At 51.1% G+C, this 57,671-nt stretch carries 61 protein-coding genes and 1 riboswitch (2 of these 62 cut by a window edge); of the genes, 15 read left to right on the top strand and 46 right to left on the bottom strand.

Annotated elements, in window-relative coordinates; all coding sequences use genetic code 11:
• Window positions 1–181, bottom strand: the start of a protein-coding gene (locus tag IE055_RS08330; RefSeq protein ID WP_189399725.1) for a 2'-deoxycytidine 5'-triphosphate deaminase. Its footprint begins 923 nt before the window's first position; the window shows 181 of its 1,104 coding nt (coding positions 1–181); it begins with the start codon at window positions 179–181; the stop codon falls past the left edge of the window.
• Between the two features lie 10 nt (window positions 182–191).
• Window positions 192–1,061, bottom strand: a complete 870-nt coding sequence (gene purU / locus IE055_RS08325) for a formyltetrahydrofolate deformylase (protein ID WP_189399723.1) — start codon at window positions 1,059–1,061, stop codon at window positions 192–194.
• A 179-nt stretch (window positions 1,062–1,240) separates the two neighbouring features.
• Here purU and IE055_RS08320 point away from each other — a divergent pair, with 179 nt between their 5' ends.
• The 4 genes from IE055_RS08320 (at window position 1,241) to gcvP (ending at window position 8,189) form a co-directional block, all read left to right on the top strand.
• Window positions 1,241–2,470: a sensor histidine kinase gene (locus tag IE055_RS08320; RefSeq protein WP_189399721.1), complete on the top strand. Its 1,230-nt coding sequence runs from the start codon at window positions 1,241–1,243 to the stop codon at window positions 2,468–2,470.
• 7 nt (window positions 2,471–2,477) lie between these two features.
• On the top strand, window positions 2,478–3,854 hold the full coding sequence (locus tag IE055_RS08315) for a response regulator (RefSeq protein WP_189399719.1): 1,377 nt from the start codon (window positions 2,478–2,480) through the stop codon (window positions 3,852–3,854).
• 117 nt (window positions 3,855–3,971) lie between these two features.
• A riboswitch (glycine riboswitch) is annotated at window positions 3,972–4,063 on the top strand.
• 154 nt (window positions 4,064–4,217) lie between these two features.
• Entirely contained in the window at window positions 4,218–5,342 is a 1,125-nt protein-coding gene (gene gcvT / locus IE055_RS08310; protein ID WP_189399717.1) for a glycine cleavage system aminomethyltransferase GcvT, read from the top strand.
• A gap of 42 nt (window positions 5,343–5,384) precedes the next feature.
• Window positions 5,385–8,189, top strand: coding sequence for an aminomethyl-transferring glycine dehydrogenase (gene gcvP / locus IE055_RS08305; RefSeq protein WP_229794203.1), 2,805 nt, complete (start codon window positions 5,385–5,387; stop codon window positions 8,187–8,189).
• Between the two features lie 18 nt (window positions 8,190–8,207).
• Here gcvP and IE055_RS08300 read toward each other — a convergent pair whose 3' ends face one another.
• From IE055_RS08300 to murJ, 16 genes are all read right to left on the bottom strand, one after another.
• Entirely contained in the window at window positions 8,208–8,831 is a 624-nt protein-coding gene (locus IE055_RS08300) for a transglycosylase SLT domain-containing protein (RefSeq protein ID WP_189399713.1), read from the bottom strand.
• Entirely contained in the window at window positions 8,819–9,541 is a 723-nt protein-coding gene (locus IE055_RS08295; RefSeq protein WP_189399711.1) for a LytR/AlgR family response regulator transcription factor, read from the bottom strand. Before IE055_RS08295 ends, IE055_RS08300 begins: the two co-directional genes overlap by 13 nt.
• 2 nt (window positions 9,542–9,543) lie before the next feature.
• Window positions 9,544–10,563 (bottom strand): sensor histidine kinase, encoded by a 1,020-nt coding sequence (locus tag IE055_RS08290; protein ID WP_189399709.1) that lies wholly within the window; start codon window positions 10,561–10,563, stop codon window positions 9,544–9,546.
• Window positions 10,564–10,647: 84 nt separating this feature from the next.
• Window positions 10,648–11,046, bottom strand: coding sequence for a type IV pilin protein (locus IE055_RS08285; protein ID WP_189399708.1), 399 nt, complete (start codon window positions 11,044–11,046; stop codon window positions 10,648–10,650).
• Between the two features lie 21 nt (window positions 11,047–11,067).
• Window positions 11,068–14,706 (bottom strand): pilus assembly protein, encoded by a 3,639-nt coding sequence (locus IE055_RS08280; protein ID WP_189399706.1) that lies wholly within the window; start codon window positions 14,704–14,706, stop codon window positions 11,068–11,070.
• Between the two features lie 47 nt (window positions 14,707–14,753).
• Entirely contained in the window at window positions 14,754–15,107 is a 354-nt protein-coding gene (locus IE055_RS08275) for a hypothetical protein (protein WP_189399705.1), read from the bottom strand.
• An 18-nt stretch (window positions 15,108–15,125) separates the two neighbouring features.
• Window positions 15,126–15,671 (bottom strand): pilus assembly PilX family protein, encoded by a 546-nt coding sequence (locus IE055_RS08270; RefSeq protein WP_189399703.1) that lies wholly within the window; start codon window positions 15,669–15,671, stop codon window positions 15,126–15,128.
• Window positions 15,671–16,564 carry a PilW family protein gene (locus tag IE055_RS08265; RefSeq protein ID WP_229794202.1) on the bottom strand — a complete coding sequence of 298 codons (894 nt, stop codon included), beginning with the start codon at window positions 16,562–16,564 and terminating at the stop codon, window positions 15,671–15,673. The genes IE055_RS08270 and IE055_RS08265 overlap by 1 nt, the downstream gene beginning before the upstream one ends.
• 16 nt (window positions 16,565–16,580) lie before the next feature.
• Entirely contained in the window at window positions 16,581–17,282 is a 702-nt protein-coding gene (locus IE055_RS08260) for a type IV pilus modification PilV family protein (RefSeq protein ID WP_189399699.1), read from the bottom strand.
• Between the two features lie 19 nt (window positions 17,283–17,301).
• On the bottom strand, window positions 17,302–17,838 hold the full coding sequence (locus IE055_RS08255) for a pilus assembly FimT family protein (protein ID WP_189399697.1): 537 nt from the start codon (window positions 17,836–17,838) through the stop codon (window positions 17,302–17,304).
• 217 nt (window positions 17,839–18,055) lie between these two features.
• Window positions 18,056–18,991, bottom strand: coding sequence for a 4-hydroxy-3-methylbut-2-enyl diphosphate reductase (gene ispH / locus IE055_RS08250; RefSeq protein ID WP_189399695.1), 936 nt, complete (start codon window positions 18,989–18,991; stop codon window positions 18,056–18,058).
• Entirely contained in the window at window positions 18,988–19,488 is a 501-nt protein-coding gene (gene lspA / locus IE055_RS08245; protein ID WP_189399693.1) for a signal peptidase II, read from the bottom strand. Before lspA ends, ispH begins: the two co-directional genes overlap by 4 nt.
• Window positions 19,489–19,493: 5 nt before the next feature.
• Window positions 19,494–22,328, bottom strand: a complete 2,835-nt coding sequence (gene ileS / locus IE055_RS08240; protein WP_189399691.1) for an isoleucine--tRNA ligase — start codon at window positions 22,326–22,328, stop codon at window positions 19,494–19,496.
• Between the two features lie 147 nt (window positions 22,329–22,475).
• The gene (gene ribF / locus IE055_RS08235) at window positions 22,476–23,408 is read right to left on the bottom strand and encodes a bifunctional riboflavin kinase/FAD synthetase (protein WP_189399689.1); all 933 of its coding nucleotides are present in this window, start codon (window positions 23,406–23,408) and stop codon (window positions 22,476–22,478) included.
• A gap of 6 nt (window positions 23,409–23,414) precedes the next feature.
• A complete protein-coding gene (locus IE055_RS08230; RefSeq protein ID WP_189399687.1) occupies window positions 23,415–23,816 on the bottom strand; it encodes a DUF2203 family protein in 402 nt (133 codons plus the stop codon).
• Window positions 23,816–25,324 (bottom strand): murein biosynthesis integral membrane protein MurJ, encoded by a 1,509-nt coding sequence (murJ, locus tag IE055_RS08225; RefSeq protein ID WP_373299191.1) that lies wholly within the window; start codon window positions 25,322–25,324, stop codon window positions 23,816–23,818. The genes IE055_RS08230 and murJ overlap by 1 nt, the downstream gene beginning before the upstream one ends.
• 281 nt (window positions 25,325–25,605) lie before the next feature.
• On the opposite strand from murJ, the gene rpsT reads away from it, so the two are divergent.
• On the top strand, window positions 25,606–25,872 hold the full coding sequence (gene rpsT / locus IE055_RS08220; protein WP_189399685.1) for a 30S ribosomal protein S20: 267 nt from the start codon (window positions 25,606–25,608) through the stop codon (window positions 25,870–25,872).
• 179 nt (window positions 25,873–26,051) lie between these two features.
• Here the strand turns inward: rpsT and IE055_RS08215 are convergent, their stop codons facing one another.
• From IE055_RS08215 to IE055_RS08170, 10 genes are all read right to left on the bottom strand, one after another.
• Entirely contained in the window at window positions 26,052–26,852 is an 801-nt protein-coding gene (locus IE055_RS08215; RefSeq protein WP_189399683.1) for a transglutaminase-like domain-containing protein, read from the bottom strand.
• A gap of 239 nt (window positions 26,853–27,091) precedes the next feature.
• Window positions 27,092–28,213, bottom strand: a complete 1,122-nt coding sequence (proB, locus tag IE055_RS08210) for a glutamate 5-kinase (protein WP_189400316.1) — start codon at window positions 28,211–28,213, stop codon at window positions 27,092–27,094.
• Window positions 28,206–29,291 (bottom strand): Obg family GTPase CgtA, encoded by a 1,086-nt coding sequence (cgtA, locus tag IE055_RS08205; RefSeq protein WP_189399681.1) that lies wholly within the window; start codon window positions 29,289–29,291, stop codon window positions 28,206–28,208. Before cgtA ends, proB begins: the two co-directional genes overlap by 8 nt.
• A gap of 94 nt (window positions 29,292–29,385) precedes the next feature.
• Window positions 29,386–29,724, bottom strand: coding sequence for a TusE/DsrC/DsvC family sulfur relay protein (locus tag IE055_RS08200; RefSeq protein WP_189399679.1), 339 nt, complete (start codon window positions 29,722–29,724; stop codon window positions 29,386–29,388).
• A 4-nt stretch (window positions 29,725–29,728) separates the two neighbouring features.
• A complete protein-coding gene (gene tusB / locus IE055_RS08195; RefSeq protein WP_189399677.1) occupies window positions 29,729–30,031 on the bottom strand; it encodes a sulfurtransferase complex subunit TusB in 303 nt (100 codons plus the stop codon).
• Complete coding sequence (gene tusC / locus IE055_RS08190) at window positions 30,028–30,381, bottom strand: sulfurtransferase complex subunit TusC (RefSeq protein ID WP_189399675.1); 354 nt, start codon at window positions 30,379–30,381, stop codon at window positions 30,028–30,030. The genes tusB and tusC overlap by 4 nt, the downstream gene beginning before the upstream one ends.
• Entirely contained in the window at window positions 30,378–30,767 is a 390-nt protein-coding gene (gene tusD, locus IE055_RS08185) for a sulfurtransferase complex subunit TusD (protein ID WP_189399673.1), read from the bottom strand. The genes tusC and tusD overlap by 4 nt, the downstream gene beginning before the upstream one ends.
• 199 nt (window positions 30,768–30,966) lie before the next feature.
• Window positions 30,967–31,623, bottom strand: coding sequence for an outer membrane protein (locus IE055_RS08180; protein WP_189399672.1), 657 nt, complete (start codon window positions 31,621–31,623; stop codon window positions 30,967–30,969).
• 146 nt (window positions 31,624–31,769) lie between these two features.
• The gene (locus tag IE055_RS08175; RefSeq protein WP_189399670.1) at window positions 31,770–32,060 is read right to left on the bottom strand and encodes a YcgL domain-containing protein; all 291 of its coding nucleotides are present in this window, start codon (window positions 32,058–32,060) and stop codon (window positions 31,770–31,772) included.
• 6 nt (window positions 32,061–32,066) lie between these two features.
• Window positions 32,067–32,321 (bottom strand): sulfurtransferase TusA family protein, encoded by a 255-nt coding sequence (locus IE055_RS08170; RefSeq protein ID WP_189399669.1) that lies wholly within the window; start codon window positions 32,319–32,321, stop codon window positions 32,067–32,069.
• A 197-nt stretch (window positions 32,322–32,518) separates the two neighbouring features.
• Here IE055_RS08170 and IE055_RS08165 point away from each other — a divergent pair, with 197 nt between their 5' ends.
• The gene (locus tag IE055_RS08165; protein WP_189399667.1) at window positions 32,519–34,060 is read left to right on the top strand and encodes a beta-barrel assembly-enhancing protease; all 1,542 of its coding nucleotides are present in this window, start codon (window positions 32,519–32,521) and stop codon (window positions 34,058–34,060) included.
• Here the strand turns inward: IE055_RS08165 and IE055_RS08160 are convergent.
• The 4 genes from IE055_RS08160 to IE055_RS08145 all read right to left on the bottom strand — a co-directional run bounded on the left by IE055_RS08160 (window position 34,057) and on the right by IE055_RS08145 (window position 38,289).
• Window positions 34,057–34,929 carry an alpha/beta fold hydrolase gene (locus tag IE055_RS08160; RefSeq protein ID WP_189399665.1) on the bottom strand — a complete coding sequence of 291 codons (873 nt, stop codon included), beginning with the start codon at window positions 34,927–34,929 and terminating at the stop codon, window positions 34,057–34,059. The genes IE055_RS08165 and IE055_RS08160 overlap by 4 nt on opposite strands.
• Window positions 34,930–34,941: 12 nt before the next feature.
• On the bottom strand, window positions 34,942–36,393 hold the full coding sequence (locus tag IE055_RS08155; protein ID WP_189399663.1) for a glyceraldehyde-3-phosphate dehydrogenase: 1,452 nt from the start codon (window positions 36,391–36,393) through the stop codon (window positions 34,942–34,944).
• Window positions 36,394–36,597: 204 nt separating this feature from the next.
• The gene (locus IE055_RS08150; protein ID WP_189399661.1) at window positions 36,598–37,524 is read right to left on the bottom strand and encodes an electron transfer flavoprotein subunit alpha/FixB family protein; all 927 of its coding nucleotides are present in this window, start codon (window positions 37,522–37,524) and stop codon (window positions 36,598–36,600) included.
• A 15-nt stretch (window positions 37,525–37,539) separates the two neighbouring features.
• Window positions 37,540–38,289 (bottom strand): electron transfer flavoprotein subunit beta/FixA family protein, encoded by a 750-nt coding sequence (locus IE055_RS08145; protein ID WP_189399659.1) that lies wholly within the window; start codon window positions 38,287–38,289, stop codon window positions 37,540–37,542.
• A 196-nt stretch (window positions 38,290–38,485) separates the two neighbouring features.
• Here IE055_RS08145 and IE055_RS08140 point away from each other — a divergent pair, with 196 nt between their 5' ends.
• From IE055_RS08140 to IE055_RS08130, 3 genes are all read left to right on the top strand, one after another.
• The gene (locus IE055_RS08140; RefSeq protein ID WP_189399657.1) at window positions 38,486–39,160 is read left to right on the top strand and encodes a GntR family transcriptional regulator; all 675 of its coding nucleotides are present in this window, start codon (window positions 38,486–38,488) and stop codon (window positions 39,158–39,160) included.
• Window positions 39,161–39,203: 43 nt separating this feature from the next.
• Window positions 39,204–40,868, top strand: coding sequence for an electron transfer flavoprotein-ubiquinone oxidoreductase (locus tag IE055_RS08135; RefSeq protein ID WP_229794199.1), 1,665 nt, complete (start codon window positions 39,204–39,206; stop codon window positions 40,866–40,868).
• A gap of 68 nt (window positions 40,869–40,936) precedes the next feature.
• Window positions 40,937–41,977 carry a hypothetical protein gene (locus tag IE055_RS08130; RefSeq protein ID WP_189399656.1) on the top strand — a complete coding sequence of 347 codons (1,041 nt, stop codon included), beginning with the start codon at window positions 40,937–40,939 and terminating at the stop codon, window positions 41,975–41,977.
• A 25-nt stretch (window positions 41,978–42,002) separates the two neighbouring features.
• On the opposite strand, the gene IE055_RS08125 is transcribed toward IE055_RS08130, so the two are convergent.
• Window positions 42,003–42,926 carry a LysR family transcriptional regulator gene (locus tag IE055_RS08125; RefSeq protein WP_189399654.1) on the bottom strand — a complete coding sequence of 308 codons (924 nt, stop codon included), beginning with the start codon at window positions 42,924–42,926 and terminating at the stop codon, window positions 42,003–42,005.
• Window positions 42,927–43,032: 106 nt separating this feature from the next.
• Between IE055_RS08125 and IE055_RS08120 the strand changes: the two genes are divergently transcribed.
• From IE055_RS08120 to IE055_RS08105, 4 genes are all read left to right on the top strand, one after another.
• Window positions 43,033–43,461 (top strand): DoxX family protein, encoded by a 429-nt coding sequence (locus IE055_RS08120; RefSeq protein WP_189399652.1) that lies wholly within the window; start codon window positions 43,033–43,035, stop codon window positions 43,459–43,461.
• Window positions 43,462–43,507: 46 nt separating this feature from the next.
• Window positions 43,508–44,197, top strand: coding sequence for a pirin family protein (locus IE055_RS18000; RefSeq protein WP_189399649.1), 690 nt, complete (start codon window positions 43,508–43,510; stop codon window positions 44,195–44,197).
• A 40-nt stretch (window positions 44,198–44,237) separates the two neighbouring features.
• Entirely contained in the window at window positions 44,238–44,825 is a 588-nt protein-coding gene (locus IE055_RS08110) for an FMN-dependent NADH-azoreductase (protein WP_189399647.1), read from the top strand.
• A gap of 89 nt (window positions 44,826–44,914) precedes the next feature.
• Window positions 44,915–45,136 carry a hypothetical protein gene (locus tag IE055_RS08105; protein WP_189399645.1) on the top strand — a complete coding sequence of 74 codons (222 nt, stop codon included), beginning with the start codon at window positions 44,915–44,917 and terminating at the stop codon, window positions 45,134–45,136.
• Window positions 45,137–45,153: 17 nt separating this feature from the next.
• Here the strand turns inward: IE055_RS08105 and IE055_RS08100 are convergent, their stop codons facing one another.
• The 9 genes from IE055_RS08100 to moaC are packed head-to-tail and all read right to left on the bottom strand — an operon-like array spanning window position 45,154 to window position 51,918.
• A complete protein-coding gene (locus IE055_RS08100) occupies window positions 45,154–46,401 on the bottom strand; it encodes a cation:proton antiporter (protein ID WP_229794198.1) in 1,248 nt (415 codons plus the stop codon).
• Window positions 46,402–46,412: 11 nt separating this feature from the next.
• Entirely contained in the window at window positions 46,413–46,889 is a 477-nt protein-coding gene (locus IE055_RS08095) for a glutathione peroxidase (RefSeq protein ID WP_189399643.1), read from the bottom strand.
• Window position 46,890: 1 nt separating this feature from the next.
• A complete protein-coding gene (locus IE055_RS08090; protein WP_189399640.1) occupies window positions 46,891–47,994 on the bottom strand; it encodes a sulfotransferase family 2 domain-containing protein in 1,104 nt (367 codons plus the stop codon).
• A gap of 1 nt (window position 47,995) precedes the next feature.
• Window positions 47,996–48,982, bottom strand: a complete 987-nt coding sequence (moaA, locus tag IE055_RS08085) for a GTP 3',8-cyclase MoaA (RefSeq protein WP_189399639.1) — start codon at window positions 48,980–48,982, stop codon at window positions 47,996–47,998.
• Complete coding sequence (locus IE055_RS08080) at window positions 48,979–50,178, bottom strand: molybdopterin molybdotransferase MoeA (RefSeq protein WP_189399637.1); 1,200 nt, start codon at window positions 50,176–50,178, stop codon at window positions 48,979–48,981. The genes moaA and IE055_RS08080 overlap by 4 nt, the downstream gene beginning before the upstream one ends.
• Entirely contained in the window at window positions 50,175–50,690 is a 516-nt protein-coding gene (moaB, locus tag IE055_RS08075; protein WP_189399635.1) for a molybdenum cofactor biosynthesis protein B, read from the bottom strand. The genes IE055_RS08080 and moaB overlap by 4 nt, the downstream gene beginning before the upstream one ends.
• Window positions 50,677–51,171 (bottom strand): molybdenum cofactor biosynthesis protein MoaE, encoded by a 495-nt coding sequence (locus tag IE055_RS08070; RefSeq protein WP_189399633.1) that lies wholly within the window; start codon window positions 51,169–51,171, stop codon window positions 50,677–50,679. The genes moaB and IE055_RS08070 overlap by 14 nt, the downstream gene beginning before the upstream one ends.
• A gap of 2 nt (window positions 51,172–51,173) precedes the next feature.
• Window positions 51,174–51,425, bottom strand: a complete 252-nt coding sequence (locus IE055_RS08065; protein WP_189399631.1) for a MoaD/ThiS family protein — start codon at window positions 51,423–51,425, stop codon at window positions 51,174–51,176.
• Window positions 51,418–51,918: a cyclic pyranopterin monophosphate synthase MoaC gene (moaC, locus tag IE055_RS08060; RefSeq protein WP_189399629.1), complete on the bottom strand. Its 501-nt coding sequence runs from the start codon at window positions 51,916–51,918 to the stop codon at window positions 51,418–51,420. Before moaC ends, IE055_RS08065 begins: the two co-directional genes overlap by 8 nt.
• A 359-nt stretch (window positions 51,919–52,277) precedes the next feature.
• Here moaC and IE055_RS08055 point away from each other — a divergent pair, with 359 nt between their 5' ends.
• Window positions 52,278–53,051 (top strand): ferredoxin--NADP reductase, encoded by a 774-nt coding sequence (locus tag IE055_RS08055; RefSeq protein WP_189399627.1) that lies wholly within the window; start codon window positions 52,278–52,280, stop codon window positions 53,049–53,051.
• 57 nt (window positions 53,052–53,108) lie between these two features.
• Here IE055_RS08055 and IE055_RS08050 read toward each other — a convergent pair whose 3' ends face one another.
• Window positions 53,109–53,540 carry an Lrp/AsnC family transcriptional regulator gene (locus tag IE055_RS08050; protein WP_229794197.1) on the bottom strand — a complete coding sequence of 144 codons (432 nt, stop codon included), beginning with the start codon at window positions 53,538–53,540 and terminating at the stop codon, window positions 53,109–53,111.
• A 144-nt stretch (window positions 53,541–53,684) separates the two neighbouring features.
• Here IE055_RS08050 and IE055_RS08045 point away from each other — a divergent pair, with 144 nt between their 5' ends.
• Window positions 53,685–54,521, top strand: a complete 837-nt coding sequence (locus tag IE055_RS08045; protein WP_189399625.1) for a PhzF family phenazine biosynthesis protein — start codon at window positions 53,685–53,687, stop codon at window positions 54,519–54,521.
• A 12-nt stretch (window positions 54,522–54,533) separates the two neighbouring features.
• Here the strand turns inward: IE055_RS08045 and IE055_RS08040 are convergent, their stop codons facing one another.
• The 3 genes from IE055_RS08040 to IE055_RS08030 all read right to left on the bottom strand — a co-directional run.
• Window positions 54,534–55,208: an alpha/beta hydrolase gene (locus IE055_RS08040; protein WP_189399623.1), complete on the bottom strand. Its 675-nt coding sequence runs from the start codon at window positions 55,206–55,208 to the stop codon at window positions 54,534–54,536.
• An 87-nt stretch (window positions 55,209–55,295) separates the two neighbouring features.
• Complete coding sequence (locus tag IE055_RS08035) at window positions 55,296–56,612, bottom strand: M20 family metallopeptidase (RefSeq protein ID WP_189399622.1); 1,317 nt, start codon at window positions 56,610–56,612, stop codon at window positions 55,296–55,298.
• Window positions 56,613–56,615: 3 nt separating this feature from the next.
• On the bottom strand, window positions 56,616–57,671 hold the final stretch of the coding sequence (locus tag IE055_RS08030; protein WP_189399619.1) for an efflux RND transporter permease subunit. The gene runs 1,464 nt beyond the window's last position; 1,056 of the gene's 2,520 nt are visible here — the last part of the coding sequence; its start codon lies beyond the right edge, outside the window — the gene reads right to left on this strand; the stop codon is at window positions 56,616–56,618.

Here is a 57,671-nt window from a genome sequence, read left to right as displayed (position 1 = left end):
TGCGGTCTTTACCTGGCAAAAATGAAGAACGTACGCGATACGCAGTGGTCCCAAGCCTAAGGTCGATACTGGCTGGCTGGATCTGATCCGGCTGTGGCGGGTTGTCCAGTCGAATAACCTGTTGATCAATCAACTTCTGTAGATGTTGTGACGCGAGTGCGCCTTGCCCGTTAAACTGCATGTTTGACACTCTAGTTAAAAATAATCGTGCGGTTTTTGTGCACGATTGCTTTGTGCTCAAGCACCTTCAGCATGGCACGAGCAAACACTTTTTGTTCCACATCTCGCCCCATCTTAACCATATCCTGTACTGACGCGCCTGCAACCACCCTTGCCACATCCTGCTCAATAATCGGTCCTTGGTCGAGTTCTGCAGTTACAAAATGCGACGTCGCCCCGATTAGCTTTACGCCTCGATCGTACGCCATCTGATAAGGCTTGGCACCGACAAACGACGGCAGGAAAGAATGATGGATGTTCACGATCGGACAACCAGCTCGATCGATAAAGTCCTCACTCAATACTTTCATATACCGCGCCAGTCCTATGAAGTCGGGTTTATAGCGATGTACTATGTCGAGCTGTTTACGTTCATACGCGGGCACCTCGCCATCAGTCGGAACGTGAAAAAATGGCAGACCATGGCGATCCGCAATACGTCGCATCGACTCATGATTGCCGAGAATGAAACTCACCTCGATGTTTGGAAAATAATTGGCTTCATACTTATTCAGAATCTCAATCAGTGCGTGCGGCTGCCGCGACACAAACAAGCCAATCGATTGCTGTTGATTCATAAACCGCACATCAAAGTTCGCTTGATAGCGTTGAGCCATTGAGGCGAACTCCTTATCAAATGCCGCCTCATCTTCCCAGCGATCATTCAGCGGCCATTCAAGGCGCGAGAAAAAATGCCCGTCATCGGTATACTCCTCATAACGCGATATGTTCAGTCCACGCTCAGCAAAAAAGTTAGCAAGATCGGCGATGATGCCGACCGCGTCGATACAACTAAACAACAGGGCGGCAATTGCCGGATTGTCTGATGAAGGTGAAACCATGTGTGAAAAAAAAGGCAGCGTCCGAGTTACTTACGAAAGTTCGACATAATACACCGGTTTAAGCCGAGAAAAAACGCGCATCATCTAAGATTAAGCCGCCGCGCGCACGGTTTTATACACACAGCCTTAGTGGCTTTAGATGTATTGTGAGCAATCGGACACTACGCTAGTATTACGCGATGCGAACTCGCAATTTATCGGCCACCATTCGCCAACAGCTCGCCCTGGCCTATTTGGTCATCTCGGTACCCGCGTTTGCATTCACTATCTTGTCGTTACGAGCCCTTGACCACCGCATTGAGCAAGCTCAATTGTCGCCTATTGACGGGGATCAATTTGCACTCGCCACAACGCCAAGAAGCGCGTGGCTTATGTCGTTGGGCACATGGATACGCGTTAACAAACTACCGTTGTCCATCTCCCCCAGGCTCGATGAGGCCAATGACAACAACACCAGAGTGGCTTACGCGTTATCCGATGTTCGAACCGCTGTGCTGTATTTACGAACATGCATTCTATTTGTAGGCGCGTTTGTCATCATCCTGCTTAGCCAGCGACTTAGTCGACCGCTGCGTGACCTTAATCGTGCTATCGAGCTCCTGAGTCATGACCGACTCGATCAGCAAGTCCGAATCAGCGGTGCTCGAAATTTTCAGGAAATGGGTGAAGGCTTAGAAAAGCTGAGGGTTCAACTGCTCACCAGTGAAGCGCAAAAAACGCAATTTCTACAACACATATCTCACGAAATCAAAACCCCACTCACATCGATCAAAGAGGGTTCAGCACTTCTGCAGGATGAACTATTGGGGCCTATTAACGACGAACAGCGCTCGGTCACCGACATATTGGTGAAAAGCAGTCAGGAACTGCAGCTGGCAATTGAAAACCTACTCGATTACAACTCGGCGATCTCGGCGGCCAACCCAAGCGATCGAAGTAGTGTATTCCTCGATACGCTGGTGCGAACCGCCTTGGCCCGACACCAAGTTTCAATTACGCAGCGCAATCTAACTATCAATAGCGCGTTGGAGGCCATCAAATCAACCGTTAATAAGTCCCAGATTACCTCAGTCTTTTCAAACTTGATCTCAAATGCCGTGAAGCACTCGCCGGAAGGTGGTCACCTACAACTCAGCTTGAATTTAAATGACGAAGGTAAAGCCGAGTTTACGATCGCTGACCAAGGACACGGAATTTCAAGCCACGAGCGGGCAAGAATCTTCGACGCCTTTTTCGTAGGTAAACAACAAACCCCGAGCACACTCAAAGGTACCGGATTGGGCTTATCACTGGTGAAAAGATACGTCGAAGCTCACGATGGCCGCGTTGAATGCCTGAATCCTCGAAAAGGTGCCGCTTTTCGAGTAGTCTTAAACGCGGACTCGAATTCAAACTCTTCAGGCGAATAGCACAAAAATGCCCCAACGAAGCAGCGCCAAAGCACCGGTCACAACAGCGGCCAAAGTACTTTTGGTCGACGATAATGTTGACCTACTGAAGCTTATTTCGTTGCGACTAAAACCGTTAATGCTGGACATTCGCTCTGCCACTTCGGGTGAGGAAGCATTGAGCATCCTGTCGCTGTGGCGAGCAGACCTCGTGGTGACAGACCTGCAGTTGCCCGGCATAAGTGGAATGCAGTTATTTGAGCAAATCCACAATAAAAACCCATTACTACCGGTCATCATACTAACCGCGCATGGCACGATTCCAGACGCCGTTAAAGCCACCCAGGCCGGCGTCGCCAGCTATCTGACAAAGCCGTTTGACAGCGATACGCTGGTTGCGCAAATCCAGACTCTATTAAAAGCAAGCGGCTTCGCCACGGACGCAAACAATAGCTCAGAGGTGCCCGCCTGGCGCTCTAATATCATTACCAAATCGCCGTTGATGGAGAACCTACTCGGCCTAGTTTCCGACCTGGCCAATGCGGATGACGTCGTCTTGTTTGAGGGCGAGGCCGGTACCGGCAAAGAGGAATTGGCACGTGCGCTGCACGCGAAAAGTCGTCGCGCCAGCGAGCCATTTAGCCGAGTCATTTTTGCTACCAATCCAGAACCTCAGCTGGTCGTCGACGTGTTTGGCAAAATTGGAACCGGGAGTATTGAGCAACCTGAACGAATCGGCGCACTACAACGAGCTGACGGTGGCACATTTCTATTGAGTGACTTTCGTGGCGTTTCTGCCGAATTGCTAAAACGACTCTTAACCGCGTGGCATGAACGGCGTGCCTCACCAGTTGATTCGGATCATGTTTATAAGTTCGACATCCGCGTGATCGCCACCACCAGCCGCATCGGCAAATTTGGTCAAAATGCCGAGTCCTTGTGGCAAATGGGACCAAAGCTCGAGTTCACCACGCTTCAAGTCCCACCACTCAATGAGCGGCGTGAAGACATTCCTCTGCTCATTACCCATGGTCTCGGCCAAGTGAAAGCACGGTCCGACATGCAGTTTTCAAACAAAGCCGTGCAAGTACTTATGAACGCCGAGTGGCCGGGTAATGTCCGTCAATTACTCAATGTGGTTAAGCAATGCGCTGCATTGAGCAAAAATAAGATCATCACCGATACACTTGTCAGCAGTCGAATCGGTAAAGATTCAGGAAAAATTCCGCCACTGTCGACCGCTCAGCGCGAGTTCGAGCGAGAGTATTTGGTTGATGTATTGAAGCGCACACACGGGAATGTAACCCGCGCGGCCAACCTCGCGCAGCGAAATCGCACCGAATTCCATCGCTTACTTAAGAAGCACAAGATCGAAGCCAAGACGTTTAGACAAAACTCATCGTAAAACTCGACTTTGGTTGATTTAGCCATTGCATGATGCTCTATTCCATGCGGTAAAACCAAAGGAATCCCGTGATTTGTTCGCCTTTGCACATTCAGTTCGTTATAATCGCGGCTCGACGAAATCCTTGTGGAAGAGAGGCTGTACGCTGACAGCCCGCCGAAGGCGCAACGTGCTCGTAACCGCTCAGGCAAAAGGACCGCAAGGCTGAAACGTCGTCTCTGGAGAGCGTTGTATCGCGATCAAACAATAGCGACCAACCACCGAAGGGGTAATCTTTCAGGTAACCGGACAGAGGAGCGAAACACGTTGATCTTGCAGGTGCAGGGTCACACTATTCAACACTGTTTCGCATCCGGGTGCCATATGTCAGAAAACGCGTCAAACTCTTCTTCCTCGAACTCCCCAGCGGAGCCTCTTAAGACACCATTGTATGCTCAGCATAAGTCGCTTGGCGCCAAGTTGGTGGACTTTGGCGGTTGGGCTTTGCCAGTTAATTACGGGTCGCAAATTGATGAACACCATGCCGTGCGCACCGCAGTTGGTATGTTTGATGTCTCCCATATGACGGTGTCTGACGTCACTGGGCCCCAATGTTTGGATTTCCTACGCCGACTACTGGCGAACGATATCGATAAAGTTAGTGGCACCGCCGGCAAGGCTTTATACAGTTGCATGCTGAATACGCAAGGTGGTGTGATCGATGATTTAATTGTTTATTACCTCACCGACACGCATTGTCGCATGGTTACAAACGCTGCCACCAATGAAAAAGACATGGCCTGGTTGGCGCAACAAGCCAAACCTTTCGACGTTACGGTAACGGAGCGCCCCGAACTTGCTTTGTTAGCAGTGCAAGGCCCAGACGCATTGAAAACCTGCGCAACGGTACTCGAACCAGAGTTTGCTGCCACCGTGGCCGACCTCGCGCGATTTCAAGGTAAATTTTGTGGTGATGAGTTTGTTGGTCGCACTGGCTACACTGGCGAAGACGGCGTCGAGTTCATCGTGTCGGCGGCCAAAGTAACTCAGCTGTGGGAAGCGTTTCTTGCAGCGGGCGTGCAGCCTTGTGGCCTCGGGGCTCGGGATACACTGCGGTTGGAATCTGGCATGGCTTTATATGGCAACGACCTCGACGAAACTCACACACCATTGGAGTCCGGCCTGAAATGGACCGTAAGCTTGAAAGGCGAGCGCGACTTCATCGGCAGAGGTGCACTTGACTCAGATAGCAGTAAAAATTTGATTGGTTTGATTCTGCAAGACCGCGGAGTTTTACGCAGTCACCAAACTGTCTTTCTAGCGGACGATGCCATTGGCGAAATCACCAGCGGTAGCTTCTCACCGACGCTGCAGCAATCCATCGCATTGGCGCGTGTTAATTGCAAATTGGAGTTTGGTCAGCAAGTTCAAATTCAGATTCGCAACAAGCGGTTGAATGCAACGGTTGCTCGTTACCCATTCGTGAAAGACAACCAGCCGACAAATTAATTTATCGTTCCAGACTTTGAACATTAGACCATGAGTAAGCCCATGACACAGTTTGCACAACGCCATATTGGACTCAGCGAGACGGACATACAAGCCATGCTCGATGAGCTTGGCTATGATTCTCTCGACGCACTGACAAAAACCGTGGTACCTGCCAGCATCGCCGACGATACGCCGCTGTCCCTAAAAGCGCCATTGTCCGAAGAACAAGCCTTAGCCGAACTACGCGAATTGGCCAAACAAAACAAGCTGGTTAAGTCATTGATCGGCCAAGGTTATTACAACACGCATACGCCCAAGGTGATTCAGCGCAATGTGCTAGAAAACCCAGCCTGGTACACCGCGTATACGCCGTATCAACCCGAGATTTCGCAGGGTCGACTGGAAGTATTATTTTACTTCCAAACCATGGTCACCGAGTTGACTGGCATGGATATCGCCAACGCGTCGCTGTTAGACGAGGCGACCGCTGCCGGCGAAGCACTTACGCTCGCGCACCGAGCGTTACGAGGCAAACGCAACCGCTGCTTAGTTTCCAAGCACTGTCACCCGCAGACCCTAGCTCTATTACGCACCCGTGCAACGCCGTTGGGGATTGAACTGGTGTTGATCGATGAGTCACAGCCGCTGTCTGACTGGGAAGATGTATTCGGTGTCATCGTACAATACCCAGACACCTACGGCACAGTTCAACAACTGACCAGTTTGTGTGATACAGCGCATGAGCAAGGGGCATTGGTGATCATGGCAAGCGATCTGTTGGCGCTGACTCTGTTAAAGTCGCCAGGTGAGCTCGGCGCGGACATCGTGGTCGGCAATTCGCAGCGCTTTGGTGTGCCGCTTGGTTTTGGCGGGCCGCATGCAGGCTTCTTCGCCGTACGCGATAAATACAAACGTTCAATGCCGGGTCGACTGGTGGGCCAATCCATTGATGTGCATGGCAACCCGGCGTACCGCTTGGCATTGCAAACCCGTGAACAGCATATACGTCGTGAGAAAGCGACCTCTAACATATGTACCGCACAGGCCTTACTAGCCATCATGGCGACCTTATACGCCTGCTATCATGGACCGACCGCTCTGCGACAGCGCGCGACCTATGTTAACCAGCTTGCGAACACTTTCCGTGATGGCTGTAAAAAGTCCGGCATCACGGTTAATGAGCAGGTGTTTGATACGGTCACCTTGTCTGGCATCGACGCCGAAGCACTGACTAAAAAGATCTTGGCACAAGGCTTTAACGTCAACCCAAGAGACGCAAAAACCGTGTCAGTGGCATTTGATGAAACCTGCGGTTTGGATGATGTCAATGCTGTCTTAACCGCCCTCGGCAGCACTGATGCATCAGCGTTGTCGGCACCGATCGAAGTGAATGCTCAGCGTAGTGAGAATTACATGACACAGGCGGTATTCCACGACTATCACAGCGAAACTGAGATGATGCGCTATCTGCGCCGCTTATCGGATAAAGATATAGCGCTCGACCGCGCGATGATTCCACTCGGCTCTTGTACTATGAAGCTCAATGCGGCGTCCGAGATGACGCCAGTGACATGGCCTGAATTTTCTGAAATTCACCCTTTTGCGCCGCAAGATCAAACGATCGGTTTCCGCACCATGATCGCGCAGTTAGAGGAAATGCTGTGTGCCTGCACAGGATACGATGCTATGTCGCTGCAACCAAATGCCGGCTCACAAGGTGAATACGCGGGCCTGTTGGCGATCAAGGCCTACCATGAGTCTAATGGCGACGTACAGCGCAATATCTGCTTAATCCCCAGTTCCGCACACGGCACTAACCCGGCCAGTGCTCAGATGGCAAATATGCATGTCGTGGTGGTGAAATGCGACGACCGTGGCAATGTTGACCTGATGGACTTAAAGGCGAAAATCGAACAGTATCCAGATGAAATTGCAGCCATCATGATCACCTACCCTTCGACACACGGTGTGTTTGAAGAAGAGGTTACCCAGGTGTGCGAGGCGGTGCACGAAGCTGGTGGCCAAGTGTATATCGATGGTGCTAATTTGAATGCACTGGTTGGCGTGGCCCAACCTGGAAAATTTGGTGGTGACGTTTCGCACCTAAATCTGCACAAAACGTTTTGTATTCCTCACGGTGGCGGTGGTCCAGGTGTTGGGCCGGTCGGCGTTCGAGCACATTTAGCGCCGTTCCTACCTCGTGATCAGCACAACGGCGAACGTACCGGCGCGCTGATCAGCGGCGCTCCATTTGGCAGCGCCAGTATTCTGCCGATTTCATGGATGTACATCCGCATGATGGGCGCAGACGGCCTACGCAAAGCAACGCAGTGCGCCATTCTCAGCGCCAATTACGTTGCTCATAAACTACGCAGCAATTACCCGATTCTCTACACCGGCAATCAGAACCTGGTGGCACACGAGTGCATTATCGATACTCGCCCGATGAAGGATCATGGTGTCAGCGTGGACGACATTGCTAAGCGGTTAATCGATTACGGTTTCCATGCGCCGACGATGAGTTTTCCAGTGCCCGGCACATTAATGATCGAGCCGACCGAGAGCGAGTCACGTGCAGAACTGGATCGGTTTTGCCGCGCCATGCACGGCATTTATGCCGAATACCTAGCCATCAAAAATGGCGATGCAGAACATTCAAATTCAGTACTGAGTAATGCACCACATACCATGAACTTTGTGTTGCAGGATGAGCTAGACCTACCTTATTCACGCCGACAAGCTTGCCACCCGGATGTGGAAGTCGACTACAGCGTTAAATACTGGCCCCCAGTTGGCCGGATCGACAACGTCTACGGGGATAAAAACCTGGTTTGTTCTTGCCCTTCAATGAGTGAATACGAGTAACCGTCAGCACGCTGGCGACTACCAGAACCAACCTCTCTTCATAGTTTCCAACTCGGCTCGGCATTGACCGAGCTGAGTTGCGAAACGCTTAGCACGCGCATCGACACGTTTTGCTGTGTTGATCAACCAAGGCTTTTTGAGGTGTGTGCCGCGCGAATAGCCACCCTGTCCTTCATGGTAATTCAGATACTGGCCATAGGCATCCCACTTGGATACGGCATTGCGCTTATAGCTCACATCCATGTACCAAAGAACAAAATCGACCGCGTCACCAAAATCATCTCGATCCGGTGAACGAGACCCGACAGCGGTTTGGTATTCTCGCCATGTGCTTTTGAGAGCTTGAGCGTAACCGTACGCATCACTGGGTCTGCCGGTGGGGATGACGCCCAAGAAAAACTGCATTTTGGGTTTTGCGCCCGCACGAAAAGCCGACTCTTGGTAGATGATTGACATCGGCACGTGGATGGGACCGCCCCAACGATCGATGCTGTCTTTGATCTCGTGATACCAGCGAGGATTTTCTCGAAAAATCGCGCACACATCATCAATGTTCTGCGGCTTACTCCGATGCGCACATGCGCTGAGTAGCAAACCACACAATACCGCCACTGTCAGACGAGTAGCTTTTATATAAAACATTTTTTTACTTGTGTAATGTGTCTGCGGCTGACCGTCAATGTTGCGTCCCCGGACTTCAAACGCACTTCCACACGACCATCGGTACGCAAAAGCTGAACCAATTCGCCACGATTGACTACGAAGCTTCGGTGGATACGAATCACCTCGTTGCCGAAAAGCGTTTCTAGCTGCTTGAGCGTCTTATCAATCAAGACCGATTGCGTGTTGGTTAACACCGCAAACACATTTTTATCGGTGCTGTAAAAATACGATATTTTTGCCAACGGGACATTCTGAATGGCACCTTCGTAATGCAGTGCGATGGTTGGGCCTATTTCTTGTTGCTGTGTGAGGCTCTGCACTTGCAATTTACTCAAAGACCGAGCTTTGTTCAGCGCGGCACGCAACTGCTCAAGATCGAAAGGCTTCAGCAGATAAGCAACAGCGTTGGTACGAAATGCTTCGACTGCATACTGATCATACGCGGTACAAAACACAATCGCAGGCGCACGATCACAGGTTGCATCGATCTGATTCACCGCCTGCAAACCATTCATCACCGGCATATTGATATCGATAAACAGTAAATCGATAGGTTGCTCCATGACGATATCAACCGCATGTTGACCATTTTCACCTTCAGCTACCACGAGGACGTCCTGCGCCGTCAAAAGGCGCTTGAGCCGAGCACGCGCCAAAGGCTCATCGTCGATTACCGCCGCACGTAACACGTTTACACCATCTGCGCCGCGGCGGTTCTTTTGGGAATCTGCATCATAACTATGTACTTACCACCGGAGGAATTGACCTTAAACAGCTTTTGATCATCGTACAATACTTCAAGTCGTTCTCGAATGTTCGCGATCGCAATCCCGTGTCCGGTCTTGTCGCCGGGAACTTTCGCAATGGCATTCTCTACCTTAAACGAAAGGCAGCGTGCTGTTTCACGGATATCAATCTGCACTTCTACCCGGCCATCCGGTTGCATGCCATGCACAATCGCATTTTCGAGCAGTGGCTGCAAGATCAGCTTGGGCACATCCCACTGTGACGGCACACTTACTGCGAGATGCCATTCAACCGATAAACGTTTTTCCAAACGCCAGGTCTCCAATTCTAAATACCGCTTGGTGAGCGTAATCTCTTGCTGCAAGGTATGACTTTTACGTTGGTTCTCCAGCCCAGCCCGAAACAGCATCGACAATGAGCCAATCGCCTTCTCTGCGTGACCTGGGTTAATTGAGGTCAACTCCGAGATGGTATTTAGGCTGTTAAATAAAAAATGCGGTTGAATCCGTGCTTGCAATGCCAGTATTCGAGACTCCGCTTCAGCTTTGCTGCGTCGATCGAGTACGGTGATTAACATCAATAGGCGCACGATCAATAAACCGATCAACGCCGCCGCGAGCGCGACCCTAAGCCATCGGCGCCACTGAAACGTCCAGAGCGCATCACCGTACAGAATGTAGGTGGCAATAATATCGATGCAAGTGGCGACTAAGCAGATTAACGCCACCACAGAGAGTACGGCTAGCCAAGGTGGCGCACGATTAATACGATGTCTAAAAAAGTACAACAAACCAGCACAGGAAACGCTAAGCCATTGGGCATACAAGGACCATATTCCCAGTGAATCAAACGACATTTCCTTGTCAAACAGCAGCCACACAATCAGCACGACAACCTGAGTGGCAACCACAATCACCAGCAAGGTGCTGTTGCGAAGCAAGTCAGGGACGACAGTGTTGCTCACCGCACCATAACCAAAACGTGACAAGGCGACCGTTGATCACACACCCGTTGCGTAATTCGTCGCAACGGGTGTGTCACTTACACACTACCACTTGCCAGTCTTCTGGCCACGTGTATTTAAAGTCAGGTTACCGTCACCGGCCTGCCCCCCTCCTGCCACTGGTGTCGCGGTCATCACCACACAGGTCTGGATACTCGCATTCGCGCACACTGCAGCGTCAACGGTATACAAGCCCTGGCCAGTCGGCGCGGGGTCTGCACTGAACCCCAGCTCGGTCATATCCAATGTGTAACGACGATTGCGATTGGCAAATCGCTCTTGCTCATAGGCTATCTCAGAAAGCTTATCTTTAGCATCCGCTCGATTGGATCGCACGACGTAGTCTCGATAACTTGGGATCGCGACGGCCGCCAAAATACCAATAATCGCCACGACCACCATGATTTCAACTAGAGTAAAGCCTCGGCTACTTGTGTTTATCATAACGCCATTCCTGTTAAGTAATTAGTTAGATCGCCCACGTTCCCACCAGGCTCGTTTTTCGGCTTTACCGAGTTTTAGGTTAGTGAGGTCAAACTCCTCACCTTCAAATGGCTCGGTACCAATGATAACGATCGGCTTGAGTGACTCTTCACCTGTGTCTGGGTCGGTTTCCAATACGTAAATTACCACAGGTTCCGCGGTTAATCCTGGCTTAACAAGTTCAGTTTTCTCTAATTCACCTGTCAACAGATTGAACTCGTAGGCATTAGACGTGCCAACACCAGCCGAACAGGTGCCCGACTGCGAGCCATTTCCACCTATGTTACTGCGATCTGCAGGAATATAGGATACCGCAATCGCTCGGAAATCACTGATCAGAGTTGGCGTAATCAACTTTTCAGCGGTTTCAGTCACATTGGCGTAAAAACCATATTCGTGGGCACCGGTTAGGTCAAGAGGCGTAGTGGCATTCACCTCACCGAGATCGGACTGAGCCACATCCATATCAATCACGGAAGGTTGTCCTACGGCATTCGTCGCGTACAAGTAAACTGGGTCTTGATTGGTATCGCCGTCCAAACTTGCGTCTAAATCTTCGTCATACAATGGTTCAAAAATATTTTGATCATGAATAACGTAGAGACGGTTACCAAAAGATTCAGCTTCCAGTGGTTTGGCTCGGTAGCCTGAGCCTGTGACCAATGCGTAGCGAGCAGGTGCGCCACTTGCATCTCGGGGCAGCAAGGCCACATCAACGGGATTAAAGAAGCGTCGATCAGCTGAAGCTTCAGATAAGTCTGCAATCATGCCACCAGCAACATTGCTCGCATTATTGGTTGATGAAATAGAGTTATCACCAGTTGGGCTGGCTTTAAAATCAATACGAAAAACCTGGCCAGCAATGTCAGTGAAAAACAGAATGTCTGTGGCGCCATCTTTGGTCACATCCAATGCGGTTGGTTTGCTTGGGATACTGTGCGTCATTTCCGGAATCACCAAGTCTCGATTTGAGTCTTCGACCGTACTACTCGCCATCCACAATAGAGCACCGTTGGCTGCGTCCACGATGTAAATAGCATTACCGAGAACACTGCCGCTTCTCGACGCTGCGGTCACGCTCGGATCATCATACGCTTCGTCATAGCCACCAGAGAAGATAATGACATCTTTCAGACCACAATTAGTGCCTTGACAATAATTGATTTTTGCCACTACGGGTTCTGACCAGGTTTGACCCAGTCGATCAAAATCACCGGAGCCACCTTCGATTGTCCACAACTTGGAAACCGGTGTGCCAGCCGATACGGCATTGGTTACGTCAACAGCAAACAATTTGTTTCCGCCACGACGCTGGCCAAAAAACAAGTGCGCTTTGGTTACCGCGTTGGAAGATGGGTTCCGTTGTACAGAAAAACTCATCTCCGCATCCAGACCATATACCTTTTCGCTAGTGCGGTTGAAATAGTCTCCAAAGTTACTGAATAGATCAGGGTCCGGCACATAAGCCCACGCCTCAGTACCACCGGGCACACCATTTCGGTCAGCCCCAGTTACTGCGTGTAACATACCTTGATTTGATGTGAAAAAGATAAGGTCTCTTGGGTCTGCATCAGATGTACCGTAACTTAAAACGTACGGTTGACCGTGGACATTGTCACCAACGAAGTAGTTAGGCTGATTAACCCCACCACCATTCTCATCATTCACATCCGCGCCGATAGTCCATGCAGCAACTTTCTTGGCATTATCTTCTAATTGAGCCGCGGTGACTCCTGTTTGACCAATATCAATGCCGGCATCATCAACCACCTTTTCGATAAACTCGTCAACAGAATCTGCCAGCGAACTATCTGAGATTAAGGTGACCGCATTGCTTCCAGCATCTAGGTTGGCATACAACGCACGATTATTTGTCCGCTCTGCCGACATGCCACCATCGATAACACTGGCGCCATCAGCTTCGGCTGACCAAAAGCTCTTCGCTTCGTCTTTGAAGAATCCGGTAGTTTCCGAAATAGCATCGTTGTTGTTTGCGTCGACAATTTTTGCGTCGGCAGTCACTCGATACTTCTTCAGATTGCCATTCCAACGCGCGTTTTCACTGGGTTTAAAGACGACGTAATAGACATCCTCGCGATTCTGCAAACGATTGAACGCATTGACCGTAACCGCAGGGGCGACAAATGTATCCGCATCTACCTCCTGAATTTGCCCAACGATCGTTCTGAAAGCATTTTCAAGCTCGAGAATATCGTCAGCTTGAAAATAACCAGAACCTGGCTCCGCACCTGGAGGTCGGCCAGCATCGGCAGCATCCGACAAAGTTGTCGTATCGATCGCGAACCCGATAGTGTAAGTGTAGACTGGGTTATCACCCCGTACACTATTGCTTAAATCGTTTGACGCCATCCAACCCGATAACTCATCCAAACAAGTATTCCCAGAACAAGACCTTCCGATCAAGCTAGCAATATCATTGTTTGCATTAGTATCTGAAGTTGGCTCACCATCCGAGAGCAACACGATGTTGTTATCTTGGCATTCATTTACAATCGGACTCTTGTAACGAGTCGGTCCGCCCGAAAAAATAAGCCCATCGTTATCGTCCCTAGATGGCTCACCGTACAGACGATTTGCCCCAGAAAAGTAACGCGCAGCTTCTGACATTGTCTCCGCCAAAGGCGTGTTGCCATCGGGGGTCATCGCGTTCACGGTATTCTTCATAGTATTCCGCACACCGGGCGAATTGATACTTTTAACCGCAAGTCGCAAGGTTCCACCGTGGTTACCGTTAACATTTCGATTGAAATCCATCAATCCAACATTTACATCATTAAAACTATCTAATGCATTGTTGAGTGCAGTCTGCATTACCTGCATGCGTGAGTTGCACTCGTAGTATTGTCCATCGTCACCTAACAACACGTCATTAAACGAAGTACAATTACTTGGATCCGGTTCCACCGCATTTTGTCCTTGCGATCTACGCGCCTGCAGAAAGTCATGAAAATTAGCCGACACCAAGTTGTAACGAGTGCTAAAGGGGTCCCGCTCAGCCGAGTCTAAGTAACGTGGAACGCTCGAAGCGCAACGGTTATTATCGCAGTTTGAGGGAAAAGACGTAGTCGAAGGAACGGTTGAATGGACGCCGCGATCAGCCGCACAATCTATGATGTTATTCGAATCATTGCCTCTCGAACTCACCCTTCTATTCCAACGATAATCTCCGCTTCCTCGCTGATGCCACTGCGCAACTTGGTCATAGTACCTAGGGTTATCTGGGTTGTTAGCAACCCAATCACGCTGAGCTTGGCACTGGTTTTGAGCATCCGTGACAAACTCGCCTGAATAATTCATATTCGAGTCATATATGTACACATTGCCGGCAGGCGAATTACCATAGCTCTCGGAGCTGTTGTAGCTCGATGAAGATCCGACTACGCGTTGGAGCGCATACAGCCCCATACTCCCCGAGTTATCGAGAATAAACAGGATGTTCGGATTTAATTCTTCAGGGCTATTCCCGATCGCGGAACCTGCATCAAAGATATTAGAATAAATTTCGATATCATCCGCGTTCGCTGCAGAACAAAAAGTGAGAAAGAAGCCAATGCAAGCCACTAAGACTGATTGCGACGGCGATTGTTGTTTTGAAAACATAGTGTTACTCCGATGAGGAATAGAAAGCGTGTCGAAAATACATAAACCTAAAGCTGAACAAACCCAATCATCCAGATGTAACCTTCACCGTCAGCATAAACCTGAGCAATTTCTTTGCTATACCGGTGCAACTGAGATGGGTCAACTTCTGTTTTGGAGCGTCTAAGCACGATCTGTGTGTTGCTGTCGTAGATATACGTCTTGACACAATCAATACATTCATCCTCTTCTAAACTCGTGACTTTGATGGTACCTCGACTACCGGACGCGCCGACTCGTTCTAGTATTTGCAACTCAGCCGCTTCGTAGCTGTGTTGTGATGACGTATCTTTCTGTGCGTGACCGGCAATACTGATGCTTAAACACGCAGACAATACGAGAAATTTTGCCAACTTACTCATTACCTAGCTCCTGATCGATTATTGTTTCAAGGTCTTGTATTCGTAGACCTGGTGTTGGTTTGAGGCGATATTGGTGTTTACCAGCTGAGCACTAGATTCGACTTTCAATTCGTTACAAGCAACTTTTTCTTCACCTGCGCCGAGTTGTTGACCAAAAACCAGACAGGTTCCGCGATACCAAGTGGCGACATCTGTATCGATATAAGTCGCAGCGACCGTCGATCGTTTGGGAAGATAGTCTAACGAGCCTGTGCCTGCATCGTCGAAAACATGATCGCCAACATTTCCGTCAATCAAACGGATGATGTATGACGGCACGCCGTCTGAAATTTTTCGCTCATTGATAAAATCGATTTGTGCGTCGATCTCGGCATAACTCGAGTTAAAAGACTCTAGCCGAAATTGATTGTTACGCACCATAATCGCCTGACTCTGATTACTGTTCGTCACTGCAAGCGCCACCACGGTCAGCGCCATCAGCACAAAGATAGTAATGACTAATACGGCGCCATTTTGACCCTGACGTGGTACAGGCGCGTTTTGATGTTTGATACGAAAGTTCATTATGTTCCTACCTTATTCAGGGTGTTGGGTATCAACACGGTGGTTGAGTAAACTTGGCGAAGCTCGCGGTCGTTAAACGCTGAAGCCGGTGCATCCAACAAGTTATAACTGCGATTGACTTGCTGCTCGCTGTCAAAATTTTGATCAGGACTTGCGCCACCATTGAGTAACATGGCGACTCGAATTGCACGAACATCGCCAGCGTTAGCAGCCCCCATATTTGTAAATGATTGATAACGCTCGATCACGCCATCGTTGTCCGAGTCAACGCCGTATTGGAATTGCAGTCGATCCACGCCATCAACCAGTGGCAGCGCTAAGCCTTCAGCTTGCTCGGTTTGCAAATTATAGGTTTGACAATAAAGTGAACGCACACCATCTCCATCAAGGTCGCCACTCCAAAATACGCTTGCCAACCTGAGTTCATCGCCAGCAGGTACCGTGATCTGATGACTATTACAACCAAACACGGAGACCGCCGATGATGATTTACTGGCATCGACCATGTAATCGATGGCAATGCGGTCTGAGTTATTATCCGTCGCATCGTTGGCGCCATCTTTAGTACAGACGACTGTACCGATAGCGCCGTCAGCTAACCCAGCCTCACCTGCAGGGCACTTTGCATCCGACCAAACAACCGCTAATTCGTTAGAAAAATTATTGCTTGCATTCAGACCGGCCAAACGAAAGTTTTGGGTCAACACCTCCAGTGCGAAGCGTGCATTCTCTTGGATCATTGACTCGTTGGTTTGCACACGGAAAGTACGTGATGAGGTTGTCATGTAGGTGATTGTCACAGCAACAATAAACATGCTGAGCACCAACCCAACAAGCAACTCAACCATGGTAAAACCAGAACTCTGGCCTCTTTTGGTAACCAAATTCTGCATGTTAACGCCACCCATTTTATTCAAACCTCAAGCAATATGCGTCTAGACGCGTATCGACATTTTCGTCTTGACCACATAAATTCGTTACCACAGTCCGCGCTGTTCCGTCGCTGTTTTGCTGCCCAGAAGCCGTTGTGGCGGAATCGACACTATTGTTAGACGTTCTATTAAGCCACTCGAAATAAAGTCGATACTCAGACCCGTTTTGTTCTAACGCAACTTCCAGGTTACGCAACCCGACGGAACCCGTCACAGCATTACCATTGGGCACTAGACCTGTATTAGGCTCGCAAAAAACTGACCACAAGTCCGCTTGAACTACTTGAGCGGCGGTGCACGCGCCGGCATTAGTGCCATTCACATCATCACACCTTGCTGGAGCCGCCGTAGGACACTGATATTCACTTGCGGAATTCAATACCCCAATACCGTTATCATTATTCGTGTTGTTGATTTGTGTTATGTACGTGGCAATCAAACCATCCGGACTATCGATGGTTTTAGTTGCCTTGATTCGATCGACTAATTCTTGGGCTTTCCAAATTGCAATCGATCTCTGACGAGTATCATCACCACGGACCATTGAAGTGGTCTGCATAGCGGCGATACCCAGCGCACCCACAGCAAATACGAACAACGCTGTCATAGCTTCAATCAACGTTGCCCCTTTTTGTAAACGGGCTGCCGCCAATCGGCTTTCTGTTTTTCTTAAATGCATCTCTCGCTCAGCTCCCTACTTAAGAACAGTTGATGACAGAGCCATCGGAATTATTGACAGTGGATGCGCGCCCTGTCGCGTTGAGTACGACACCCTTCGAATCAGCGATCACACCAGATTCTTTGCAGATCCCAAACGCCAAAGTTCCGCCTGTTGCTGATGCAGTATTAAAGCGACCACTGGCATTAAAGCTTACACAGTCATCGTTATCCGTATCATCAATAAATATGCCGTCGTCGGACAGTGCAACATCTCGGATAACTTCCGCAGGGTTCCCAATCAAAACGGCCATCTGTCCCGGCTGAATATCAAAACTATTAACCGTTACAGCACTGCCAGTTTGATTCCAACAGACATCGACTGTGGCCAAACGATTCAACGCCTCAGCCCTAGCAGTGCTAAGCGTGACACTGATAATCTCTGCTTGCGCCGATAGTCGTTGTCGTTCCACAAAACCGGCAAATGAAGGGGCCGCCATGGTCACGATAATCCCAAGCAACGCGACAGCCACAAATAGCTCGATTATGGTAAAACCTGTTTGCCTTAAGGTTTTCATAGTAATGTTTCTCTCCGGGAGATTCGCCGCCACTGAGACAGCAAGTCAAATAATTCATGCGCAGGGTAAACATAGCGCGGTGGGACGAGCAACGCCAGCGAGAAAAGATAAGAGGTCATATTCGAACGACAAACGGTCGATTTATCACCGTTGGCCAGTATCGTCACTAAAATAACAATCTGGTTTAAGCCATTCCATGGCTCTTGGTAGCGTCAAGTCAGACTGATTTACCGACCCGCAATTCGATCGGCAAGGAGAATGAGACATTCTCAATTGGGCCGTTGGCTTCGTTGACGACCGTGCCGCCCCAGTGTTTGATCTGATCGATTACTTGCTTAACCAGTATCTCGGGTGCCGAAGCCCCAGCCGTCACACCGACAACATCCACGCCGTCAAACCAGGCGCGATCAATTTGGGCGGGATTATCCACCAGGTACGACGGCACGCCAATGTTCTGCGACAACTCAGCCAAACGGTTAGAGTTCGAACTGTTTGGCGACCCAACCACAATCACCACGTCTGCATCGCGAGACAAAGCCCGCACTGCATCTTGCCGGTTTTGCGTGGCATAGCAGATATCATCCTTACGTGGCCCTTGAATGTTTGGAAATCGTGCTTTCAATGCGTCAATCACTTTACGCGTGTCATCCACTGACAGTGTGGTCTGAGTCACATAAGCAAGATTATCTGGGTCCTGAACCTGTAAAGACGGCACGTCTGACGGTTCCTCTATTAGGTGCATACCGGAGTCAGCCTGCCCCATTGTGCCCTCCACCTCCGGATGACCAGCATGCCCGATTAAAATAATTTCAGTTCCACGGTCTCGATAGCGTTTCACCTCCATATGCACCTTAGTCACCAAGGGGCACGTTGCATCGAACACCTTGAGGTCACGGCTAGCGGCGTCATTTTGAACTTGCTGTGAGACCCCATGGGCACTAAATATCACGGTCGCACCGTCTGGTACCTCATCCAACTCTTCCACAAACACGGCGCCTTTGCGCTTGAGATCATCTACCACGAACCGATTATGAACCACTTCATGGCGCACGTAGATCGGTGCTTCAAACAACGCCAGTGCTCGTTCAACGATTTCAATTGCGCGATCAACACCGGCGCAAAAGCCACGCGGGTTTGCGAGTAAAATTTTCATTCTGATCTCAGGTTCAAAAAGGGTTTGCCAAAGGCTTCAAATATCAATAATCCGGCACCGATAAAAATAGCCGAATCCGCGATATTAAAATGCGGATAGTGCCAGTCCTGGTAAAACCAGTGGATGAAATCTACCACATACTGATACACCAGCCTGTCAATGGCATTGCCAAGTGCACCGCCAATAATCAGTGAATAGCCTACAGCAAGATGGCGCTCATGCGCGCCCAACCGCCGCATAAAAATAACCAATACAATCGAGACAACCACCGCGAGCGTCACAAAAAACACGTGCTGAATGCCGCCAAGACCACCAAACATACCGAAGGCTGACCCCGTATTATGTGCCAGAGACAGGTCAAATACGGGTAGGATCTTAACCACACCGGTTGCACCGAGAACATGTTCCGCCCAGTACTTGGTAAGCTGATCGACAATGATCACCACTGCGGTCAACCACAGCCATGCAAGGTGGCGATTACTTTGTTGTTCACTCATACCCGTTACGCAATCTTGCGCGATTCACCGTCGCCATCAATATTACTGACGCAGCGACTACACAGCTCTGGGTGCGCTTCGATTGACCCGACCTCAGGTCGACGATGCCAACAACGTACACACTTTGTGTCATTCAATACGGATACGCGAATTTTGAGATCCGCGATGTCACTCTGCACCGCATCAGCCGGCGCTTGAGCGAGATCAGCAAGGCTGGCACCAGAGGTAATCAACACAAATCGCAACTCATCACCAACCGCATGCAATGCAGTTTGGATATCGCCCGCGGCAAAAAGTTCAACCTTGGCATCCAGCGCAGAACCAATTTTTCCTGCGGTTCGTACCGCTTCGATCTGTTTGGCAACCTCGTTACGCGCCGCGATCACAGATTCCCAACGTGCGTCGGCTTCAGGATCTGTTGTGGTTTGATCAAGCTTCGTATAATAGGTTGCAAATAGAACAGAGGCTTCACGTTCGCCGGCCATGTGGCCCCAGACTTCCTCCGCAGTAAAACTGATAATCGGTGCAACACAGCGCACCAGTACTTCAAGAATATGCTGCATCGCTGTCTGGGCGGACAGGCGGGCGCTTGATTTGGTGCCTAATGTATACAGACGATCCTTAAGGATATCCAAGTAAAACCCGCCCATATCGACCACGCAAAACTGATGCAAACGCTGATAGATCTGGTGGAACTGATAGGACTCGTAGGCCGCCTGTACTTGGTGTTGCAGGTTTGCCGCTTGGCGCACAGCCCATTTATCCAAGTCTAATAACTCATCGAAGGGCAGCGCCTCATCCGGCGAGAAGCCGTCCAGGTTACCGAGCAAATAGCGAATGGTGTTACGAATTCGTCGGTACGACTCACTGGTACGCTGCAGAATCTCTTGAGAGATCGTCATTTCACTACGGTAGTCGGTCGCGGCAATCCACAAGCGCAGCACATCGGCACCCAGGCTGTTGATAACCTCTTGAGGCGCCATAACATTGCCCAGCGATTTGGACATTTTCTTACCATGCTTATCCACCGTAAAACCGTGCGTTAATACCGTCTTGTACGGCGCTTTGCCATGCATCGCCACGCTGGTAAGCAAACTTGACTGGAACCACCCTCGGTGTTGATCCGACCCTTCAAGATACAGATCAGCAGGCGTATGCAATTCGTCACGCGCATCAAGCACGCTGTGGTGCGTTACGCCGGAGTCAAACCAAACATCCAGCGTGTCAGTGACTTTATCGTAGCTATCTACCTCATCACCCAGCAACTCAGTATCGTCCAGGTCATACCAGGCTTGAATCCCGGTTTGTTCAATGCGCTGCGCGGCCTGCTCCATTAGTGCGACCGTGTTCGGATGCATCTCACCAGTTTCTTTATGCAGATAAATGGTGATCGGCACACCCCAGTTGCGCTGACGTGATACACACCAGTCCGGACGATTCTCAACCATCGTCTTGATTCGTGCCTGACCCCAGTCCGGCTCCCAATCTACGGACTCAATGGCCTGCAACGACTGATAGCGCAGCCCTTTATCGCCCGCTTGCTTTTCCATACCAATAAACCACTGTGCGGTGGCACGATAGATCATCGGCGTCTTATGTCGCCAGCAATGAGGATAGCTGTGCGTGTAATCAACATGCTTCAATAACGCACCGTGCTGCTCCAACACCTCAATCACGTGCGGATTGGCTTTGAACACGAACTCACCAGCAAACAGCTCGGTTGAATCTAAAAAGGTACCGTTCGAGCCCACCGGGTTGTTGACCGGAATGTTGTAGCGCTTACCAACGGCAAAGTCATCGCCACCATGCGCTGGAGCGGTGTGCACCGCGCCAGTACCCGCATCGGTGGTGACGTGATCTCCCAGAATCACCGGCACTTGCTTGTCGTAGAACGGGTGCTTGAGACTTAAGAGTTCGAGATCTTGGCCACTGAATCGCGCCAGCACCTCGCCCTCGCCCAACTCGTATCGTGCCAAGGCAGACGCCATCAAGTCTGCAGCAAGCACCAATTGTCGATCACCCGCCTGCACCAGCACATACTCAAGTTCAGGGTGCAGAGAGACCGCCTCGTTGGCAGGCAGCGTCCATGGTGTGGTCGTCCAGATCACTACACTGGGGTTACTCAGGCTCGCAGCATCAAGCGAAACACGTTGTGCAAAGTCAGCCGCATCTGCAATCTGGAACGCCACGTCGATCGCTGGTGATACTTTATCTTGGTATTCGACTTCCGCTTCGGCCAAAGCAGACGCGCACGCCGGACACCAATACACCGGCATCAAGCCATGATACAAATGCCCTGCCGCCACGATCTTCGACAAGCTGCGCACGATGTTGGCTTCGGTTTTGAAGTCCATCGTAAGATACGGTGACTCCCAGTCGCCTTGCACACCCAAGCGGATAAAATCGGCTTTCTGGGTTTCCACCTGACGCTGAGCGTACTCGCGGCACTTCTCACGAAACGTTTTTTTGTCGATTTTTTGCCCGGCTTTACCGTACTTTTTCTCGACCTGAATCTCGATCGGCAAACCATGACAATCCCAACCAGGCACATATGGCACTCGCAAACCTTTAAGGTTGCGGGACTTTATAATGATGTCTTTGAGAATCTTATTGACTGAATGCCCAATATGGATGTTGCCGTTGGCATACGGAGGGCCATCATGCAAAATGTAAGATGGCGCACTGGCTCGCTGTGCCTGCAACGCGTGATACGCGTCAAGCTCTGCCCACCTCTTTAGAATCTGCGGCTCTCGATTTGGCAAGCCCGCCTTCATTGGGAACGCAGTTTTTGGCAGATTAATGGTGTCTTTATACTGACTACCTGGCTTTTCGTTACTCATGGATTCGGTCTTTAGGACTTCTGATTTGGCATTACTCTCGATGCTCTCAAACACAACAAGAAGAAAGATTGATCGCGTATTTTATGTTAGTTCCGTGCAGACACCAACGGGTAGTTGACCAAAGCCGAGAATTTTAGCGCACAATCGTCATTCTGTGGCAGGCACATCAAAGATTCGGCGTGCAGATAGCGCATCTTGTTGAATCTGTGTTCGCAGCGCATCCACCGATGCAAACGACTTTTCCTCTCGCAGCTTCTGTATGAAACGGACTTTCATCTGAGCGCCATAGATATCCTGGTTGAAATCAAACAAATGTACTTCAAGACGATTTTCTTTCCCGTTGACGGTCGGACGCCGGCCGACATTCGCTACCCCCGGAAACGCAGACTGACCCAGCTGTGCGATCACAGCAAACACCCCATTTACCGGCATCAACATATCAGGTAGCACCAGGTTTGCAGTTGGAAAATCAAGCGTACGACCAAGCTGCTGCCCTTGGCTAACAACACCTTCCACAGTATAGGGTCGCCCCAACAGTTGCTCCGCCAACGAAAAATTCCCAGCAGCCAGCGCGTCTCGAATCCGCCCGCTGCTGACCCGTGCACCTGCAAGTTCGAAGGTCTCATGGGCGGTCACCTCAAAACCGTGAATCTGCCCCTGCGCATGCAGCAATGCAAAATCCCCCACGCGCTGCCGACCAAACCTAAAATCGTCGCCCACGCACACGTATCGTGCACCGAGTCCGGCCACCAGCACCTCGTCAATAAATGCTTCGGCGCTCATGGACGCAAACACCTTGTCGAACGGAATACACACCACCCGTGCCACGCCTTGAGCAAACAGCAAGGCTGCACGCTCGTCCCGTGTGCTCAGACGCGCTATTGAGCCGGGGGAGAAATACTCCCTGGCTAGGGGGTCAAACGTTACGACTGTCGCAGCCGCCTGCAATTCTTCGGCCTTGGTGACCAAGGTTCGGATTACCGACTGATGTCCACAGTGAACGCCATCATAGTTCCCAATCGATACCACGCTGGGCGCATGTTCGGCTCGCAAACTTTCAATTCCAATAATGTGATCCATGATATCTCAGCACGCCCAATCCGGGTCTGTTTCTTCTATATATCTCGCCAGATTCTGTCGTTCTGACAACGTGGCACCCGCAACACGGAACGAACTCAGGCTCAACTCAGGGTAACGCCATGAAAGCCATCCTTCACCAACATTGAACTCCACCACCCACAAGCCGGGAACCGTCGCGCCGAGCAACTCTATTTTACCGCGCCACCGCGTGACGATTTGTTCAAATTCGCGCTCAAACGGTGCTCGCCGCGGGTCATTGGCCAACATTTTTTCCAGCTTCTGTTTTACCGGCATCAGCTCGGTTCGGTGTCTTTCAGTGATCACTTGCACTAACGGCAACAGCGCCTGCGCTTCAACCAGGTTAAATAGCTTGTCACGCTGTCCGATTTCCTGATTGGTCGACCGCATCAATTAAGCCTACGAGATGGGGCCAACAGCAATTGCCGTGGCCGAATTCCGAGCAGGTACAAGACAGCAAAGTACGTTGCAGCACCCGCCAACACCAACATGACCAACCGACCGATACGTTCCATCAAAGAATACGCAAACCAATGCGACGGCTCACTGTTCAACCAGACTAAGCACGCAGCCATAGCCGCCAACGCCAGCGCCACACGCAGCCCAAACAACAACCACCCAGGTTCGGGCCGGTACACGCCACGCCGCCAAAGGATAATAAACAGTAAGGCCGCGTTTACCCACGATGCAAGCGAGATTGCCAGTGCCAGCCCCACATGTTGCAGCTTGCCGACCAACACAAGGCTAAGCATGATATTAGTGACAACCGATACCACTGCTACCTTCATCGGTGTTTTTGTATCCTGCCGGGCGAAAAACCCTGGGGCGAGCACTTTCACGAAGATAAACCCACTAACGCCCACCGCATAAGCCTGCAATGCCAAGGCCGACATCTGTACCGCATGAGTGGTGAACTCGTTGTACTGGAAAATCGTCGTTAGTAGCGCAGACGCGAGAATATACAAAGCGATCGTCGCCGGCGCGGCAATCAAAATAACCCAACGCAAGGCCCAATCCAACATCTCGGCGAACCCGGTCGCGCTGCCAGATTTATGCTCTTTGGACAAACTCGGCAAGACCACCGTGGCCAACGCGATGCCAAACACGGCGACTGGAAATTCCATCAATCGCTCTGAATAATACATCCATGAGATACTCCCGGCGGCCAAAAATGACGCCAGAATCGTATTAACAATCGTATTGATTTGCGCCACTGAGACACTAAAAATAGCCGGCAACATCAGCCTGAATACACGTCGACTCGGCTCGTTACTGAGCGACAATTTCGGCCTTGGCAGAAAGCCAGCCCGCTTGAGACTTGGTATTTGGAACACGAGTTGCACCACGCCTGCCAGCAGCACCCCAATAGCTAACGCCCGGGTTGGGTTGTCCATGTACGGTACCAACACCCAAAGCGCAGCGATCATACATAGATTGAGCAACACCGGCGTTGCGGCGGGCACGGCAAATCGGTTAGTGGTATTGAGGATCCCACCGGACATGGCCACCAACGAAATACAGAACAAGTAGGGAAACATGATCCGCAATGCTTCGACTGTTCTGGCCATTTTTTCAGGTTCATCCACAAAGCCTGGAGTAAACAATCCGATTAGCTGTGGCGCAAACACAATCCCCAACGCGGCCAACACAAAGGTAACCAGAGACAGTAAACCGCTAGCCACATTCACAAACTCGCGTGCTTGCTGTGTATTCTGCTCCGTCAGTTCACTAAAGACTGGCACAAATGCTTGAGAAAAGGCTCCTTCGCCAAAAATCCGTCGCAAGAAATTAGGAATGCGAAAAGCCACAAAAAATGTGTCGGACACCGATCCAGCTCCCAACACATTTGCCATCACCACGTCGCGCACTAGGCCGGAAATACGTGATATCAGCGTCATAATACTGACGACAGCGGTGGATTTTAGAAGCTTCTTGGACACGATTGGTGCGAAAACTGGTGATAGAATGTATGCAGGCTGAACTTCTGTACGGTGCACCGTCGGAAGCTCGAATTCACGGGTTTCAAGTTGCGTGGTTTAGGCAATTTCGCAAGTATACCCGCTCAGCTCTTCGTTTGGACAACTTCGTTAAGGATATCCACACATTACTACGGTTTTTCCCTTGACAATCATTTTCTAAATCTGCATATTCCCGTTTCGATTTTAAGAGGTAAACTAACGTGGCAAATTCACCGCAAGCGCGCAAACGCGCCAAGCAAAACTCAGTTCGTCGATTGCGCAACCACTCGCAGCGTTCTGCTGTCCGTACTGCAATCAAGAAGTTAGATGCAGCGATTGAAGCCGGCGATAAGGAAAAAGCAACCGAAGCTTACCGAGCTTCTGTGTCCATGATCGACAAAGCGACGATCAAAGGCTTGCATCACAAAAACCGTGCTGCCCGCCTGAAAAGCCGTCTGAACAAACGCGTCAAAGAACTGGCTGCTTAATCGACCAAGCGAACTGATTTCTTTGCAAAAAAGGGTCCTTTGGGACCCTTTTTTATTGCCCCTGCCATTCAGATTGGAATGCCAAGGTAAACCAATTCGACAAACAATCGCCCTACCGCGACATAACACGCGATTTCCGCCTGAATTCTGGCGACTTTTTCCAACAATCTTGCTGAATACTAAATTGCTCGATTGGCTCGCCTGCGTACAAATAAAATTGTCACAACGATCAAACAAAAATAGACGCCTAAAAGTATCGCCATATACGTCCAATACACATTTAGTGCGTAAGAACGCACAGAGAGCGTCTCTACGTCATTTCCAACAAACAGAGACATTACCGTCTTGACTACCGGCATCAGCACTGGAATTTTGTCCCAATTAGTATATCGAACGTCTTCGTACGCATACGAAAGCTCGTAATCATTTGGGACTTGAAGTCTATATACATCCCAGTTATCACCTATCTCTTCAAAGCTTGCCAAAGTACCATCTGGACTCACGAATGCGAGACCATACAAGGCATCGAGCGCCACCCACTTATCATTGATCTTTGCATCAAGCAGTATATGACAGCCCCAAAAATTCCCGCACTTCATCTGTGCAATCCGTATTTCGATGCCCGCTCTTTGGAGCAGCCGACCCAACACGTGAGCATGACTTCCACAGGCTCCTTTGGCATCGATTAGTTGAACATCTGAAGATCGAAAATATGTATCGCGCACGTTGATATAGTTCTCACCCTCAAATAAGGTAAGTCGAGGCTTCAACAAAGAATGCGTTCGGTGTAACAGCGCCAATGCCTTTTGTTGGTCGTCCATGTCCAGGGTAATCGTGTTTTCTAAAATTTGGTCATATAAGCCATCTTCATACTCGGACAAAACTGCCAAAACGATCACTGCCATGACAATCAGCCCGTGCGCGAATGCCATCCCCAGCGAAAGAGTATTGGATCGAGTCAATAGCCTGACGACACTCATTAGATCTATTCTCCCCGCTTTTGCGTTGTCAGGTTTAAGCTTAAGCCCCATTGGTTGAGACCTTCTGTACAGCAGCACATGCACGGCTTCGACTATCCGTGATCGTCTTCACATCCGCGTTAGGCTGACATATTTGGGCTGCTTTCTAATACCTAAGCAATCGCGACCAATAGAAAGCGTCGCGGCAGATTGATACCAGCACCTAAAAATGCGCCCGCATTAAGTCAGCGTCCTAGGTTTTACTTTAACACCACCATGTTGTCACGATGCACAATTTCGTCTGCGCCACCATAACCTAATAACGCGGTAATCTGCTCACTGGGCCGACCGATGATCTTGCTTGCTTCCTGCGCGTGGTAGTTCACGAGTCCTCGCGCCACTTCCTTACCCGCCGGATCCACGCAACTGACGAGTTCACCACGCTTGAATGCACCTTCAATGGCAGTCACACCAATGGGCAGAAGGCTTTTGCCTTGCTCACGCAATACTCGAGCAGCACCTTCATCAACCATCAGCGTGCCAGAGATCTTCATTTGACCTGCCATCCACTGCTTGCGTGAGGCCATGCGATCACGCGCAGTGAGTAGCGTACCCAATACTTCTCCACCGAATAATCGCTCAAGCACCTGCGGTTCACGGCCGTTAGCGATGATGGTTGATGCTCCAGATCGACTGGCTTTTTGCGCCGCCGTTAACTTGGTCACCATACCGCCACGCCCGAGCTTGCTCCCACCAGATGCCAGCGACATCAGTGACTCATCACTGGCATCACCCGAAGTCAACAACTTTGCATTGGGGTTACTGCGCGGATCAGCCGTATACAAGCCATTCTGGTCCGTCAATATCACCAATAAGTCCGCCTCCACCAAGTTCGCCACTAAGGCGCCGAGACTGTCGTTGTCGCCAAAACAGATTTCATCAGTGGCGACCGTGTCGTTCTCATTGACCACCGTCAACACATCGAGCTCCAATAACTTGGTTAGCGTACTGCGTGCGTTCAAATACCGCTCGCGATTCGCGATATCGGAATGCGTTAACAGGACTTGGGCGATATTAATTCGATACGGTTGAAACGCTTCTTCATACTGGCGCACCAAAGAAGCTTGCCCGACGGCGGCAGCCGCCTGTAGTTCATTCACCTTAACTGGGCGTGTGCGCATACCAAGCTGGGTCACCCCTGCGGCCACCGAGCCCGAAGAAACCAGCACGACCTCAATCCCTTTATCGCGTAAAAATGCAATCTGCTCCGCTAGATCCGTGATCGCTTTTACATGCAATCCCTTGCCGTCATTAGTGAGCAACGCGCTGCCAACCTTGACTACCCAGCGCTGAAGTTGATGAATGGATTCGCGGTCAGTCATCATCGGCGTTGGGGTCTGGAATCGATACAAACGCTTGCGGCTCCTGCGCTTTCAGCTCGGCATCAATGTAATTCATAATATCGTTGCACAATGCCTGAGTACCATCACGACTGATTGCGCTAATCGTGTATACCGGCCCCTGCCAATCTAGCTCAGCGACTAACTCCTGCACAATTCGGTCTCGGTCCTCCGGCAGCACCACATCCGTCTTGTTAATAACCAACCAACGATCCAGCTGATCAAGTTCTGCACCGGCTTGTTCGCTGTAGTGTTCCAGCTCACCGAGAATGGTACGGATGTCCTGCGCCAAATTTGCTTCTTCGTCACCGTATGGAGCGATATCCACCACATGCAGTAATAACTTGGTCCGTGCCAGGTGACGCAAGAACTGGATGCCTAGGCCGGCACCTTCTGACGCACCTTCTATCAAACCCGGAATATCCGCGATCACGAAACTGCTACCGATACCCAAACTCACCACCCCAAGTTCGGGATGCAACGTGGTAAACGGGTAGTTTGCCACCTTTGGCGTGGCTTGCGATACAGCACGCAATAGCGTGGATTTACCTGCGTTTGGCAAGCCCAGCAAACCAACGTCCGCCAACACCTTGAGCTCTAAACGAAGCGCCCTAGCATCACCCGGCTTGCCCTTAGTAGTTTTCCGCGGCGCCTGATTAGTACTGGACTTAAACGTGGTATTACCCAGACCACCGTCCCCACCTCTGGCTACCATCACACGCTCTTCGGCGTCCGTCAGGTCGGCAATCAATTCCTCGGTTTGCGCGTCGTACACCATGGTACCGATGGGCACCTTGATCGTCAGATCCGCGCCCCCCTGTCCACTCTTTAGTTTGCCACTACCTGATTGACCACCTTTGGCCTCATAATGGCGAACGAACCGAAAATCGGCCAGGGTATTCAGCCCGTCTGTGGCTTGCAGGTACACACTACCACCTCGACCGCCATCACCGCCATCCGGACCACCTTTAGGAATATATTTTTCACGGCGAAAACTCAACGCGCCGTGCCCGCCGTTACCAGCCTTAACCGAAATATCTGCTTCATCTACAAAGTTCATGCGCGGATTTTAACGGTTTTGCGCAATAGAAGAAGCTTTTATTTTTTGAAAGCTCGAAAAAGTTTGAGTCGCCACTTACGGCGTTTAACCGAAGCTATTTGCAGTTCTTGGGCTTGGGTAACCCGGCGTATTTGCTGGCTGATTTTGTCGCGCCCTCGGGAAACAGCGACAACAGATAGCGACTATTGGCCTTTTCCTCACCGAATGCTTTTTTGAATACACGAATCACCATGCGTATCGGCGGCGGAATATTGTAATCATCGTAGTATTCTCGAAAATAGTGGATAACTTCCCAATGTTCGTCGGTCAACTCCACACCGTCGCGACGCGCTAACTCCCGACCAAGCTCTTCGCTCCAAAGCAGGCGATCCTTTAGAAAACCCTGCACATCCGTGTCAAAATAGTGTCCATTAAACTCAATACTGTGTGTCATGTCGTTACCACGCAACCTGTTGCTGATGCTCGACAACCAAGTCAACGAAGCCCGTATCATCGATGCGATTGATGCCTGAGATAGGCTCACCGACGCCCCGCACCTGCATGTCAGACTGCAAGACATAGACCGCAATACCTTGCACCTTACACTTAGCAACAAACGAGGCTAATGTGATCGGCGAGTCGACACACTGCACGGCATCGCCGAGTAACAAAACAGCGTCACCCTCGCTGGCGAACGCGAGCAATTCGTAAAGCCAACTCACCTGATGCCAACTTTTGCTGATGGTATGCAAACTACTCAAAACGTAAACACCCGGTCCTGTCGAGCAATCATGGTCGCAACCTGGCCTTCGTTAATGGTCTTAACCGGCATGAGTAAGCTCTCCTCACTGAGCCCACGAGCGACTAGACTCGCCTTGTGTGCGCACACATTCTCTACATCAAAATCCGGCAGCGCAGCAAACGCTTTAGTGACTTGCTTGAACAGGCCGGGGCGCCCATGCTGTTCGGTACGCAACTGATACACGCCATCATGCAAAAACAGCACTGATACGTCGGCTTCAAATGACGCACCAATCATGGCCGCATCCAAGGCCTCGAACCCAGCAGCCGTGGCATACGGTGATTGCGTGATGATGTACAATACTTTCATTTAAACGTCACCGTTCTGTCGGCGGTAAAACTGGCATCGTGCATCACTCCCAAACCTTCGATATGAAAATCTGGATGCACATTGAACACCGTTTTACCCGCATCAATTGCCTGTTCCTGATTCAATACACCACGACGCTCCGCCGCAGACACACAAACCACCAGACGCACGTCGTGCTGGCGAGCGAAGCGGCTCCACGCATGCGGCGCATCAAATTCATCGGCCAATGGGACCTGCGCGTCCGACGCTTGTGTTACGCCATCTTGATAGAAGAAAACCTGAGTGATTTGATGTCCGCGCGCAATAGCCGCACGCGCAAATTGCAGTGCTGACTGCCCTGCCTGCGAGGAAAAGGCATCACCGGTAACCAGTAGATTTATCTGCATACTCTGTGACGTAAACTAGAAATTCACCGCTAGTCTACACCAGAGACTTCGCTTTTGTACTCTAACTTTACTGCAATAGGAGCAACTCAGCGTTATCACATTCTCTTTTTGTGGTTCGCATCAGTTACAGACTAAACCAGAACGGCACAGACGCCGCTCTGGTTGGGGCAGCATTGAATAACACCTGCCAAAAATCGGCTTAGAACCGATAGTTCAAGCCAAACGTAAAGCCAGAAAAATCCAGCTCGTTGGCATTAATTTTGCCAGGCACAGCCACCTCTGGAATAGGATCAAACTCGGCGTCGTTAAACTGCGCGTATTCGGCAGTCACTGAGAAACGACCTGTCACCGCATATTCTGCGCCTAAGCCAAAAGTGAATTCCGACACATCCTCAGAGGCTTGTCGGACTGGCGGCGCAAACGGGTACGAGTTGCGTATATCGAAGTCCAACGTGGTGCTACCGATCAGGCCGTACATCGAGAAGTCATCGGTGATGTCAAAACCAAGCTTAATTTTGGCACCGTAACTCTCATTCACGGTGAGCTGCGTTCGCAACAAATTATTGACGTTATTGGTTTGAATATCTTGGTCGGTATAAAACAGCTCACCGGCGAGGTACAGTTTCTCATTGAGTTGTTGTTTATAGCCAAGATTCAAACCCAAACCGAAGTCGCTCTCTTCTGCCAGCGTTAAAATACTCGGCGTCGTGTTGGTGCCGGTATCGCGATCAAGACTATGGCCTACCGTAAAATTGCTGACGTGCGAACCGATGTAAAATCCGCTGTCTGCAAATGTGGGGTTTGAAAATAGAATGCTAAGCGCGCTAGCCGCACCGGCGAGTTTTATTGACTTCATGATCATCTCCAAGTCTTTTTGTTGAGCAGCCTTCGCTACCGTGAGTGAGTTGGAGATATAGACACCGAGTCCGACAGAATTTCTTACACCGACCTCGGTTACCAAATGTTAAGTCATAATGCGCTGCGCAAACCGGTCCGCGCGCGCTAGTTGAAGTACGCCGCTTCCTCAGCCAGCATATCGCGCTTTGGCATCTGCAAATAGAATCCTTGCGCTTCAATGTCGGCCAATACTTGTTTCACATCGGCCTGCGCCAGGTGCCGATCGACACTCAGCTCAAACTCGATCACAAGACTCAATTCGCCCAGCAAGTTCAACACGACTGGCGGCACGTCTTCAGGCGGTGTGGACTCAGTAATTTCATGGGGTAAATATAAATAGTGATCATCCTTTCGATCACCCTTGTATACGAAACAGGGTCGGGATTCGGTCGTCATACTGGTTTATTCCGCTCCTTTACGGATCACAATCCGGTCTACCACCGGCGTTTCAGCCATCTGGGAGTGCAACACCATTTCATGCGGTAAATGCCGCAGCATAGCATCGAAGTCACCTTTGGCACTGGGGTCTGTTGACAGGACTTCCAACAGCTCACCCGGCTGCATGGTCTTGAGCGCTTGTTTTGCGCGCAACAATGGAATTGGGCAACGCGTGCCGCGCGTATCTAAGTGGCAGGAGATTTGAAGATCGTCTGTCATGAGTTTAATCTATTCGGTACTATGCATAGTGTACACTTGCTAAAGCTTGTTAATCGCCGATTGGGTTATTGCAAAACACATTGTTTTGTCGGCGATTATGATAACAAGACTATAACTTTTTGCGATGAAAAACCGCGCGACTGTCGGGGCGCTCGCCTGAGCCCTTCCCGAACTACCGCATATAGTGAACAATGCGTATGAGAAAACCTATCCACGCTGTGGTGACACTATGTACAGCCACCACCTTGTTACTGGCCACCAGTCTGCTGGCACAGGCTCAGCATGTTGTGGAAGCCACAGCAAAAACAAACTCTGCGGCGACGGATGCCGCAATGGATCGTCAGAGCTCAAAGGCAATTAGACCGGAAGATCATTTCGATCAATTGCCTGATCTTGGCTCCAACGCCGCCAACTTTTTATCGGATTACGAAGCCAAGCAGCTTGGGCGCGCCTTCATTCGGCAATCGCGTGCGCAGCTGCCATATATCTCGGACCCAGAGCTGGTTGATTACATCAATCGCTTAGGCGACCGCTTGTTAGCAGTAAGTGATGAGGCTGATGAAGATTACAATTTTTACTTGGTCGATAACACCGTCATCAACGCCTTCGCTGTTCCCGGCGGGCATGTTGTGTTGCACAGCGGCATTCTGATTAAATCGGAATCGGAAAGCGAACTGGCCTCGGTCATTGGCCACGAAATCGCGCACGTCACGCAAAAACATATATCTCGCAAACTCGAAGCTTCCCGTTACGACGGTTGGATGACACTCGCAGCTGTGCTGGCGGCCGCCGCATCCGGTGACGCGGACGTGGCACAGGCTGCCATTGGGGTTTCGCAGGCGAGCATTGTAGATAGGCAACTCACCTACAGCCGCTCGTACGAGGCCGAGGCCGACTCACTCGGCATCCGCTTACTAAGCCGCGCCGGGTTTGACCCGTCCGCCATGCCGATTTTTTTCAAACGGTTGCTGGATGAGAGTCGCATCAGTGAATCCCACGCACCAGAATTTCTGCGCACCCACCCGCTGACGATCAACCGTATTGCCGAGTCAGCTGAGCGAGTTCGTGCTTATCCACCTGGTCCCAAGCAGGACGAAACCGAATTTAAATTAATGCAGGCAAAGGCCAATGCCGGTTACAACGAGAATCACGCGATGGTGCGGGATCAGTATTTGAGCCAAATTAAAGCCGGCAACAGTACCCTACCAAACCGCTACGGTTATGCATTGGCGCTGTCTCAGAACGGCGAGTTTGATAAGGCTCGTACCGTCATCGACGAGATCCTTAACGATTACCCAGGTCACGTAAGCGTACGACTGATCCAAGCTGACAATGAACTGGAAGCTGGCCGCATTGAAGAAGGTCTGGCGATTCTAGAAGCCCTTTACCAAGAGCAAATCGCCAAAGGGAACCATATGATTGATGTGTACTATGCCAATGCGCTAGTACTAACTAAGCACACCAAGGAAGCAGTTCCGATTCTTCAAGCCGCGCTGGAAACCCAGCCAGACGATCCGTACCTGCACATTTTGCTGTCACGTGCCCAGGGTGAAAATGGCAACGATTACGAGGCGTATCTCGAACGCGGTGAGTACCACTACCTGCGTGGCCATTATGGCTTTGCTATTGAACAATACAAACGCGCATTTCGATTAACTAAGACGGAGTATCAGCGCCAACGCCTAGCCGCGCGCATCGAAGAGATCGAAGCGGAATTCGAGGCTTTAAAACGACTTTAGTCTGATTCGACAGCGCCAAAAAAACGATCGATAAACGCCGCCGTCGCAACGGGCTGTTCAAGGTGCACCATATGCCCACAATCCGAGAGTAAAGCGTAAGTGTCATCTGACACGCCGAGCAATTGACGCGCTTCGTCCAGACGACCCAGCTTGTGGTACTGCTGATACATCGGCGAATCTTCAGCCATGAGCACACCAACCCGCGCACGAATCTCACGCCATATCGCGACCGTATCGTCGATCTGGTAACGCACCGGATTGGTAAACCGGTGATTGTGATCGTGCTTGAGTCGATAGGTGCCATTCTCTGGGTTGGGTCGCGCCCACAAGGTGGTCAATTCATCCACCATGGCATCAGTTAATCTGGGGTTTCCAGCGCGAATAGACCTGCGCAGACTCGCAATATTCGGATACACTTTACTCGGCTCACCACGCAACACCTGATTCATCCAGGTGCGATACTTATCCACCGCCTGCGAGGCGTCGGTTGGCGCCATTCCCAGTGCTTCAAGACTGATCACGGCAGACACACGATGCGGTTGAATACCGGCGTACATCAGCACGATGTTGCCACCCATGCTGTGCCCGACCAGATTCGCTGGCAACTCAGGTGAGTAGTAGTCCAGAATTTCGTGCAGATCGGCGAAGTAGTCCGGAAACCAGTAACCCGGCGCGTGCTCCGTTTCACCAAAGCCACGCCAGTCCGGTGCGACCACAAAGTAGCGATTGGCCAATTGCTCTGCCACATACTTAAAGCTGGCCCCACAATCCATCCAGCCATGCAGCAGAACGAGCGTCGGATTTCCGCGCTCGCCCCACTCCTGAATGTGATACTGCAGCCCTCGAACGTCGAGACGTGTTGAGTTCATTGGGCGAAGCGACTAATTGCCGAGACAATCAAGTGATAAACCAACCACCTTCTGCATTACACGCACAACCTGGTTACTGTAGCCAGCTTCGTTGTCATACCACACGTAAAGCACCACACGGGTACCATCCGCGATGGTCGCACCGCCGTCGACCACACCAGCATGGGTCGAGCCCACCAAATCTGAAGACACAACCTCAGTCGAGTAAGTAAAACCGATTTGTTCTTGCAGTGGCGAGTGATATGAAATTTGCTGAAAAGTCTCGTTCAACTCTTCTGCTGTTACCGCCTGCGACAAATTCAGATTCATCACCGCCATCGAGACGTTCGGGGTTGGTACGCGAATCGCGTTACCCGTCAACACACCCGACAACTCCGGCAGCACTTTGGACACCGCTTTCGCAGCGCCAGTGGACGTGATCACCATGTTCAGCGGCGCACTGCGTCCGCGGCGTTCTGCACTGTGATAGTTGTCAATGAGGTTTTGATCGTTGGTGTAGGAGTGAATCGTTTCCACGTGGCCACTCACGATGCCATACTTATCGTTGATCACTTTCAACGGTGGTACGATCGCGTTCGTGGTACACGACGCAGCACACAATATAGTGTCCGTGGCTTCGATCAGATCGTCGTTTATTCCGTACACGATATTCTTGATATCGCCCTTGGCTGGCGCAGTTAGCAATGCCTTCGACACACCCGGGCAAGATGTGTGCTGTCCCAGCCCCGCCTCGTCTTTCCATATGCCGGTATTATCAACAACCAGAGCATCCTGAATTCCGTACTCGGTATAATCAATCTCGCTCGGGCTATTGGCGTAAATAAACTGAATAAAGTTACCGTTGGCGATAATCGCGCGTGCTTCACGATCAACTTTAATCGAACCGTCAAACTCGCCATGCACTGAGTCGCGACGCAACAGTTCTGCGCGTTTCTCCAGATCCTGAGCAACATCGCCTTTGGCGCGTACCACCACGCCGCGTAAGCGTAACTTGGCGCCCGTGCCCGTACGATCGATCAACAGACGCGCAAGCAGGCGCCCAATTCGGCCAAATCCGTAGAGGACCACGTCATGCGACTCACGCTCAGCCGGGGTCATGTCACCCAGAAGCTGCCCCAACCGTCGATTCAAAAAGTCCTGCATGGATTGGTCGTCATTTTGCGAGAGATACTCATGACACAACTTACCTAAATCCAGTCGGCAAGGACGCAGTTCCATTTTTTCGATCAGCTGCAACATTTCGTAGCTTTTTTGCATATCCAGCGCTTTGCCAACAATCAACCGACCGTGTAAATGTGCTTTGATAATCGAGATAGTGGAGGAATTCATTATCTTCTGGCCGAATACGCGAACCACAACGCTGGGACCGCGATATAAAGAACCTAGAAGGGGAATCATTTTTTCGGCGAGCGCTTGTCGCTCGTTCCAATTGACAAGATACTGCTGACTGACCTCGCGAGTCATATTAGCCTCTTCAAATTTGACGTGTTGATCGGGCCTGCGGCACTCTGCATTGCGCAACAGTGTTCAAAACAGGCGGTTTTTTCGTGGAGCCCGAATTATATAGAAGTCGTACAAAAACACTATGCAACAGACCAATATCGGGCATAAAAAAAGCCCCAAGATTGTGTTCTTGAGGCTTTTTTAAGACAAGATACTAATCGAACCTTACAGTGCGTTCACCAACTCGGGAACCGCTTCAAACAAGTCAGCAACTAAGCCGTAATCCGCCACCTGGAATATTGGGGCTTCTTCGTCTTTGTTAATCGCAACAATCACCTTGCTGTCTTTCATACCAGCCAAGTGCTGAATCGCACCCGATATGCCGACTGCAATGTACAAGTTCGGCGCAACCACTTTACCGGTTTGACCAACTTGATAGTCGTTTGGCACGTAACCTGCGTCAACTGCCGCACGGGATGCACCAACGGCAGCACCAAGTTTGTCCGCCAGACTCTCGATGATCTTAAAATTTTCGGCACTCCCTACACCGCGACCACCGGAGACAACCACATCCGCTGCACCCAGGTCTGGGCGTGCTGACTCGGTTAACTCTCGACCAACCAATGCAGTTGAACCCACCGCAGCTGGCGAATCCACACTGACTACTTCAGCTGAGCCGTCGGTAGCCGCTGCGTCAAAACCAGTTGGGCGCACCGTCAATACTTTGGTCGCATCACTACTTTGCACCGTAGCGATGGCGTTACCCGCGTAAATTGGACGTTTAAATGTGTCTGCCGACTCCACTGCGATGATGTCTGAAATCTGCGAGGAATCAATTAGAGCTGCGACACGCGGCAACATATCTTTACCCGAGGTGGTCGCACCAGCCAAAATATGCGAATAATCACCAGCCAGGCTGACTACCAAATTGGCAACTTCAACTGAAATACCATCTTTATACTGCTCGGCATCCGCATGCAGTACTTTGTTGACACCCGCGACCTTCGCCGCTTCAGCTGCCACATCGGCGGCACCGCTACCAGCAACCAACAGGTGAACATCACCGCCAATCTGCGAAGCGGCTGTCACGGTATTCAGGGTCGACGCGTGCAGAGTCGCGTTGTCGTGTTGTGCAATTACTAAAATCGTCATGCTATTTCTCCCCGATTAAATTACTTTCGCTTCGTTTTTCAGCTTCTCAACCAGCTCGGCGACGGAGCCGACCATCACACCCGCAGAACGTTCTTCTGGTGGGCTGACATTCAATACAGTTTGACGCTTGCTTGCATCAACGCCAGTATCTGCCAAGGCGATCACGTCCAACGGCTTCTTCTTTGCTTTCATGATGTTAGGCAATGTCGGATAACGTGGCTCGTTCAAGCGCAAGTCCGTGGTAACCACAGCCGGCAATGGAATAGACAGCGTCTCCAAACCACCATCAATTTCTCGCGTCACTTTGGCCTGATCACCTTCAATCACCACCTCAGAGGCAAACGTGGCCTGCGCCCAACCCAATAGTGCAGACAACATTTGGCCAGTCTGGTTGTTATCGCCGTCAATAGACTGCTTACCAGTGATGACCAACCCGGCTTCCTCTTTTTCAACCACGTACTTTAAAATTTTTGCGATTGCCAGTGGCTCGATGTCATTGTCGGCATCAATTCGAATAGCACGATCCGCGCCCATGGCAAGACCCGACCGGATAACCGTATCGATGTCCGCACTGCCGACGCTGACCAGCACGACTTCAGTGGCAATACCGGCCTCTTTCAAGCGAATTGCTTCTTCCAAGGCAATTTCACAGAATGGGTTCAATGACATTTTGACGTTGTCGGTATCAACACCAGAGCCGTCACTCTTAACGCGGATGCTGACATAAGCATCGATAACGCGTTTAACTGGGACTAAAACTTTCATCTATCACTCCAAATTAAAGAATCATTTTGTCAAGCGCTGCTACCGAGCGCCGAGTGTGCGTGCAGTGTAGGGGAAAGCCCTATGGTTTGCAATTAATGTCAACATTTTTCTAATTAATGAGTCTTATTGCCGACGCAAATATACATAAACAGTATAAATGTTGACATTTTTGCATCTTACCTCTATTTTCCTCCCCATGAGTACCGTACCACCTTTTTCCAGCACCTTAAGCAGCGAGCTGACCAGCACGCTGCGTGATGCCATCATCACCGGAGAGATACCGCAAGGTGCTAAATTAAGTGAAACCAAGCTGTCTCAGGAGCTGGACGTTAGTCGCGGACCTCTACGCGAAGCCATACGTCGCCTCGAGGGCATGAACCTGATACAGCATATCCCGCAACAAGGCGCACGGGTGGTGACACTGAGTATGGAGCTCGTTTTGCAGCTGTACGAGACGCGTGAAGCGCTCGAAAGCAAAGCAGTTGCATTGGCTGCGGTCAATATGACATCGCAGGAGATTGACCAGCTGCACCGCCTGATCGACGCGCAAAGCAAGCACATGCGTGAAAACTCGGGGGCGTTTATTCCCGCTGAAAGTGATTATGCGTTTCATGAAACCATCATTCGCGGCAGCAAGAATAAGGTAATCGAGCAAGCGTTATTGCGCGAGTTATACAACCTGATCAAGATGTTCCGCTATCAACACGAGTTTGCGCGCAACAGCACCACCAACTCATTGATTGAACATCGCCAAATCGTGTATGCGATTGAACAACGTGACCCAGAACTTGCCGAGGTCACCATGCGACGCCATATCGTACATGCACGTGAACGCATTCAACGTCGAATGTCTGCGTCATCGGCAGCCTAGCTGCCCCAAAACTAACCACGCAAATAAATCTTGGAGAAAGACCATGAGTGACACAGCCCCAGAAATCCAACGCGAGAGCATGGAATACGACGTCGTCATCGTTGGTGGCGGCCCGGCCGGCATGTCTACCGCAATTCGACTGAAACAACTCGCGGATGAGCAAGGCAAAGAACTGTCTATCTGCTTGCTGGAGAAAAGTGCCGAAGTTGGCGCGCACATTTTGTCTGGTGCGGTCATCGAACCACGAGCACTCAACGAACTGATCCCAAACTGGGCCGACCTGGGCGCACCACTCTCGACGCCAGTAAAACGCGACGAACTGCATATGTTCAATGAGTCGGGGTCTACCAAATTCCCAGGATTTATGATCCCACCATCCATGCACAATAAGGGCAATTACATTGTAAGCTTGTCTAACGTGGTGAAATGGTTGGGCGAACAAGCTGAAGCTCTGGGTATCGAAATCTACCCGGGCTTCGCGGCTGCTGAAGTGTTATACCACGAGGACGGCAGCATTAAAGGTGTAGCCACGCCGAATAACGGTGTCGACGCTGAAGGCAATCGCAAACCAAGCTTTGAGCCGGGCATGGAGTTACATGCTAAGTACACGGTTTTCGCCGAAGGTTCACGCGGCCAACTCGGTCGTGAACTGATGGCCAAATTTGATTTGAATGCAGACGCCGACGCACAGCATTACGGCATTGGCTTCAAAGAGCTTTGGGAAGTAAATCCCGACAAGCACGAAGCCGGTAAAGTTGTGCACGGCTCTGGCTGGCCGTTGAGCAAAGGGGTCACCGGCGGGTCCTTTTTGTATCATTTAAATGATAATTTGGTGACGCTCGGCATTATTATCGATTTGAATTACAGCAACCCATACCTGAGTCCCTTCGACGAGTTCCAGCGCATGAAGCACCACCCGGAATTTGCTAAGGTACTCGAAGGCGGCAAACGCCTCGGTTACGGTGCGCGCGCCATCACCAAAGGCGGATGGAACGCACTCGGTAAACTGAGCTTGCCCGGCGGTTTGCTGGTCGGCTGTGATGCTGGCACGTTAAACTTCGCTAAAATCAAAGGCACGCACACCGCAATGAAGTCTGGCATGATCGCGGCAGAAGTTCTGTTCGAACACCTGAGCACCGGTGGGGAAGCGGGACAAACTCTGAGTCAGTACGACACAGCATTCCGCGCATCATGGGCAGGTAAAGAGCTCAAAAAGTCTCGGTCGTTTGGTCCGGCACTGCATAAGTTCGGTGCTTGGCTCGGCGGCACGTATAACTACATTGATCAAATTCTGGGCGGTAGATTGCCAACTCTGCGCGACGACACACCGGACCACGCGCAACTCAAAAAGGCCGCAGAATGCGAAAAAATCAGCTACCCGAAACCGGATGGCAAACTCAGTTTTGACAAGCCGTCTTCAGTGTTTTTATCCAACACCTATCACGAAGAAGACATCTACTGCCACCTAACCCTTAAAGATCCGTCGGTAGCCATCGAGGTGAACTACAAAGAATACGCATCGCCCGAGCAGCGTTACTGCCCGGCTGGCGTGTATGAGATTGTCGGCGAAGAACAAGGCAATCCGAAACTGCAGATCAATGGTCAAAACTGCATCCACTGCAAGACCTGTGACATCAAAGATCCGACGCAGAATATCGTATGGATCGCACCGGAAGGTGGTGGCGGCCCAAGCTATTCAAAAATGTAATTCTATGTTTTTAGGCGCGTACTTGAATTCGAGTACGTGCCTACCTCTCGCCTACTTTGCCACGCCCCATGTTGCCACTCACTCGTCGAGGTTTTGACCTCGGTCTTACTCACGCCACCACCCCAAACATGAATCCGGACCACTGGAATCAGGGGTACGCCGTACTCTTGCCCCGTGCTGTGGTACAACATCTAGCTTCGCACGCGAGCGATTTAGCACAAACTGAAGCATTAGTGACTGCCCTACTCGAAGGTGACGAGCTAGACGCAATTTTAGATGCGCTGCCATATCAACAACGACTCGGCGCACAATTCGCCCCAATGGGCAGCATGGTCAATGAAGGGGACGATCAGGAAATCGACACCCTGCTCTATGACGCAATTCAAGGTGAGGACACGGTGGCCGAAGACCTTTGGATGAAGGTGTCATGGCTGTCTTTTTATGATGCCGACGCGTCTCTACGTTTTCGCTTCTCATTTGGCGTTGACCTGGAAGAAGATGTGGCCGCCGACCCCGTTCGGCAACGCTATGCGGCTGAGCTGGCAACCGCTGTGTTTCCGGAATCCGCTGCAATCACCAACAATCTTGCGCTCAGCCAAACCATACGCGACATCGTGCAATGCCAGCGATTTGAATTAGTCGAGCGAATTGTGTATTTCAATGGGCCGGACGGTGGCGCTTACTTACATCATGACCTCGAACGCGGCCACGCGGGCGTTGTGTACGCACAATTGAGCGGCGAAACCTACTGGTTGGCGCTGCCTAAGTTTCAACTGGTGCAGGAAATCCAATCGTTTATAACGCAGCAAGCGTTGCCTGACACCCTAACTTCAGAGGCGCAGGCAACTCTGCGAGACCTGAGTCGTGATGCTGAACAAATTGCAACCGCCCTCGATAGCTTTGCGCACACAGAATTGATCCATTTGATCAACGAAACCGAGGCGTTTGTACAACACCTGATACAGGCCGGTTACGGCTTCCATGTACGAACAGGTGATGTGATTCTGTTACCGCAGGCCGACCAGAATTCCTGCTGCTGGCACACGGTATTTTGCCTTGGCGAGGAAATGGGGCAAGCGCTGTCGTTTGCCATTCGACGCCAGGACTAGCGGCAGCTAATGCGGCTTATCGGCGTCACAGTCCCAGCTTATCGGCGTCACAGTCCCAGCTAAAGTCCGGACTGGCCTGCGCCAACCAGTCAACGAACAAACGAACTCGCGTCGACAGGTGGCGATTTTGCGGAAACACCGCGTAAATACCACGCTCCGGCGTGGTGCGATACCCAGATAACAAGGGGACAAGTTCACCCGCCTCTAAGGCGTCAATTACAGCAAATATCGGTAGCACGGTGACGCCCAGGCCTGCTTTGCACGCAGCCAGCTGCATGGCGGCACTGTTACTGGCAAATGCTTTTTTCATTTTGATCGATCCGGGCTTACCATCTGGATCGACATAATGCCAATCTTCGGATAAGCCGTGCTTGTTGTACAGCAAAGCAGGGACGGTCGACAACTGTTCGACTGTTTCGATCGGCCCAATCTGTTCAAGCAGGCTCGGTGCGATACACAGCAATAAAGGGCAATCGGCCAGCTTGCGGGCAACGAGGCTCGAATCCTTTAACGCGCCAATACGTACCACCACATCGAAGCCCTCGCCAATCACGTCAACCCAGCGATCGTCGAAGTCAACCTCCAACTCAACATCTGGGTACGCCTGTCCAAAGGCGGCAATGGGTTCTGCCAGATATTTGGTCCCAAATGCCATCGGCGCATTCACCTTGAGCTTTCCGGTGGGGCAGGCCTTGAGTTCCTGCACCATCTGTTCGGCCTCACTCAGATCATCAATGGCTTTCTCGACGCGTTCAAAATACACCGCACCCTCTTCAGTCAAGGATACTTGGCGCGTGGTGCGATACAGCAGCTTTACACCGAGATGTTCTTCCAATGCCTGAACCTGTTTACTCACGGCAGGACTCGACAAACCGAGTGCACGTGCAGCGGCCGCGAAACTGCCCGACTTCACGACCTGCACGAACATCTGGATACGCGAAACAACCATCTATTAGTAACCACAAGTTAACAATCATTTAAGTAGACGCCATATTATCAATCCATATGCAAATAGCTATAGTCTTTACTCCAAATTAACTTATCGGAGTATCACCATGCAGACACCCACTCACGCCGCCGGTGCACTACTGTTGCGTCTAACACTAGGCATCACACTATTTGCACACGGACTATTAAAACTAGTGATCTTCACTCCAGCGGGCACAGCTGGTTATTTTGCCAGTTTGGGTATCCCGGAAGTATTTGCCTACCTGACCATCTTTGGCGAAGTGGTTGGCGGCGCGGCATTAATGATCGGCGTTTATACACGCCTTGCTGCGATTGCATCACTGCCAATCTTGATTGGCGCCACCTGGGTACATGCAGGTAATGGTTGGGTTTTCAGTAGTGAAGGCGGCGGTTGGGAATTTCCACTTATGCTGGTGGTGCTGGCAATCACAGTCGCACTGTTGGGACCAGGTGCAGCCGCAGTCAAACGCATACCGGGACTGGATTTACTGATTCCAACCCCTCTGAAAGACTGACACCCTCTTTGCTAACAACGAACGGTTAAACATATACGAGGCAGAAATGATTACACCTATTCCATACGAAACACTGGGGCACGCGGATCATGGCTGGTTAAACGCCCGCCATCATTTCAGCTTCGCCAGTTATTACGATCCGAAACGCATGGGCTTTGGCGCACTGCGCGTGATCAATGACGACATCATCCAGGCAGGCACGGGCTTCGGGCTGCATCCACATCAGAATATGGAAATCATTACCTATGTTCGACAAGGGGCGATCACGCACCGAGACAACCAAGGTAACGAAGGGCGTACCGTCGCCGGTGATGTCCAAGTCATGAGCGCTGGCACCGGCATCTATCATTCTGAATACAACTTGGAGAGTGAAGACACACAGCTCTATCAAATCTGGATTGAACCCAATAAACATGGGGTTCAACCGCGCTGGGACAGTCACGAATTCCCCAAAACCTATGATTCGGGGCTGAGCTTATTGGTGGATGGCAACGGCACTGCGCCGTTACAGATTCACCAGGATGCTTACGTTTACGCTGGCACACTGCAAGCAAACCAGACCATCAAGCAAACCATCAAGCATCAGGCTTACCTATTGGTTTCTAAGGGCAAAATTGAACTCGGTGAGTTTGAACTAAAACAAGGTGATGGTGCGCAGGTCACACACCAAAAGCAAATTAGCATAACCGCGACTGAAGATGCAGAAGTGCTGATACTCGACGTACCAGGCAACTAAACCTATGCCGGGACATCGCATAACCGACAGGAACAACACCATGAAACACATTCTCCATATCGACGCCAGCGCACGCGGCAGCAGCTCGACCACCCGTAATTTCAGCAAACGCATCGTCGATGCATTGTCTGGCAGTGATGGCGTCAAAGTAACACGCCGCAACGCGGGCGCGGAACTGCCATTACTCAATGAATCAATGGTCGAGGCCTACTTCACACCAGAAAGCGACCGCAGTGCAGCGCACCTTGAGGCAATTCGGGAGTCCGATGCCATCACCCAGGAATTACTGCAAGCCGACCTACTCGTCATCGGTGTCCCGATCTACAATTTTTCCGCACCAGCGGCCTTTAAGGCCTGGTGTGATCTGGCGGCGCGCGCCAAAGTCACCTTCGAATACACGGAGACTGGGCCACGTGGTTTGTTGAGCAACAAACAAGCGATCGTGGTGGTGAACTCCGGTGGCACACCCATTGGGAGCGAAATCGACTTTCTCACACCGTGGTTAAGACACTATCTCGCCTTTATGGGAATCAGTGACACCCGCGTACTGACGGTCAGCGATCTTGAACGCGACTTCGACGCGATTGCTGCTGACCTAGTAAACCATACAGAAACGATCGCGGCCTAGCCGAGGTATTATGCTGGTGGGGTCTTATATTCCAGACTCCACTAGAAAATTGTGATTGTAATTTGTCAAAACCGTCCTATATTCAAAGCATGTCGATACTGGTTTCGCTATTGCTGTGGATGATTTTGCTGGCGCTGAGTTGGCCGCTGGCCATTGCCGTTTTGATCCTATGGCCTATTGTTTGGCTTATTTCCCTACCGCTGCGCTTAATCGGCATCACATTAAGCGCAGTATTTACACTGTTTAAATCGATACTCTTGTTGCCGGCTTACTTGCTCGGTTGGCGACCAGCTCCGCGCGCAAACGCTTAAACAACGCGGTACCGCGCTTACTGTTTAGGGCTGGTCAGACGCTGAATCAGCGGCCCAAGTGTGAGACCTTGAACTATGATGGAGAAGACCACCACGATATAGGTCAGAAACAAGATTAAGTCGCGCGCAGGCCCCGCAGGCAAACTCAACGCAAGCGCGACCGAAATCCCACCACGCAAGCCTCCCCAGACCAAAATCTTAACTAAGTGCGGTGCCAACTCGCGCTTTAAACGTATGACCTGAATCGGCAGTCCCACACTCACTACACGCACCAAGACCACCAAAGCAATCATCGGTACAGCGGCCATGGCCCATTGCGCATCAAACGGCATGATCAGCATCTCCAAGCCGATTAATGCGAACAGAATCACATTGAGGATTTCGTCAATCAGCTCCCAAAAATCGTCCACACTCTCTCGCGTACGATCCGACATCGCGTGTTTGCGCATCACGTTGCCGGTCAACAGGCCGGCCACCACCACCGCAATTGGCCCCGAGGTATGTAAGGCCATCGCCAGTGCGTAGCCCCCCATCACCAAGGCCAGAGTAATCAAGACTTCGACTTTGTAGTTGTCGATGGTGTTTAACAAATAGAACCCCAAGCCACCGAGCACCATGCCAAACACGATGCCGCCGACGGCTTCTTCCGCAAAAATCAATGCCACGTTGGCGGCCGTGATATTGTCAGGTTGTTGCAACAACATCAGCAACACCATAAACACGACGACGCCAACCCCATCATTGAACAAGGACTCACCGGCAATCGTGGTTTCCAACTCTTTGCTCACACCCAACCGTTTGACCGTCGCCATCACCGCAATTGGGTCGGTTGGTGAGATCAACGCCCCGAACAGCAGGCAATATAAGTACGGCAATGGTAGGCCACACCATCCTAATAAATAGTAGGTGGCAGTACCGACCAGGAAGGTCGACAGACAAACCCCCACCGTGGCCAAAGACGCGATAACCCAGGTTTGACGACGCAGATCATTTAAATTGACGTGTAAGGCACCGGCAAACAGCAAAAAGCTCAACATGCCCTCCAGCAGCGTCTCATTGAAATCAATGCGTTCAAGCAGGACTTTGGCATCAGTATGATAATCACCCAGCCCAAACAGATTCAACACCACCGCCAGCACTGACACCAGTAAGGCAATCACCATGACGCCGATCGTCGTTGGCAATCCAACAAACCGATCGTTCAGGTAAGCAAACAGCGCCGCGATACTGATTAGCAGAGCAGCGATTTCAATGGTGCTGATCATAAATGTGTCTCTTACAGGAGCTTTTCAATATCATCGCGGATCGCGCTTGGCTTGTCGGTTGAGGCATAACGTTTGACCACATTACCATCACGATCAACCAGAAACTTGGTGAAGTTCCACTTGATTGATTCAGAACCAAGTACGCCGCGCGCTTCCTTCTTCAAATAGGTAAACAGCGGATGCGTATCCTTGCCGTTCACGTCAATCTTGGAGAACATGGGGAATGACACACCGTAGTTAAGTTGACAGAACTCCTGAATTTCACCGTTATCACCCGGGTCTTGTGAGCCAAACTGATTGCAGGGAAAGCCCAATACCATCAAGCCCTTCGGCTCGAGATCTTTGTACAAGGTTTCGAGCCCCTCAAACTGCGGCGTGAATCCACACTTACTCGCCGTATTCACAATTAATAACACTTTGCCTTCAAAATCCGCCAGGCTAATTTCCTCACCCCGGATATTACTTGCTTTGAAATCGTATACTGTCACTCTAAATCTCCCGATTCTCTCGAATTCCGTAACTTAAATAATGCTCGATCGCTGCTTGCTCGGTCGCAATTCCGGCCGCGGTTAGGTCGTCATGCAGAGTTAGGTACCGCTGCCAGTCAAATCCAGCTGGTGCTTCCAGTTTGTAAGGGCGCGCTGGTTTCTCTAATCGCCCAAACTCTAAGTAATGGCGCATAACCAAACGCTCGTTGTAGAACACATCCGGCGTTAAGTCTGGGTTCAAGCGTCGATACATTTGCCAATCCAGGTCATCTGGAATCGCGGCTATCTCGCGGGATGCTGATCGATTGGGTACCGCTTCTGGGTCATAGCCGAACAGCTTGAAATCCTGCGCGTAAATTTGCTGCACAAGTTCGCGCGCCCGCGTGTTCCGATAAAAGTCCTGTGGTTTGGGCGCAAAAACCAGCTCACCCAATTCCGCCACGCTCAGCAACGCGGCATCGGCGTAATCTTCCTCCCCATAAAATGAGGAATTGTGTTTGACGGAATTTTCCAGATGCGCCAACGCTTCAGCCAGCTTGGCCTTGTCGCGCTTGAACACCCGCTTAAACACGCGTTTGGTGTGTTTTTTAAAGTCACCAATATCGCCGTAGTACTGGACTCCGAATGCGTAATCTGGCTTTTGACCCAGCCACTTGTAACGTCGATTTTTTGTGGTCACGATGGTGCCGGCAAACCCAAAGTGCGACTGACTCTGGACATGCTCATCGCGGTGCCCTTCTGGCACGGTGCTCAAGTATTCCAGGAACTCGATAAAATTATCCGGCAACCCGGATGCAGGTGGAAACTCCCCCAACATGCGTTGCATACCGCTGTTTTTGGCGTAGACATACTGGTCAAGATACGCGCTCACGATACGCAGGTAAGGATTGCGCGTAATCGTATACGTAAAGTACTCACTGTAGTCCTTGCCGTCGACGTAGGGCTGAACCTCATGCAGATTATGATAGTCGTCGAGCTGTGCGCGCTGTGCCTCACTTAACTCGTCGTGATGCACATCCAAGTACAACATGCGCAATGAGGTACACCCCGATTTGGCTGAATACAGCAGAATGTATTTATATTTGTCGTTAACAACCGGGATCATGTCAGCCGCCGGTCGCGCTCATGTGTCGCATTATGGTGATGTCCTTGGGATCAAACTCATGTCGTTCAGGTTTACGCTGCATGGCGTCAATGATCGAGGCTTCGAGCGCGTCGGGATTATCGCGCAGGATGGCGCGCAAATCCAAAGAATGTTCGTTGCCAAGACACAATAACAATTGCCCTTCGGCGGTGATGCGCACTCGGTTGCAGGACGCGCAGAAGTTGTTGGTCATAGGTGAAATAAACCCAACATGAGTACGCGTATTGGCGAGCTGAAAGTTACGCGCCGGCCCGGCATTGGGGTCATGCTTTGAACTTGGCTGTAAGGCATACACCGCTGCCAGCTGTTGCTGGACCGACTGATTGTCTAAGGCCGTAGAGAGTCGTTGCGCACTGCTGATCCGTCCTAGGGGCATCTCCTCAATAAAGGCGATATCCAACTCATTGCGTACCGCATAGTCTGTGAGCGACAGAACCTCATCATCATTGACACCATTGAGCACCACCACGTTCAGTTTGATGCGCTCGAATCCCGCCAGCTTGGCTGCCTCAATGCCAGCGAGTACGTCATCCAGGCGCCCAAATCGCGTTAAGCTCGAGAATCGCTCAGGCCGCAAACTGTCAATGCTGATATTCAAACGTGCGACACCGGCAGCCCGTAGATCGGCGGCATGTTGTCCCAACAGAACGCCATTGGTGGTCATCACCAACTCGCGTAAGCCTGTCAACTTGGCGATGTTCGACGCCAGTTGCACCACGCCATTACGCACCAGAGGCTCACCTCCAGTTAAACGAATTTTCTGCACACCCAAGGCCACGAACGCTTCCGCTACACGGGTCATTTCCTCCAGACTCAGCACCTTGGATTTAGGCAAGAAGGTCATGTCTTCAGCCATGCAGTAGGTGCAGCGTAGATTGCACCGATCCGTCACCGACAGTCGCAAATAGCGCACGGTACGACCAAAACTGTCGACTAGCCCATGACTCATAACATGGCCTCGCGGATCGGCAAAAAGTCCACCGTGTCTCCAACGTTAATGGCTTGATCAATTGGCTGTCGCACCAAACCGTCGGCCCAGGACAGCGACGACATCACGCCGCTGCTCATGTTAGCGAACGGGCGAGCAACCGTTTGCCCGTTCGCGGTCGAGACCAATTGCACTCGTAAATAATCTTCTCGCGTGGTGACTGGCCGACTGAAATCTGCCACCACCTTCATGGCAACCAACGAGGTTGATGTTTGCCCTTGCCGCGCGCGCAAAAGCACCGTGGCCAACAACTGAAAAACCACAAACGCCGACACGGGGTTGCCCGGCAGGCCTAAAAACGGCGTATCGGCAACCCGGCCAAACGCCACCGGCTTGCCGGGTTTCATTTGCACTTTCCAAAGCTCAAGCTCCCCAGTGGCTTCCACCGCCGGGCGCACATGATCTTCTTCACCAACCGACACACCGCCGCTGCTCAAAATGACATCGGCCGATGCCGCAGCATCCAGTAACGCGCTGGTGGTGTGCGCCAGGGTATCCGCGACGCAGCGCGTCTCGATCACCTGATAGCCCATTTGCCGGCACAAGCAAGCGAGCAATACGCGATTCGAATTGTAGATTTGCCCCGGTTTCAAAGGTTGCCCCGGGTCGACCAACTCATCCCCGGTCGACAAAATAGCCACGCGTAGTGGACGAAAAACGTCCAGCTCCGCACGCCCAACCGACGCCAACAAACTCAGGTCGATCGCGTTCAGGCGTTTGCCTTGTGTCACCACAATGGCACCTTGCGCAATATCCTGCCCTTGTGGACGGATATTCGCGCCCGGACTCACCGACTGAAGTACCGTTACCCGTTCTTCATCGTAGTCACAGTTTTCTTGAATCACCACCGCATCCGCGCCAGCCGGAATCTCGCCACCGGTAAAGATACGGGCGGCAGTGCCGCGAACAAGCGGTGCCGGCGCAACGCCAGCCGGAATTCGTTGTGATACCGCCAATGTGGACTGCGTTGCCAAATCGGCCGCGGCCACGGCAAAACCGTCCATCGCACTGTTGGCATGCGGCGGAATATCGATTTCTGAAACAATATTGCTTGCGCACACCAGTCCTAGCGCCTGGCCAAGCGGCACCGACTCTCGGGCCGTCAGAGGCGTGATCCGCTGTTGGATTAAGGCTTGAACCTCGGCGACGGTAATCATTTTCCCGCGCGTGTGTGCGACACGAAATTGCAGGGCTTGAATCGGCTGTCGAGCTGTTCACGCAAAATCCCTTCCCAAGCGGTGCGACAGGCACCGGTCGAGCCGGGTAGACAGAACACAACCGTTTGGTTAGCCATACCGCCAACCGCGCGCGACTGCACAGTGGACGTACCAATATCGGCGAGCGAGAGGTGCCGAAACAGCTCGCCAAAACCATCGATTTGCTTGTCGAACAATGGCGTCAGTGCCTCAGGTGTACTGTCTCGCCCAGTAAACCCAGTGCCGCCAGTGGTGATGATCGCATGGACTGCCGGATCCGCAATCCAGGCCGACACTACCGCGCGCATTTGATAAATGTCGTCCTTCACCAAGACACGGTGAGCTAATTGATGGCCCGCCTCGCCGAGTTGTTCGACCAAGTACTGACCAGATGTATCGCTATTCAGATCACGCGTATCCGAAACGGTCAGTACCGCAACCGACAATGGAATAAAAGGTTTACTGCTTGTCATGGGAGGAGTCATGGTTAGTCGATAAGTTCTGCCAGCGCTGCGCGGCTTGCTGATCTTTACGCTTCAAGCCAAGCCAGTGTGTCCCGCGTGCACCGACTTCCTTTTTCCAAAACGGCGCATCGGTTTTTAAGAAATCCATAATATACTGCGCCGCGTCAAACGCCGCACGTCGATGACTGGCTGCCACCAGTACCAGCACAATGTGTTCGTTCGCCAGAATTTTTCCCACTCGGTGCACCACGTGTGCATGATCGATTTCGAAACGACGCATGGCTTCGGTAATAATCGACTCACAGATGGACTCAGTCATCCCCGGATAGTGCTCGAGCTCTAAATGCGTTATCTGTGCATCGTCCCCCACTTGATACAGATCACGCACCAGCCCGGTGAACATCACTAATGCCCCCGCGTGCGGTGCAGCAACCCTTACTTTCTGATAATACGGTTCAGGCTCAAAAGGCGAATCGACGATTTCAAACATACTTAGCCACCCGACACCGGAGGCAGAATCCCCACTTCCGCACCATCGTGTAATGGTGCCTCCCAGCCAGCATAACGCTGATCGACTGAAATCATCGCACTCTGATCGTCCAACGCCTCAATTAAGGCCGATGGCGCATACGGGGTCAGCCCGTCCAGCAGGTCACCTGTGGTCCGCATTACGCCAATCGGTATTTCCAGCGTATCGGTGCCCGCCAACTCGCGCAGATGCGCAAACAGTCTGACTTTAATCATTCGACTCAACCTCATTTGCAAACCAGTCACCGGATTTACCGCCCCGCTTTTCCAGCAGCCGAGTGGACTCAATGACGATGCCTTTGTCTAACGCTTTGCACATATCATAGATCGTGAGCGCCGCCACGGAGGCTGCGGTTAGCGCTTCCATTTCGACGCCAGTTTGACCGCTGGTGCGACACCGTGCGCGTACCAGCAAACCACACCGCACGGATGTTTCAAACGGTTCGATATCCAGACTAACATTACTCAATGGTAAAGGGTGACACAACGGAATCAGGTCACTGCACTTCTTGGCCGCCATAATGCCCGCAATACGTGCTGTCGCATACACATCGCCTTTGCTGAGCTGTTCAGACTGAATTTGCCGCAGAACCTCAGCACTCAGCATCACACGAGACTCGGCCAAGGCTTCGCGGGTCGTGATCGCTTTGGCAGAGACATCCACCATGTGCGCTTCGCCCTTAGCATTTAAATGAGAAAAGTCGTTCATCGCAGCAATGCTACTGAAAAGGGGCAAGCGACACAATAAAACTGTTCTGATGATTCAGTAAATAAATGAATGGGACGGTGCTGAGACCACGGATACCGTCAACCCACCCGCTCGCGCCGCCAAGCCTAATTAAAGATTATTAAAAATCTATTTATTATGCCTCTCACTTATAATGAAAATTATCCTGTATATAGCAAACTATTCTTAAAATAATCGAGTCGCTTGGTTTACAAACGCTATGCACGCCTATACTCTTTGCGGCTTGTTGAGTGCGCTCTCTGGCTGTCTTAGCTGAGGTCGCCACAGTTGAAAATCGATCCCCTGATCGACATCATGTGTAACAGTAGAAAGAGAGTTTCATGGCAGCAAATATTCGCGAAGTAGAAGTCTTATCCGTACATCATTGGAACGACACCCTGTTCAGTTTCACCACCACACGTGATCCCGGCTTCCGATTCTTAAATGGTCAATTCATCATGATCGGTCTTGAAGTTGATGGCAAGCCTTTGATGCGCGCATACAGTATCGCCAGTGCCAATTACGAAGAGCATATGGAGTTCTTCAGCATCAAGGTACAAGATGGCCCACTGACCTCGCGCCTGCAAAAAATTAAGCCTGGCGACAAACTCCTGACCAGCACTAAACCCACTGGCACACTGCTGGTCGATAACCTCAAACCTGGCAAACACCTGTATCTGCTGGCCACGGGAACAGGCTTGGCACCCTTTATGAGTGTGATCAAAGATCCCGAGGTGTACGAGCGGTTCGACAAAGTCATTTTGACACACGGCGTGCGTGAAGTGTCTGAACTGGCGTATCAGGAAACCATTCAAGAACTGCCGGAGAACGAATTCTTTGGCGAGATGGTACAAGGCAAGTTACTGTACTACCCAACCGTAACGCGTGAAGAGTTTCACACCCAAGGGCGACTGACTGATGCACTCACTTCCGGAGCCTTGGCAGAGAAAGTCGGTCTACCACCAGTTAATGTTGCTGACGATCGTTTCATGCTGTGCGGCAGCCCATCTATGTTAAAAGACTTTTGCCAAATCCTAGATGGCATGGGTTTCAAAGAAACCATCCGATCAGATATTGGTGAATACGTCATCGAACGTGCATTCGTGGAAACCTAAAGCCGCACAATGGCGCACTGCCCGGCCTAGGTCAGTGCGCCCCAACTGCCTCACCAACTACAACACCGGCAAACGCATCCGCACGGGCGACGATTTCACGATCGCCGTATTACTCTCAGCAAGATCGTGAAACGGATCGAGCAATACATCCAATTCTGCAATGGATCTCAGCGCCAGCCGAGCAATAAAACAATCGTCCCCGGTGACCTTATCGCATTGCGTAAATCTGCGTTGCTGCACAATCATCTCTTCAACTTTTTTCAGCGCGCCCGGTCGCGGCTTTAACCTGACAATGGCTTCCAAGTGATATCCGAGCTTTTCTGGGTTGACGACCGCCTGATAGTGTTGAATGACCCCACGCTGCTCAAGGCGCCGCAGTCGTTCCGTTACCGCTGGCGCTGACATCGACACGCGATCTGCCAGCTCGGTAATACTGATTCGCCCGTCACGCAATACCGCACGCACAATCTGCATATCAATGTCATCCACAGCCAAAACCTCTATTAATACTTATATTCACCAGTAATAACTTATATTTTTAGGCTAAACAACTAGTTTACCTAATTTTTATTATTTAATACGCGCGCCACGCCTCCTATACTGCCTATCTGTTCACAGTCAACTGGAGCGCGTATGCAGCCACATAGAATTTCAGCCTTCTCAATCAACCAGCAAGGCGGCAACCCTGCCGGCGTCGTCATTCAAGAAGCACTGCCCAACACGGAGAGTATGCAGGCTCTGGCAACAGAGCTGGGTTACTCAGAGACAGTTTTCGCAGCGCCCATACCGCAAGCTGACACCTGGCGTGTGCGCTACTTTTCGCCGGAAAATGAAGTGCCATTTTGCGGTCATGCGACCATTGCTCTGGGGGTCGCACTGGCAGAGCGTCTGGGCGCCGGCTCGTACCCACTCGTGCTCAATGAAGGCCAGATTGAAGTCTCTGGGCGAGAGGACAATGGCATCCTAAGCGCAGCGTTAAGCTCACCAGCAACGCGTAGTAAAACGCTGAGCGCACGACAGATCACCGACACGCTGGCCCTATTTGGCTACACCACGAACGAGCTTGATTCGCGCATTAAACCCGCACACATTTTCGCTGGGGCAGATCATCAGGTATTCGCATTGCAAGATCGAACTAGTTTGTCGAAAATGGACTACGATCTGGAGGCGGGTCGTGAGTTCATGCTGGATAACGGACTGGTGACCGTGATGTTTGTCGTACAGGATTCCGCGACACGATTTTACGCGCGCAACGCATTTGCCTCGGGCGGGGTACTGGAAGACCCGGCCACCGGTGCTGCAGCGGCAGCCTTTATGGGCTATCTACGCGACACCGATCAAACTGATGCATCACAGATCGAGATTTTACAAGGTCAGGACATGGGGCAGTCTTCACGGATTCAAGTTGATGCCACCACCGTCAAAGGATCACCTGTGGTCGTTAGCGGTGCGGCGCACCACCTGGACTAAACAGTCTGTGCCTCAGTCGCTGAATACGCGATTAATCCAAGCACCAATAGCTCGGATCTGCGGCAGAATTACATTATGCTCCATGGGGTACTCATGCCACTCAACCTGATATCCCAAGGCTTGCAAGTGTGTCACGCTGCCAGCTCCCAGCGCCAATGGCACCACCGGGTCACTCGTACCGTGACTGGCAAAGATTGGCGTATTGAGATTTTCACCAGATTGCTCGGCCTCGGATTGCTCCATAAACGGCAAGTAGGTCGACAATGCCAGAATGCCGCCGAGTCTGTACTGGCTGCGGATAGCGGTAAAATACGCGACCGCGCCACCCTGTGAAAACCCGGCAACAATAATATTCTCACTCGGAACGCCGGCGTCAATTTGCGCCTGAATCAATCCATCAAGCGTGGCTTGCGACTCTGCCATGCCGACCGCGTCCTGTTTATCTTTGATGTCCATTCCTTTGATATCGTACCAGCCCGGCATCGGCATGCCACCATTGATGGTGATGGGCCGCACAGGGGCCTGCGGAAACACAAACCGTATCGCGGGTTGATCTGTCAATCCCAGCTCAGGCACCACCGGTGGAAAATCATCTGCTGTGGCGCCCAGACCATGTAACCAGATGACCGCGTGCTTTACATTACCGTTGCCATGTTGAATTTCGATTGTGTTTGATTCGTTACTCATAAGATCTGTTGCCGCGCAACTGGTTTGGGTAAGAAGGATGAATACGAAGAATAGGTTTCGTGCAGATGACATCAGCGACTTTGATCGCTACGGCGCAGTTTGTATCTGACGCGCCAATACAATCGCGGCCAGCTTACTGCGAGCAACCAGACTTTCAATGCTCGAGAATTCGCGCGACGAATGCGCCCCGCCACCATCAACACCAAGACTATCGACGGTTGGTAAACCCGCGTGTTGCGCGATCGAACCATCGGTCCCACCGCCGGAATACACAGTCCCGATCACGGCGTCACCGAGCGACGCCGATATCATCATGATCTCAGCGATTAATGCATCTACAGCTGGGTGCGGTTGCTTTGCGGGGCGATGTAAAACACTCCACATCTCGGTATGCGGCAAATCGGCGAAGCGCTGATTCGAGGTACTGGGTGAATCAACGATCGTCTTAATTTTCGCCTGCAAGCCTTCGCCGGCAGCTTGATCCGGAAACCGCAAATCAATATAGGCATCGGCACACCCAGGAATTGTATTGCGTTTTTCACCACCGCGCATCACACCGGTATTCACCGTCATCTGCTGCGCGTAGTTGGTTAATGACTCAATCGCAATAATCTTGTGCGCTAACTCTAAATTGGCTGACACACCGTCAGCATGGGCTCCGCCCGCATGCGATTCCCGGCCAGTCACTTTAAGGCGAACCTGACCCAGACCTTTGCGAGCCCGTGTCATGCGATTTTCGGTGGTGCCTTCAAAGACCAAACCGATGTCATGCGCTTGCGCCAGCGTTTCTATTAGCGCGCGAGAGTCCAATGAACCAACTTCCTCATCACTGTTAAGCAACACCGTGATGTGTGCGTCCTCCAACATTGCTTCGGTCATCAACGCACGAAGCGCTGTTAACATCACCACAATGCCACCTTTCATATCTGCCACACCAGGACCGCGCAATACGCCGTCAGCGTCGATTTGTAAGGTCTGAAATTCATCTCGCGCAGAGAACACGGTATCCATGTGCCCATTCAAAAATATACGCCGGGCGCCAGGCTTGCCTTTCCGCTCAGCGAGTAAATGGTTGGCCAGCTTTAAAGGGCGACCATCGCAACTAAGGATGACCTGGGGTCGTGCTTCGATGGTTTGTGTAGCAAATCCAAGCTGCTGAAGTTCCGCTTCGAGCACCGCACGATACGCATCGATCCCAGTGACATTGTCGGTTCCAGTATTAATGTCGACGTGCGACTTGAGTTCCGCCACCATTTGAGATTGCTGCGTATCAACCCAGGCAACCATGGCTTGCTCAACGGTCGATAGCACACTTTTCGGCGCAGTCAGCTCATCGCTGAGCACAACCTGGTTGGTACTCAGCGCAAGAATGCCAACCAGTATCCTCGGCAAAGACCATGGCATGACTTAGGCATCCTCAATAGGTTTGATCGCCGCTACCAGCATCGGCAGCATGACCAGATTTGCAATCAATGCGGTGACCATGGCGATGCCAGTTAGAACACCAAAATACATGGTCGGGACAAAATTCGAGAACACCATAATCAAAAATCCCGCGGTGATTACTAGTGTGGTGTAGAACATGGCTTGCCCCACATTCAAAGTGGCCGAATTAATCGCCGCGCGATTGTCCGCTCGCGCCCGCATTTCATCTCGATAGCGGTGCACAAAGTGAATCGAGTTATCGACGGCGATCCCCACGCTGATGGCAGCAATGGTAATTGTCATCAGATCCAGAGGAATCGAGAAAATACCCATGATGCCTAGCACCACGGCAGCAGAAAACACATTTGGAATAATACTGATTAAAGCGAGCTTTACACTGCGAAACAACACTATAAACATTAGAAAGATCACCACAAATACAGTGCCCAGCGTCATAATTTGAGAGTTAAACAACGAATTCAACATATTGTTGTACAGCACCACCATACCTGAAATGTTGATCTGCTCGTCCTGCAAGCCATGCTCCTCGATCAACATAGTACGAATATCACTGATCAGCTGATCTCGGTCCAGCCCCCGGAAAGTCTCAAACACGCGAATGTTAATGTGTGTCTGATTACCGTCTTCTGACAAATACGGATCAATCAAGGTCTTCTTATTGTCGTCCGACAAGACTGTGAGCATAAAGGATAAGTCGATATTATCCATCGGACCTTGATCTCGCAGCCCCTCAAAGACACTCATACTGGTTGCCAAACTCATCACTTTTCCGGTGGCTGGAATGTCATCCAGTGAACGCTGAATCGCTTTAAGCTTGTCTAACCCTTGCTTGTTGAACCAGTACGATGAAATGACGATGTTGTCGCCTGACTCCTCATCTTCAAACTCGTCGAAGAAATCATCGTCCTCGAAGTCGTCCTCGTCCGCTTCCTCCGATGGACTTTCTGAGGCTGACTTGGTGGCTAGAAATTCCGCCGGTGCATCCAGAATGATGTCCATGGGCGTGGTACCACCAAG

It is taken from the genome of Arenicella chitinivorans (genome assembly GCF_014651515.1).
GTDB lineage: Bacteria > Pseudomonadota > Gammaproteobacteria > Arenicellales > Arenicellaceae > Arenicella > Arenicella chitinivorans.
Note: the sequence above shows the minus strand (reverse complement) of the source record. Positions and strands in the feature narration are given on the sequence as shown.

Coding starts and splice junctions, on each gene's coding strand:
- purU (WP_189399723.1), bottom strand. CDS start 1,061: ATGGTTTCACCTTCATCAGACAATCCGGCAATTGCCGCCCTGTTGTTT.
- IE055_RS08320 (WP_189399721.1), top strand. CDS start 1,241: ATGCGAACTCGCAATTTATCGGCCACCATTCGCCAACAGCTCGCCCTG.
- IE055_RS08315 (WP_189399719.1), top strand. CDS start 2,478: ATGCCCCAACGAAGCAGCGCCAAAGCACCGGTCACAACAGCGGCCAAA.
- gcvT (WP_189399717.1), top strand. CDS start 4,218: ATGTCAGAAAACGCGTCAAACTCTTCTTCCTCGAACTCCCCAGCGGAG.
- gcvP (WP_229794203.1), top strand. CDS start 5,385: ATGACACAGTTTGCACAACGCCATATTGGACTCAGCGAGACGGACATA.
- IE055_RS08300 (WP_189399713.1), bottom strand. CDS start 8,831: ATGTTTTATATAAAAGCTACTCGTCTGACAGTGGCGGTATTGTGTGGT.
- IE055_RS08285 (WP_189399708.1), bottom strand. CDS start 11,046: ATGATAAACACAAGTAGCCGAGGCTTTACTCTAGTTGAAATCATGGTG.
- IE055_RS08280 (WP_189399706.1), bottom strand. CDS start 14,706: ATGTTTTCAAAACAACAATCGCCGTCGCAATCAGTCTTAGTGGCTTGC.
- IE055_RS08275 (WP_189399705.1), bottom strand. CDS start 15,107: ATGAGTAAGTTGGCAAAATTTCTCGTATTGTCTGCGTGTTTAAGCATC.
- IE055_RS08270 (WP_189399703.1), bottom strand. CDS start 15,671: ATGAACTTTCGTATCAAACATCAAAACGCGCCTGTACCACGTCAGGGT.
- IE055_RS08265 (WP_229794202.1), bottom strand. CDS start 16,564: ATGCAGAATTTGGTTACCAAAAGAGGCCAGAGTTCTGGTTTTACCATG.
- IE055_RS08260 (WP_189399699.1), bottom strand. CDS start 17,282: ATGCATTTAAGAAAAACAGAAAGCCGATTGGCGGCAGCCCGTTTACAA.
- IE055_RS08255 (WP_189399697.1), bottom strand. CDS start 17,838: ATGAAAACCTTAAGGCAAACAGGTTTTACCATAATCGAGCTATTTGTG.
- ispH (WP_189399695.1), bottom strand. CDS start 18,991: ATGAAAATTTTACTCGCAAACCCGCGTGGCTTTTGCGCCGGTGTTGAT.
- lspA (WP_189399693.1), bottom strand. CDS start 19,488: ATGAGTGAACAACAAAGTAATCGCCACCTTGCATGGCTGTGGTTGACC.
- ileS (WP_189399691.1), bottom strand. CDS start 22,328: ATGAGTAACGAAAAGCCAGGTAGTCAGTATAAAGACACCATTAATCTG.
- ribF (WP_189399689.1), bottom strand. CDS start 23,408: ATGGATCACATTATTGGAATTGAAAGTTTGCGAGCCGAACATGCGCCC.
- IE055_RS08230 (WP_189399687.1), bottom strand. CDS start 23,816: ATGCGGTCGACCAATCAGGAAATCGGACAGCGTGACAAGCTATTTAAC.
- murJ (WP_373299191.1), bottom strand. CDS start 25,324: ATGACGCTGATATCACGTATTTCCGGCCTAGTGCGCGACGTGGTGATG.
- IE055_RS08215 (WP_189399683.1), bottom strand. CDS start 26,852: ATGAGTGTCGTCAGGCTATTGACTCGATCCAATACTCTTTCGCTGGGG.
- proB (WP_189400316.1), bottom strand. CDS start 28,213: ATGACTGACCGCGAATCCATTCATCAACTTCAGCGCTGGGTAGTCAAG.
- cgtA (WP_189399681.1), bottom strand. CDS start 29,291: ATGAACTTTGTAGATGAAGCAGATATTTCGGTTAAGGCTGGTAACGGC.
- IE055_RS08200 (WP_189399679.1), bottom strand. CDS start 29,724: ATGACACACAGTATTGAGTTTAATGGACACTATTTTGACACGGATGTG.
- tusC (WP_189399675.1), bottom strand. CDS start 30,381: ATGAAAGTATTGTACATCATCACGCAATCACCGTATGCCACGGCTGCT.
- tusD (WP_189399673.1), bottom strand. CDS start 30,767: ATGCAGATAAATCTACTGGTTACCGGTGATGCCTTTTCCTCGCAGGCA.
- IE055_RS08180 (WP_189399672.1), bottom strand. CDS start 31,623: ATGAAGTCAATAAAACTCGCCGGTGCGGCTAGCGCGCTTAGCATTCTA.
- IE055_RS08175 (WP_189399670.1), bottom strand. CDS start 32,060: ATGACGACCGAATCCCGACCCTGTTTCGTATACAAGGGTGATCGAAAG.
- IE055_RS08170 (WP_189399669.1), bottom strand. CDS start 32,321: ATGACAGACGATCTTCAAATCTCCTGCCACTTAGATACGCGCGGCACG.
- IE055_RS08165 (WP_189399667.1), top strand. CDS start 32,519: ATGAGAAAACCTATCCACGCTGTGGTGACACTATGTACAGCCACCACC.
- IE055_RS08160 (WP_189399665.1), bottom strand. CDS start 34,929: ATGAACTCAACACGTCTCGACGTTCGAGGGCTGCAGTATCACATTCAG.
- IE055_RS08155 (WP_189399663.1), bottom strand. CDS start 36,393: ATGACTCGCGAGGTCAGTCAGCAGTATCTTGTCAATTGGAACGAGCGA.
- IE055_RS08150 (WP_189399661.1), bottom strand. CDS start 37,524: ATGACGATTTTAGTAATTGCACAACACGACAACGCGACTCTGCACGCG.
- IE055_RS08145 (WP_189399659.1), bottom strand. CDS start 38,289: ATGAAAGTTTTAGTCCCAGTTAAACGCGTTATCGATGCTTATGTCAGC.
- IE055_RS08140 (WP_189399657.1), top strand. CDS start 38,486: ATGAGTACCGTACCACCTTTTTCCAGCACCTTAAGCAGCGAGCTGACC.
- IE055_RS08135 (WP_229794199.1), top strand. CDS start 39,204: ATGAGTGACACAGCCCCAGAAATCCAACGCGAGAGCATGGAATACGAC.
- IE055_RS08130 (WP_189399656.1), top strand. CDS start 40,937: ATGTTGCCACTCACTCGTCGAGGTTTTGACCTCGGTCTTACTCACGCC.
- IE055_RS08125 (WP_189399654.1), bottom strand. CDS start 42,926: ATGGTTGTTTCGCGTATCCAGATGTTCGTGCAGGTCGTGAAGTCGGGC.
- IE055_RS08120 (WP_189399652.1), top strand. CDS start 43,033: ATGCAGACACCCACTCACGCCGCCGGTGCACTACTGTTGCGTCTAACA.
- IE055_RS18000 (WP_189399649.1), top strand. CDS start 43,508: ATGATTACACCTATTCCATACGAAACACTGGGGCACGCGGATCATGGC.
- IE055_RS08110 (WP_189399647.1), top strand. CDS start 44,238: ATGAAACACATTCTCCATATCGACGCCAGCGCACGCGGCAGCAGCTCG.
- IE055_RS08105 (WP_189399645.1), top strand. CDS start 44,915: ATGTCGATACTGGTTTCGCTATTGCTGTGGATGATTTTGCTGGCGCTG.
- IE055_RS08100 (WP_229794198.1), bottom strand. CDS start 46,401: ATGATCAGCACCATTGAAATCGCTGCTCTGCTAATCAGTATCGCGGCG.
- IE055_RS08090 (WP_189399640.1), bottom strand. CDS start 47,994: ATGATCCCGGTTGTTAACGACAAATATAAATACATTCTGCTGTATTCA.
- moaA (WP_189399639.1), bottom strand. CDS start 48,982: ATGAGTCATGGGCTAGTCGACAGTTTTGGTCGTACCGTGCGCTATTTG.
- IE055_RS08080 (WP_189399637.1), bottom strand. CDS start 50,178: ATGATTACCGTCGCCGAGGTTCAAGCCTTAATCCAACAGCGGATCACG.
- moaB (WP_189399635.1), bottom strand. CDS start 50,690: ATGACAAGCAGTAAACCTTTTATTCCATTGTCGGTTGCGGTACTGACC.
- IE055_RS08070 (WP_189399633.1), bottom strand. CDS start 51,171: ATGTTTGAAATCGTCGATTCGCCTTTTGAGCCTGAACCGTATTATCAG.
- IE055_RS08065 (WP_189399631.1), bottom strand. CDS start 51,425: ATGATTAAAGTCAGACTGTTTGCGCATCTGCGCGAGTTGGCGGGCACC.
- moaC (WP_189399629.1), bottom strand. CDS start 51,918: ATGAACGACTTTTCTCATTTAAATGCTAAGGGCGAAGCGCACATGGTG.
- IE055_RS08055 (WP_189399627.1), top strand. CDS start 52,278: ATGGCAGCAAATATTCGCGAAGTAGAAGTCTTATCCGTACATCATTGG.
- IE055_RS08045 (WP_189399625.1), top strand. CDS start 53,685: ATGCAGCCACATAGAATTTCAGCCTTCTCAATCAACCAGCAAGGCGGC.
- IE055_RS08040 (WP_189399623.1), bottom strand. CDS start 55,208: ATGAGTAACGAATCAAACACAATCGAAATTCAACATGGCAACGGTAAT.
- IE055_RS08035 (WP_189399622.1), bottom strand. CDS start 56,612: ATGCCATGGTCTTTGCCGAGGATACTGGTTGGCATTCTTGCGCTGAGT.